Raw genomic sequence first — 57671 nt, forward strand, 5'->3', positions numbered from 1 at the left:
AGCACCGGCCAGCGCCAGCGGGTCGACCAGGTCAGCGCCACCAGCACGACCGCGAGCGTCATCGATCCCATCGCATGGCCGCTGGGGAAACTGTAGTTGTGCTCGGGGGCGATCGATTCCCACAGGCTCGGGCGATCGCGCGCGAAGAACGCCTTGCTGGCCATGTTCAACAGCGCCGAGCCGCCGAGCGTGACGGCCGCGAACACGCTGTCGCGGAATCGCCGCAGCCAGGCCAGGCAGGCCACCAGCGCGATGTCGAACGGCACCACGCCCCACTGATATCCGATCGCCGAGAAGAACAGGAACACCGTGTCGTAGCCGTCGCGCGCCATCTGGTTGGCGAACAGCAGGATCGGCTCGTCGAAGCCGAAGGCCTCGGCATCGCGGACCTCATCGGCCAGTTCCAGGAAGCCCCACATCGGCAGCAGCAGGCCGGCGAATAGCAGCAGCAACCAGCGGCCGTGGCGCGCGACGAGGCTGCGACCGGCTTCGGATTCTCCGCGCAGGACGTCGCGGACGGCGTCGGCGGGGTCAGTCGGTCCGCGCAAGGGCATAGCGCTTGTCGACGTACTCGTCGACCAGCGCGACGAAGTCATGGGCGATGTTCTCGCCGCGCAGGGTCACGGCCTTCTCGCCATCGATGAACACCGGTGCCGACGGTGTCTCGCCGGTGCCGGGCAGCGAAATGCCGATGTTGGCGTGGCGCGATTCGCCAGGCCCGTTGACGATGCAGCCCATCACCGCCAGCGTCATGTTCTCGGCGCCGGGATGGGTGATCTTCCATTCCGGCATGCGCTCGCGGACATGGTTCTGCACCACGCCGGCCAGCTCCTGGAAGAACTCTGAGGTGGTACGGCCGCAGCCCGGGCAGGCAGTGACCATCGGCGTGAACGCGCGCAGGCCCATGGTCTGCAGCAGTTCCTGCGCGACGATCACTTCCTGCGTGCGCGAGGCGCCGGGCTCGGGCGTCAGCGAGATGCGGATGGTGTCGCCGATGCCTTCCTGCAGCAGCACCGCCAGCGCGGCGCTGGAGGCGACGATGCCCTTGCTGCCGATACCGGCCTCGGTCAGGCCCAGGTGCAGCGCGAAATCGCAGCGCGCCGACAGGTCGCGATAGACCGCGATCAGCTCCTGCACGCCGCTGACCTTGGCCGACAGGATGATGCGCTCGCGCGCCAGCCCCAGCTCGACCGCGCGTTCGGCAGAATCCACCGCCGACAGGATCAGCGCTTCACGCAGCACGCGGCCGGCATCCCAGGGGTCGGCACGCAGCGCGTTCTCATCCATCAGGCGCGCGGCCAGCGACTGGTCCAGCGAGCCCCAGTTGGCGCCGATGCGCACCGGCTTGTCGTAGCGCATCGCGAATTCGATCAATTGCGCGAACTGGGTGTCGCGCTTCTTGCCGAAGCCGACGTTGCCGGGATTGATGCGGTACTTGGCCAGCGCTTCGGCGCAGGCCGGCTCGCCGCTGAGCAGCTGGTGGCCGTTGTAGTGGAAGTCGCCGATGATCGGCACCGTGATGCCCTGCATCGCCAGGCGCTCGACGATCCGCGGCACCGCGGCGGCGGACTCGGGATTGTTGACGGTGATGCGCACCATCTCCGAGCCGGCGCGCCACAGCTCGCCGATCTGCTTGGCGGTCGAAGCGATGTCGGCGGTGTCGGTATTGGTCATCGACTGCACGACGACCGGCGCGTCGCCACCGACCAGCACATCACCCACGCGCACCTGGCGCTTGGGTCGGCGCGACGCGGGGCCGAAGGCGGCGGCCGGGAGGCAACCCGGCGCGGCGACGGCCGGATCGCTGGAGGACGGATGGACTGGCAGGACGGACATGTCGGTCATTTTACCTGTGCAAGGGACCGGAACGGGTGGCCCAACGTTTATGCTGGCTGCATGAGTGCGACACAAGACCAGGCCATCACCGGGGAGATCCTGAGCCCGACCCAGCTCAACACCCTCGCCCGCAGCCTGCTCGAGGATACGTTTCCGCTGGTCTTCGTCGAAGGCGAGCTCGGCAATGTCTCGCGCCCGGCGTCCGGGCACCTGTATTTCACGCTGAAGGATGCGCGCGCCCAGGTGCGTTGCGCCATGTTCAAGCCCAAGAGCCAGTGGCTGCCGTTCCAGCCGCGCGAGGGCCTGAAAGTGCTGGCACGCGGCCGTCTGACGCTGTACGAGGCCCGCGGCGACTACCAGCTGATCCTCGACAGCCTGGAGGAAGCCGGCGAAGGCGCGCTGCGGCGGGCGTTCGAGCAGCTCAAGGCCCGGTTGCAGGCCGAGGGCCTGTTCGACCCGGCCCGCAAGCGCCCGCTTCCGGCCTACCCGCGCCGGCTGGGCGTGCTGACCTCGCCCTCGGGCGCGGCCGTGCGCGACGTACTGAGCGTGCTGGCGCGGCGCTTCCCGCTGCTGGAGGTCGAGATCCTGCCGGTCCCGGTGCAGGGCGCGACCGCCGCTGCGCAGATCCTGGCGACCCTGCGCCGCGCCTTCGCCGCCGGCCGCCACGACGTGCTGCTACTGGCACGCGGCGGTGGCTCGCTGGAGGACCTGTGGGCCTTCAACGATGAGGCCCTGGCCCGCGCGGTCGCCGCCTCGCCGGTCCCGATCATCTCGGCGATCGGGCATGAGACCGACTTCAGCCTGACCGATTTCGCCGCTGACCTGCGCGCGCCGACGCCATCGGCCGCCGCCGAGCTGCTGGTGCCCGACCGCATCGACCTGCTGCAGCGGCTGTCGGGCCTGCAGCGGAGGATCACTGCCCTGCAACGCCACCAGTCCCAGCAGCGCGACCAGCGCCTGGATCGCGCGGGACTGCGGCTGCAGGCACTGCGTCCGCAGGCACGGCTGCAGGCGTTGGACCAGCGCCAGCAGGACGCCCTGCGCCGGCTGCGCGCGGCGATGCAACGGCAGTTGCAGGACCGCGGCGCACGCCTGCGCCATGTCCAGGCCGTACTGCAGGCGACGCGCCCACAGCGGCGCCTGGAGGCGCTCCAGGAACGTCTGTCCGCGCTGCAACCGCGCCCGCTGGCGGCGATCGCACGACGCCTGCAGGGCGATGCAGCGCATCTGCGCGGGCTGGCGCGATCACTGGAGGCGGTCAGTCCGCTGGCAACGGTCGCGCGCGGCTATGCCATCGTCCAGCATGCCGATGGCCGCGTGCTGCGCCGCGTCGAGGACGCCACGATCGGCGAGCGCGTCAGCGCGCGGCTCGCCGATGGACAACTGCAGCTCAGGGTCGAGTCCCTTGAGCATCCACGGGACGACGACAGCTGATGTGATCCAATCTCTGGCGTGCCTGCACGGGCCGCGCCGCAGACATCACGCTGTCACCGATGGCGCCGCCGCAGTGATCGCGCACGGGTCGTCGTCGTCGCTGTCGTCGTCCTTGTCTTCAGCAGATGTTTTCAGCGGGGCGGAAACATCGGGATGGCGCTGTGTCCTGCCCCGGACACGAAGGTGACGCACGATGACCAAGGCTTCCGATCTGTTTGTCCAGGCACTGGCTGCCGAAGGCGTCGAGTACGTCTTCGGCATTCCCGGCGAAGAAAACCTCGACCTGCTCGAATCCCTGCGCGAATCGGGCATCCAGCTGGTGCTGACCCGGCATGAGCAGGCCGCCGGCTTCATGGCCGCCACCTATGGCCGGCTGACCGGCAAGACCGGCGTCTGCCTGGCCACGCTGGGCCCGGGCGCGACCAACCTGGTCACGCCGGCGGCCTATGCCCAGCTGGGCGCGATGCCGATGCTGATGATCACCGGCCAGAAGCCGATCCGCAGCAGCCGGCAGGGGCATTTCCAGATCGTCGACATCGTCGACATGATGCGGCCGCTGACCAAGTACACGCGCCAGCTGGTGTCCGCCGACAGCATTCCGGCGCGCGTGCGCGAGGCATTCCGGCGCTCGCAGGAGGAACGCCCCGGCGCGGTCCACCTCGAACTGCCGCAGGACATCGCCGGCGACGACACCGACGCGATCCTGCTGCCGCCCGCCTATACGCGGCGACCGCTGGCCGAGGACAAGGCCATGGCCGAAGCCGTCGCCGCGATCCGCCAGGCCCGCCACCCGCTGTTGATGATCGGCGCCGGCGCCAACCGCAAGACCACCGCGAAGATGCTGCGCGCCTTCGTCGACCGGCTCGGCATCCCGTTCTTCAGCACCCAGATGGGCAAGGGCGTGCTCGACGAGACCGGACCGCTGTGGCTGGGCACCGCCGCGCTGTCGGACAAGGACTTCGTGCACCGCGCGATCGATGCCGCCGACTGCATCATCAACATCGGCCATGACGTCATCGAGAAGCCGCCGTTCTTCATGCATCGCGGCCGGCGCACGGTGATCCACGTCAACTATTCCAGCGCGGTCGTCGACCAGGTCTACTTCCCGCAGATCGAGGTCGTCGGCGATATCGCCAATTCGGTCTGGCAGCTTGCCCAGGCGCTGGAGCGACAGTTGCATTGGGACTTCGCGTTCTTCGATCGCGTGCGCAGCGCCCTGTGCGCGCACATCACCGAACTGGCCGATGACCCACGCTTTCCGCTCGGCGTCCCGCGCCTGGTCAGCGAAGTCGCCGCGGCGCTAGCGCCCCAGGACATCGCCTGCCTCGACAACGGTCTCTACAAGCTGTGGTTCGCCCGCCATGCGCGCTGCCGCGAGCCCAACACCCTGCTGCTCGACAACGCCCTGGCGACGATGGGGGCGGGCCTGCCGTCGGCGATCGCGGCAAAGATCGTGCATCCCGAGCGCAAGGTCGTCGCGATCTGCGGCGACGGCGGTTTCATGATGAATTCACAGGAGCTCGAGACCGCCGTGCGGCTCGGCCTGGACCTGGTGGTGCTGGTGCTGCGCGACGACGCCTACGGCATGATCAAGTGGAAGCAGTCGCACGAGGGCTATCCCAACTTCGGCATGGACTACGGCAACCCCGACTTCGTGCAGTACGCCCGCAGCTACGGCGCCCGCGGCCACCGCCCCGACAGCATCGCCGACTTCGCGCAGATGCTGCGCAGCGCCCTCGCCTCGCCCGGCGTCGACCTGATCGACGTCCCGATCGACTACAGCCGCGACGACGACCTGCTCAACCGCCAGATCGCCGAACGCAGCGCGCAGGTGGAATGAGCACGTGAAGCGAGACCGGGGTCTGCGCTGCCGCTTGACGCGCGCATGTCCCGCGATCGATTAGAGTCGTCATCCGGGTTGCGAGCCATACCCGCGCAGGTGTCGCGACCGGCGTGGGAGATGGATCGGACCCTTCGAACACGCACAAGCCCTGGAGCCCACGACATGGCAGACAAGTCCTCACGCAAGCGCAAGGGCGGCTCGTCCGTCCCGCAGCTGGCCAAGCGCTATCCCTACTACCTGGCCAACAAGCCGGTCGCGGCCAATGCCGACCTCGACGTGCTGGACAAGTACAGCGGCAAGGTCGCGACGCGGACGGCGTTCGCCGATGCGGCGACCGTGCGCAAGGCGATCGTGGCCGCATACAAGGCGCGCGAGGCGATGGCCGCGTTTCCGCCGGACAAGCGCCGCGACGTGCTCGAACACTGCGTCCGCCGTTTAAGCGAACGCGCCGAGGAACTCGCGCTGTCGCTGTGCATCGAGGCCGGCAAGCCGATCAAGGACGCGCGCGGTGAAGTCACGCGCCTGATCGACACGTTCCGGATTGCCGCCGGCGAGGCCACCCGCAGCCCCGGCGAAACCATCGAACTCGGCATTTCCGAGCGCACGCGCGGCTACCGCGGCTTCGTCAAGCGCGTACCGATCGGGGCCTGCAGCTTCATCACGCCATTCAACTTCCCGTTGAACCTGGTCGCGCACAAGGTCGCGCCCGCGATCGCCGCGGGTTGCCCGTTCGTGCTGAAGCCCGCGGCCAAGACGCCGATCGGCGCGTTGATCATCGGCGAGATCCTGGCCGAGACCGACCTGCCCAAGGGCGCGTTCTCGATCCTGCCGTGCAGCAACGACGACGCGGCAGCCCTGACCGAGGACGATCGCATCGCACTGCTGAGCTTCACCGGCGGGCTGGTCGGCTGGGACCTGAAGGCGCGCGCCGGCAAGAAGAAGGTCACGCTGGAGCTGGGGGGCAACGCGGCCTGCATCGTCGACGCCGATCCTGGCGTCCCACTGGACCATGTCGTCGAACGCCTGGTCTTCGGCGCCTATTACCAGTCCGGCCAGAGCTGCATCAGCGTGCAGCGCATCTACGTGCACCACAGCCTGTACGACAAGCTGCGCCGCAAGTTGAAGACCGCGATCGAAAAGCTGCGCGCCGGGGATCCGCGCGACGAGCGCACCTTCATCGGGCCGGTCATCGACACCGCGGCGGCAGACCGGATCGAGGACTGGATCCAGCAGGCGCGCAAGGGCGGCGCCCGCGTCGTCGCTGGTGGCGCCCGCGATGGCAACCTGATCGCGGCGACCCTGCTGGAGAAAGTGCCCCACGACAGCGACGTCTATCGCAAGGAAGTCTTCGGACCGGTCGCGTTGCTGGAACCGTTCGATGCCTTCGACGACGCCATCGCCTTCGTCAACGACAGCGATTTCGGGCTGCAGGCGGGCGTGTTCACCGCCAACCTCGCGCATGCGATGCGGGCCTGGGACCGGATCGAAGCCGGCGGCGTCATCGTTGGCGACGTCCCCAGCTTCCGCGTCGACAACATGCCCTACGGCGGCATCAAGGACTCCGGCATGGGCCGCGAAGGCGTGCGCTACGCCATCGAGGACATGACCGAAGCACGGCTGCTGGTGGTGCGCGACCCTCCGGCCTGAGCGGACAGGCCGGACATCCGCAGGACCGGCACCACCCGGTGCGGTCCGCCGCGGTGATGGCTCAGGGCCTGCGCCAGTCTTCGAAGGCTTCGCGGATCTTCTCGTAGGCTTCGCGCTGGCGTGCGTCCTGGGGCGTGGGCGCCTGGATTTCCAGTTCGACGATCTGGTCGCCGGCCGCGGTCGAGCCGGTGCCCGGCAATCCGCGTCCGCGCAGCCGCAGCTTGCGGCCGGCCTCGGACTCGGCGGGAATCTTCAGTTCCACCTTGCCGCCCAGCGTGGGCACGCTGATCGTCGCGCCCAGCGCGGCCTCCCACGGCGCCACCGGCAGGGTATAGATGATGTTGCGGCCGTCGATCTCGAAGCTCGGGTGGGCGGCGTATTCGATCTCGAGCAGCAGGTCGCCGCCGCGCTGGCCCTGTTTGGCCAGGCGGATGACCTGACCGGGGCGGATGCCCTTGGGCACGCGCACGTCGAACGACTTGCCATTGACGCTGAAGCGCACGCCGTCGCCGTTGAAGACGTTCTCCAGCGAGACCGCCAGCTTGGCGCGGGTGTCGCCGACCGGCTGCGGTCCGCGCGGGCCCGGGCCGCCGCGGCCGTTGCCGCCCTGTTGCCGGCGGAACAGGCCTTCGAAGAAGTCGCTGAATCCGCCGCCGGCACCACCGCCCGCGAAGACCTCCTCGAAATCGAAATTGCCCGCACCGGGACCACCAAAGCCGCCCGGCGGTGGCTGGATGTCGTCACCGGGACGATAACCGCGCGCGCGCAACTGGTCGTAGGCCTTGCGCTTCTCGGGATCGCGCAGGGCCTCGTACGCCTCGTTGATCGACTTGAAACGTTCCTCGGCCCCCGCCTCCTTGCTGACGTCGGGGTGGTACTTGCGCGCCAGGCGCCGGTACGCGGTCTTGATCTCCGCATCGCCGGCATTGGGCTCGACGCCGAGGGTCTCGTAGTAATCCTTGAACTGCATGGGGGCTCCGCAACACGACGATCCGCGACACCAGCGTCACTGGACCGTGCGTAGTCTAGCGATGTTCCAATTCCGGGCACATCCGCCCGCTTTCAAGGGCCCGGGACACGACCGGACCGGTCGGTCGCGGCCTGGCCTCGCAGCCGCCTGCGCCGGGGACCGCCTACTTCGTGCGCCTGCCGGCATTGGCCGCTAGACTCGAGCCCCCACCCTGCGGAGACCACCATGACCATCCAGACCGGCGATCCGATTCCGGAAGTCGTGCTCAAGCACATCGACGACGGCGTCCAGATGATCGACACGCGCACACTGTTCGACGACCGCAAGGTGGTGCTGTTCGCAGTCCCCGGCGCGTTCACCCCGACCTGCTCGGAAAAGCACCTGCCCAGTTTCATCGCCCAGTTCGATGCGTTCCGCAGCCGCGGCATCGACGTCGCCTGCATGGCGGTCAACGATCCGTTCGTGATGCAGGCCTGGGGCAAGAGCCTGGACGTGCCGACTGGCATGCGCATGCTGTCGGATGGCAATGGCGACTTCGCGCGCGCACTCGGCCTGGAGATGGATGCCAGCGCCTACGGCATGGGCATGCGCAGCAAGCGCTTTGCGCTGTACGCCGAGAATGGCGTGGTGCGCCAGCTGTTCGTCGAGGCACCGGGCGAGTACAAGGTGTCGGGTGCCGAGCACGTGCTGGCGGCGATCGACGCTGCGGCTTGAGAACCTGTTCAAAGTCTTGCTGCGCTTGCCAGCTGGCGCGCGTGCGGTGCTCGGTTGCTCATGTACCCGCACGTACACTGCGCTTTCTGCCCGCTCTCCATTGGTATGCACACCACGCGCCACCTGGCTGCGCTCGCGACAGACTTTGAACAGGTTCTGAGTGCTTGCATGCAGGACGGCGTCCTGACCAGGCCGCGCCGGCACGCGCTTCGATGCGCCTGAGTCAGCTCAACGCAACACGCTGAAATCGACGCTGTCCCAGGCCCCGCTGTCGGCGATCACCGTCAGGGTGTGCTGACCGGGGCGGTCGAAGTCGTGGCGGAAGCCCTGGCGTCCACGGGTCTCGGCGATCCAGCGGCCGTCGAGCAACCACTGCAATCGCGATTCCGAGCCCAGCGCGCGCAGGACCAGCTGCACGCCGCGCTCGCTGCCGGGCGCCCGCGCCAGCGTTGTGCCGGCATTGACACCCTCGATGCGCAAGGACTCCGAGGCGTCGCGACCATCGCCCTGGCAGTCCGGCGACAGCGCCGGCAACCGCGACATCGTACGGATCGCCGACGACAACCACGGCGATGCCAGGGCCGGCCAGCGCGCGACCTCGCGCGGCACGCGCCGGTGCGGCTGGCTGCACTCAGCCGACAGCCGCAGGCCGCTGCGCGCGTCGGCATCGAAGCGTTCGAGCCCCGCGCTCCAGAGCCGCGCGTCGCGTTCGGCGAACGTGGGCGGCACCACGCCATCGAGCGTCCACGCGGTGAAGCGGCGATGGCAGGACGCCGCCTCCTGGTCCTGCAGGCGGGTGCCCAGCGGCCAGCAGATCTCGGCTTCGGCCACGGTCGCGGGTGGCGGGATCCGCGCGGTATCGCCCTGCTCGCGCGGCAGGCTGTCGATGGTCTCCAGCAGCAGCGGCAGAGCCGTGATCGCGCCGTACTGCCCGGGCAACGGCGTACCGTCGGGACGGCCGACCCAGACCCCGACGGTGTAGCGCCGCGTGCCGCCCAGCGCCCAGGCATCGCGGAAGCCATAGCTGGTGCCGGTCTTCCACGCCACCCGCAGGCGGCGACCGGTGTCGAAGGTATCGCCGCGTTCGCCCGGGCGCGGCGACGACTCCAGGATCTCCCTGACGATCCAGGCCGCACCGGGCGACATCAGCCGGCGATCGATGACCGGATCGTCCGGCGTATAGCGCACGCGCCCGGCGATGCCATCACGATGCAGGGCCGCATGCGCACCGACCAGGTCTTCCAGCCGCGCGCCGGTGCCGCCGAGGATCAAAGACAGGTTCGGCCGCGCGCCGCGCGGGAACCGCAACGGCAGTCCGGCATTGTCGAGCCGCGCCGCGAACCGTGCCGGACCGACACGGTCCACCAGGTCCACGGCCGGGACGTTCAATGACAAGCGCAGCGCCGAGGCCACGCCGACCGGTCCGTTGAACGCGGCATCGAAGTTGCCGGGCCGATAGCCTCCGAACGCCTGCGGCGCGTCGACCATCAGGCTTTCGGAATGGATCAGACCATCGTCGAGCGCGATGCCGTACAGGAACGGCTTCAGCGTCGACCCCGGCGAACGCCATGCGCGCACCATGTCGACATGGCCGAGCCTGGGCTTGTCGCCGAAGGCGACCGAGCCGACATAGGCGCGCGCTTCCAGCGTGCGGTTGTCGACCACCAGCAGCGCTGCCGACGTGCGCTCGGGCAGGCTGGAAAAGTACGAGGACACGCGTTCTTCCAGCGTGCGCTGCAGGCTGGCATCGAGGGTCGAGGTGATGCGTTCGCGCCGGCTGCCATCGTCGGCACGCGCATGCGCAGCCTGCAGCCGCTGCGCCAGCAACGCCGCCGACAGCGGCGGCCGCAACGCGCGCGAAACCACGACCTCGATGCGCGCATCGTCGACGTCGTGGCGGGACCAGACGCCGAGCGTCGCCATGCGATCGAGCACCTTGTCGCGCGCCGTGCGCGCCGCGTCGGGCGAACGGTCCGGGCGCAGCCGGCTCGGCGCCTGCGGCAGGACCGCCAGCAGGGCCGCCTCGGCCTGCGACAGCCGTGCCGCCGGCTTGCCCAGATAGGCCCAACTGGCGGCCTCGACCCCTTCGATGGTGCCGCCGAACGGCGCGCGTTCGAGGTACAGCGCCAGGATCTCGCGCTTGGACAGGTGCGCTTCGAGTTGCAGCGCGCGCAGCATCTGTACGAACTTGCCATGCACACTGCGGGTCGAGCGGCCATGACCGGTATCGAGGATGCGCACGACCTGCATCGTCAACGTGGAGCCCCCGGACACGATGCCGCCGCCGGTGCCCCACTGCCATGCCGCGCGCACCAGCGCGAATGGATTGATGCCCGGGTGACGCCAGAACCAGCGGTCCTCGTACGCCAGCAGCGCCTGCAGGTACAGCGGCGACACCGAATCGGCATCGGCCGGATAGCGCCAGACGCCATCGGCATCGGCGAACGCGCGCAGCGGCGTGCCGTCGCGCGCAGTGACCAGGGTGCTGGTGTCGCGCGATTGCGGCAGCTGCGGCGGGAACCACTGGTCCAGCGCCAGCAGCGCCACCAGCAGCGCGACCGTGCCCCAGCGCAGCCAGGGCAGCCACCAGCCCGCCAGCCCCTTCACTGAAGCGGCTCCATCATTCCCGAGCAGCGGACAGGTCGGGAAAAAAGCATGCTTTTTTCCCGCCTGCCGATTCGCGCCTAGCGATTCCCGATGCCCGATGCCCCGCCGTCAAGGCTGCACCACGGTGATGCGCTCCGGCGATGCCTTGCCGACGCCCCGGATATCGGGCCGGTACATGTCCTCGACCAGCGACGGCGGCACCGTATAGCTGCCCGGCGACACCGCACGCACGAGGTAGAACAACCGCGCCGAACGCCCGCGCTCGAGCTTCAGCGCCGCGACATAGCGGTCGTCGCGGAACTCCTCGTGCTTGACGTCGGCGGCACTGCCGCGGTCGCTGATGCCGATGCCGTCGACCACGACATCGGCCCATTGCTTGGCGTCGCCGAGGTTGAAGTTCTCGATCTCCAGGCCCGCGGGCAGCAGGTCGGTCAACAGGGCATCGGGCATGCTGACGTCGGAGACGATGTTGACGGCGACGATCAGGGCCTCGCCCTCCTTCAACGGTCCGGGCGTCCACGGCTTGCCGTCGGTGCCGTACAGGCGACGCTCGACGCGGATCGTGCTGGCGTCCGCGGCCGGCGGCGTGCGCGGCACGCCGGCGACCTCGATGCTGACGAACATCGGCGGCTCGCCCTTGGGATCGAAGCGCACGCCCTTGGCCAGCGAGGCGTAGTCGTAGCTGCGACCGACCATCCGCGCTGGCGCCACGGCCTCGTCGATGCTGCCTTCGCTCAACACGCCCGACACCAGCTTGCCCTGGCCCGACGACAGCGCCCGGCCGAGTCGTGCCAGCGCGATCTGCTCCTGCGTGCTCAGGTACAGCCAGCCCGAGTTGCGGCGGGCATCGAGATCGCGCCCCAGTTCCACCGCGCGCGCGTCGTAGGCCGGCTTGGCATAGCCACGCTCGTGCGTCATCGCGATCATCAGCGCGCGATCGCGCACCGGCGTGCCGTAGTCGCCGAGGTAACCCGGACGGTCGCCCTTGAACGCGAAGCCCTGCGCGATCGCCTGTTCGCCGCGGGCCTTGTCGCCCTGCAGGCCAAGCGCCAGTCCCAGGTGCACCAGCGGCAGGCCGGTCAGAGATTTGCTGCGCTCGTTGTCGTACAACGCGCGCAGCGTACCCAGTGGCGCGCGGTTGACGCGCGCGAGCACGTAGCCGGCATGCGCCTGGTAGGCCAGCTTGAGGTGGCTACGATGGTCGTAGCCGTAGAACTCGTTGCCTCCGGACAACAGGTCCTCGCTCAGGCGTTCAAGCGCCTTCTGCAGCACCGCCTCGGGCACCGCGAATCCGGCCTCGCGCGCATCCAGCAGGAACTCGACGATGTACGGCGTCAGGCCCGGATTGACGTAGCCGTCGTCGCCCCACATCGAGAAATGCCCGGACGCGATCTGCATCGCCGCGAGCCGTCCGAACGCGGCTTCAACGTACTGCTTGCGCTTGCCGGCATCGACATCCTTGATGCCGAGCATGCGGCTGGTCGCCTCGTCGAGCTGCAAGGCGGCGTAGCCCTTGCTGGTGGTCTGCTCGGCGCAACCGTAGGGGTAATCGAGCGCGCCGCGGATCGCACTGGCGAACGGGATCGGCGGCAGTGCGCTGACATTGAAGCGTGCGGTGACCGAGCCCGCCATCAGGCCGTCGGCATCGGTGGTGTTCAGGCTCACCGGCGACAGGCTGTCGAGCACCTGGGTACGGGCGCGCAGCACGCTCGGCCAACCCGGCCGCACCGGCAGGTCGTACTGGCGGTCGACCTTGAAGCCGTTGCCGTCCACGCGCACGCGCACCTTGGCGACGGTATAGCCCTCGCCTGCGCTGAGCGGGAAGCTCAGCGTCGACTTGCCATCGATCGCCAGCGACGCCTTGCGTGTGCCTTCGGCGATCGTGACCGGACCGATGCCGTCCACGCGCACATCGAACTCGCCGGCCTTGCCGGTGAAGTTGGTCAGGTCCAGCGTCACTGTGCTGCGATCGCCCGGCGCCATGACCCGCGGCATGCTGGCCTCGGCGACGATCGGCGCACGCACGACGGTCTCGATGGCGCGCTGGCCATACGCCTCGGCCGAGTAGACCAGCGCCGAGACGCGCAACGTGCCGTTGAAGTCGGGCAGCGCCAGCGGTACGCGCGCATTGCCCTTGGCATCGAGCTGGACCGGCCCGGCGAACAGGTCGACGGTCTGCACGCGCGCGGTCGGACGGCGGGCCTGCGGCAAGGCCGCCAGCGCCATGTCGCCACCGAAGCGGATCCGCGCACTGCCGCCTTCGAAGCTCTCGATGACGCGACCATAGACGTCGTAGCTGTCCACGCCCAACCGCCGCTGCGCGAAGAAATGCGCGGCCGCGTCGGGCACCGGGAAACGGGTAATGTTGAGGATGCCGACATCCACCGCCGAAATCGTCGCCCAGGCCTGCTTGCCGGCCAGTTGCGGCACGCTGACGGTGACGTGCATCGGCCGCTCGGGGCGGGTCTGCTTGGGCGCGACCAGGCCGACCGCGACGCGACGGTCGCGGCGGTCCATCGGCACGTGCACCACGCCCACCGCGCGTGCGGGCGTGATCTTGCTGGCCGCGCTGCCGCCACGGAACACCAGCGCCGTCACGTAGACGTCGTGGCGCTCCCAATCCTTGCTGATCGGGATCTCGTAGGTGCTGCCCGGCTTGGCATCGACCTCGTGGACGTAGAGCATGCGGTCGCTCTCGACCATCAACAGGCCCTTGCCCGGGTGCGGTGGCGTGACCGTGACCTTCAGCGTCTCGCCGGCGCGGTAGGCGGTCTTGTCCAGCGACAGCTTGACCTTGTCAGGACGCGCATCCAGGCCGCGGTTCTCGTCGTCCCAGCTCCAGCCGGCGCTGAACGGATAGCGCGAGGTCAGCCCGGTCTGCGGATCGAGCACGTCGACCCGGTACTCGCCCCACTCGACCGGGAAGTCGACGCGCACGGCGCCATTGCCCGTATCGAGCGTGCGCGTGGAGACGTTCTCGAAGCGCTTGTTGTGCTCGTAGCGCCAGCCGGTCTCGTCGTCGTGGTTCCAGTGGTAGTCGCGATGCTCGCGCACCAGCGTGACCTTCAGGCCCTTGCCCGGTCGCGGCTTGCCGTCAGCGCCCACGCGCATGATCTCGAAGCCGGCGTTGACGTTGGCGTCGGCGCCTTCCTTGTCGTCGAACAGCGGGCGCACGCCGACCAGCGCATCGGCCGGCCACAGCACGCGCTTGAGGCTGCGGTTGACGCTGCGTCCGCCGGTCTCGTACAGGCTGCCCGCGACCACCACGGCGATCGGTGTCGTCGGCTTGGCTTCTTCGGGCAGCGCGATGTCCTGCTGCAACAGACCCTTGTCGTCGAGCGTGGCGTCGATGACGTCCTTGGCCTCGCGTGGCAGGTCGACCGTGGGATCGCCGAAGAAGTAACCGGGCAGGCCCTCGACCGGATGCTGCTCCACCGACACCGCGAGCTTGGCGCTGAAGCGGTTGCCCGAGGCCGGCGCGCCATACAGGTAGGCGCCGGTCGCCTTCAGCCGGAACGGCTGGCCGGGCTTGAGCGTGGCATCGACCGCATCGAGTTCGAGCTTCATGCGCTCGGGCAGGAACTCCTCGATCCGCAGCGTCATGCCCTGCACGACGTCGCGGCTTGCCGGGTCGGTCCGGAACTCGACCTGCCAGCGGCCGGTCGGCGCATCGACCGGAATGGTCTTCTCGAAACTGAAGTAACCCTGCGCACCAGGCTCGATGCGGCTCTCGAAGAAGGTCTTGCCGTCAGGCAGCTTCAGGCGGACGAACAAGGACTGCGACTTGCCGTCCTTGGCGGCGACCGGGCGGCCATCGTTGTCGCGCAGCAGCGCGGACACGCGCACGGTCTCGCCGGGACGATAGAGGTCGCGGCCGGACCAGGCGAAGACATCGAACCAGGCCTGCTCGCGGCCGCTGACCGCGAACTCCGACAGGTCCAGCGCGGGCTGGTTGAACGGCAGCATCGACACATCGCTGCCACGCGCACCGACCAGGACATGGCCGGCGTCGAGGGTGTAGTCGATCAGCGCATTGCCGTTGCGGTCGGTACTGGCCTTGAACACCGCCTCACCCTTGCCGTCGAGGATGCGCAGGCCGACGTTGGCGATCGCGCTGCCGTCCTGCAGCGACGCGGTGTGCACGAATAGCTTGTCCTTGTAGGCACGCACATGCAGGCCGATGTCGCTGACGGTGAAGAACGTGGTCTCGAATTCATCGCGGAACGAACCGGTGCGCTTCATCACCGCGAAGTACAGGCCGGGCTGCTGCAGCTCGGTGATGTCCTGGATCGGCAGGTAGGTCAGGATGCGCTCGTTGCGCGCGCCGCCCAGCGCGAAGCGGTTGACGTAGACCGGCTCGGCCAGCTTCGGCAGCGGGGTCTTCTCGTTCCAGCGGCTGTCGAGTTCCCAGCTGCCCTTGCGGCCGGCGCGCTGGTACTCGGTGAAGAACGTCGGCAGCGAAGCATCCTTGACGCGCAGGAACTCGACGTCGACTTCGTCGACATTGATCGACACCACCGGCAAGCCGCGCGATTCCTTGGCCGGCAGCACGCTGCCCTGCGATGCGAAACCCACGACCGGGTCGAGCTCGCCGGTGAACACCTTCTGCTCGACATCCTTGCCCAGCTTGGTGCCATCGGCGGCGGTCAGCTCTCCGGAGATGCGCAGCGTGTAGTGCTGGTTGGGCAGCACATGCGGATAGCGCAGCACCTTGCCACCATCGTCGAGCGTCCAGCTGCTGGGCGCCTCGAGCGGCTCGGCGAAGGTCAGCAGCTTGTCGAAATCCTGCGTGCCGACCAGCGGCTGCGAGAACTCCACCGCCAGCGTCAGCGATTCGCCGCCCTGGTCGGGCCAGGCACGGACCACGCCGAAGCCCTCGATCTCGTCGCGCTGGGCCTGGATGGCCTCGCCACCGACGCTGGGCAGCTGGCCGGATTCGTCGCGCTTGCAGCCGGGCAGTTGCAGCAGCACCAGGGCCAGCAGGGCGAACACGCCGAAGGCGCGGAGCCTGCGTTGCGGCGCACGCAACTGCGCGCTCAACTGGGCACGCGAGCAGCCGTTCGACACCGCATCCGACCGTTGAATTCCGTCTCTGTCGCGCATCGCATCCTCCCGAAGTCAGGGGCAGTATAGACACCCCATCGAGGCTGCGTATGTCACGTCCAGGGCCACTGCGCAGGGCCTGCCAGGCAGGCTGCGCAGGCCATGGCGGTCCGACCCGCCGCCCAGGCATTGCGCTCAGCGCAGGGTCCGGGCGACGACCGCTGGGCGCCGGATCAGGCGTCGGCGGCGGGTGGCTCGAGCTGCGCCACGACGGTCGCCGTCGGCACCGAGGCGACCGCTGCGTCGTCGCTGTCGTCCTCGTCCAGCGAGGCATCGACGCGTTCGATCGCCTGCAGGCGCTCGTCCGACGCCAGCCGGATCAGGGTCACGCCCTGGGTGTTGCGGCTGACCACCGAGATCTCGGCGGCACGGGTGCGCACCAGGGTGCCGCCATCGGAGATCAGCAGCACCTCGTCGCGACGGCTCAGCAGCACCGCCGCCACCAGGCGGCCATTGCGCTCGGTGGTCTGGATGCCGATGACGCCCTGGGTGCCGCGGCTCTTGCGCGGATACTCCAGCAGGCGCGTGCGCTTGCCGTAGCCGTTCTCGGTCGCGGTCAGGATGTAGGCATCGACCTCGTCCTCACGCTCGACCTGGATGGCCGGCACGTCGACGGCCTCGACCTCCGCAGCCGCAATGTCTTCGGTCTCGCCGTCCTGCTCGATGACGTCGCCGGCACTGTCGGCCACGATCAGGCCGACCACGGTCTCGCCCGGCGCCAGCCGGATGCCGCGCACGCCGGTCGCGGTGCGACCCATCGAACGCACGGTGTTCTCGTCGAAGCGCACGGCCTTGCCGTTGGACGCGAACATCAGGATGTCGCGCGTACCGTCGGTCAGCTCGGCATTGACCAGCGCATCGCCCTCGTCGAGGTTGATGGCGATCTTGCCGCGCTGCAGGCGGAACGCGAACTCGGTCAGCGGGGTCTTCTTGACGGTGCCGTTGCGGGTCGCGAAGAACACGAACTTGCCGGCTTCGTAATCGCGCACCGGCACCACCGCCTGCACCTTCTCGCCCGGCTCCAGCGCGATCCAGTTGATGATCGGGCGGCCGCGCGCATTCGGGCCGGCATCGGGCAACTGGTGCACCGGCAGCCAGAACACACGGCCCGCGCTGGTGAACGTCAGCAGCGTGTCATGGGTGTTGACCAGCCACAGCTTGTCGATGAAATCCTCGTCCTTGGTCGCGGCGGCGTTGCGCCCGCGTCCGCCGCGCTTCTGCGCGCGGTAGGCGGTGACCGGCTGGCGCTTGGCATAACCGGCATGCGACAGCGTCACCACCACGTCTTCCGGCGCGATCAGGTCGAGGATGTCGAGATCCTCCTCGCTGGCGCGGATCTCGCTGCGCCGCTCGTCGCCGAACTCTTCCTTGACGTTGCGCAGCTCGGTGCGGATCACCTCGAGCAGCACGTCGGGATTCTCCAGGATGTCGATCAGGCCGCGGATCGTGTCCAGTAGCAGCTTGTATTCCTCGGTCAGCTTCTCCTGCTCCAGCCCGGTCAGGCGGTGCAGGCGCATCTCCAGGATCTGCTGGGCCTGGACCTCGGTCAGCTGGTAGCCGTCCGTGGTCAGGCCCACGCCGGCCGGCAGGTCTTCGGGACGCGAGGCCTCGGCACCGGCGGCCCCCAGCAGCGCGCCGACCAGGCCCGGCTGCCAGACGCGGCCGAGCATGCGCTCGCGCGCGACCTGCGGGTTCTCCGAGGTCTTGATCAGCTCGATCATCTCGTCGATGTTGGCCAGCGCGACGGTCAGGCCTTCGAGGATGTGCGCGCGCGCGCGCGCCTTGCGCAGCTCGAAGATCGTCCGGCGCGTCACCACTTCGCGGCGGTGGCGGACGAAGGCCTCGAGGATCTGCTTGAGGTTCAGCAACTGCGGGCGACCGGCGACGATCGCGACCATGTTGATGCCGAACACCGACTCCATCTGGGTCTGCTGGTAGAGGTTGTTGAGCACGACCTCGGCAGACTCGCCACGACGGATCTCGATGTAGATGCGCATACCGTCCTTGTCGGACTCGTCGCGCAGCTCGCTGATGCCTTCGAGCTTCTTTTCCTTGACCAGCTCGGCGATTTTCTCGATCAGCCGCGCCTTGTTGACCTGGTAGGGGATCTCGGTGACCGCGATCGCCTCGCGGCCGTTGTCGGTGACCTCGATCTCGGCGCGCGCGCGCATGCGCACACGGCCACGGCCGGTGCGGTAGGCCAGGTGGATGCCGCCGACGCCGTTGATGATGCCCGCGGTCGGGAAATCCGGGCCCGGGATGTATTCCATCAGGCCGTCGATGTCGATCTCGGGGTTGTCGATCAGCGCGATCAGCGCATCCACGACCTCGGTCAGGTTATGCGGCGGGATGTTGGTCGCCATGCCGACCGCGATGCCGGCCGAACCATTGACCAGCAGGTTCGGGAACCGCGTCGGCATGACCGTCGGTTCCTGTTCCTTCTCGTCGTAGTTGGGCTGGAAATCGACGGTTTCCTTGTCGATGTCGGCCATCAGCTCATGGGTCAGGCGCGACATGCGCGCCTCGGTGTAACGCATGGCCGCCGCGGAGTCCCCGTCGACCGAACCGAAGTTACCCTGTCCGTCGACCAGCAGGTAGCGCAGCGAGAACGGCTGCGCCATGCGCACCAGCGTGTCGTAGACCGACTGGTCGCCGTGCGGGTGGTACTTGCCGATCACGTCACCGACGATACGCGCCGACTTGTAGTAGGGCTTGTTGCTGTGCGCACCCAGCTCGTTCATCGCGAACAGCACACGCCTGTGCACCGGTTTCAGGCCGTCGCGGACGTCGGGAAGCGCACGCCCGACGATCACGCTCATGGCGTAATCGAGGTAGCTGCGGCGCATCTCGTCTTCGAGGTTGACTGGAATGATTTCTTTCGCGGAATCGACCATCTAGGGTGCTTGCATCCTGGTTGCCCGACGGGGATCTGGACCCCCCACGGGAAGCATCGAAAAAAGACAGAAAATCATAGCACAAACCGACCCTCGACCCAAGTCGTTTTCGACGATAAAACAATCACTTAAGCCATCGCTGATGCCGCTCCCGGCGCCTTGTCCGGGACATTGGCGACGGGCGCCGGTGCAGCACATCGCCCCACCATACGGCATGCGCCACATCGGCATGGAGCGGCTTGCGGCGCGGGCTGGCGACGGGCGGGTTCGTGATGGACGCGGAGACCGGATAGCGTCCCGGCACGACGGGGCGCAGCTGCGGAGCGATGAGGGGCCAGGCGAGCGCTCACGCGCAGGCTTGCGGATGCCTGCGCGCCGCCATGGCACACGGACAGCGACGCGCAGGAACGCCGCGAATGGATGCAGGCCCGCTCTGGAGCGACATGCAGGCACCTCGGAAACCGCATGGCCTGCGGCCGCCCACCAAGCCATGCCGGCGCATGCGCGCCGACAACGTCCTGCTGGTCAACACCGGCTCAACACGGGCTCATGGAGACATTCCCGCGACCGCGCTCGGCCTGTCTGCGCGGGACCGGCCCCCTGCCCCGCTCAGCCGCCGAACATCGCCCGCATCGCATCGACGTCCGGATGCTCGATGACGCCCTTCTCGGTGACGATGGCGTCGATCAGCCCGGCCGGCGCGATGTCGAATACCGGGTTCCAGGCACGGATGCCCTCGGCCACCGTCCGCACGCCACCGATGCCGAGCATCTCGGCGGCATCGCGCTCCTCGATCTCGATCTGGTCGCCATCGGCGGTCTGCATGTCCACCGTCGACGACGGTGCGACCACCATGAACTTGACGCCGTGGTGGCGGGCCGCGATCGCCAGCTGGTAGGTGCCGATCTTGTTGGCGGTATCGCCATTGGCGCAGATGCGGTCGGCGCCGACGACGACCCACTGCACCGCACCGGTCTTCATCAGGTGCGACGCCGCGGAGTCGGCGATCAGCGTCGCATCGACGCCATCCTGCTGCAGCTCCCAGACCGTCAGGCGCGCGCCCTGCAGCCACGGTCGCGTCTCGCCAGCGAACACCCGCTCGATCCGCCCCTGCGCGACGCCGGCACGGATCACGCCCAGCGCGGTACCGAAGCCCGCCGTCGCCAGCGAACCGGTATTGCAATGGGTCAGTACGCCACTGCCTGGCGCGATCAGCGCCGCGCCGAGCGCGCCCATGTAGCGGTTGGCGGCAAGGTCCTCGGTTTCGATCGCGCGCGCTTCGACCTCCAGCACCGCCTGCCAGTCGGCACCGGCCGGGGCCAGCACGCGGCGCATCCGCGCCAGCGCCCAACCCAGATTCACCGCCGTCGGACGCGCGGCATTGAGGTGCTCCATCGCGGGGGTCAGCGCGGCCAGCGCCTGCGCGCCATCAGTGGCCGCGACCTCGCGTGCGGCCAGCACCACGCCCCAGGCGGCGGAGATCCCGATCGCCGGCGCGCCACGGACCGCCAGTGCATGGATCGCCTCGGCCACGGCCTCGCTGCTGGCGCAGCGCACGTACTCGACCTTGAACGGCAGCAGTCGCTGGTCCAGCAGTTCCAGCGCGTCGCCGGTCCAGCGGATCGGACGGACATGGTCGTAGCGATCGAAGTCGAAATCGGAAGATGCGTTCATCGGCACATTGTCGGCAAAAACCGGGGTCAGCGTCGACCTTCTACGCAAAGTCGACGCTGAAGCGGGCTTCGACCGCCGGCTTTGCCCCCGACCTCGACCCAGGCTTTGCCCCAGTTTTTCTGACCCCGGCTTTGACTTGGGTCCCTGCCGGCCCGGCGCCGGCCTTCAGGCATGGGCAAAATCGAACGCGAGGACATCGGCGATCCGGCCCGTCCCCATCATCGCCATCAGCAGGCGATCCACGCCCAGCGCCACACCCGCACTGGCCGGCATGCCCGACGCCAGCGCGTCCAGCAGGGCATCGTCGATCTGCGGCAGCACCGTGCCACGGCCGCTGCGGATCGCATGATCGCGCTGGAAGCGCGCGTGCTGCTCGTGGGCATCGACCAGTTCGTGATAGCCGTTGGCCAGCTCCAACGGCCCCAGGAACACCTCGAAGCGCTCGGCGACCGCCACGTCTGCGCGCTGCACGATGCGCGCCAGCATGCATTGCGAGGCCGGGTAGTCGTGCAGCACCAGCAACTGGTTGGGCGGGAAGCCCGGCTGGATGTGATGGGTCATCAGCAGGTCCAGCCAGTCGTCGCGAGTCAGGCCTTCGGGGTCGATGACCACATCGCCGAGGGCCGCGCGCAGGGTATCGTCCGGGGCCAGCATCGGATCCAGGCCCAGCACGTGCAGGAACAGGCCGCGATAGCTGATGCGCGTCACCGAGGCTTCGCGATCGACCAGTGCCAGCGCCTGCTGCACCAGCTCGACGGTTTCGTCAGCCAGGCGGTGGTGATCCCAGCCGACGCGATACCACTCCAGCATCGTGAATTCGGGATTGTGGCGACCGCCGGCTTCGCCGTTGCGGAACACGCGACCGAGTTCATAGCAATCGCCAATGCCTGCCGCGAGCAGGCGCTTCAGCGGAAACTCGGGTGATGTCCGCAGCCAGCGCGTGCGGGCGCCGGCATCGATGTGGCCGGAAAACACGGTCGAGAAACTGTCGATGTTGGGATCGGTATTGCCTGCGGCGGACAGCATCGGGGTCTCGACTTCGAGCACGCCGTGCCCGGCGAAGAAGCCACGGATCCGCGCATACAGGGCCGCGCGCAACCGCAGCGCATGCAGTCGCGCGCGCGCGTCGTCGTCACCGTCGCCGCTACCGCTCTTAGACGCGCTCATGCCGGCACGTCCAGGCGCAGCGTCAGCAGGTCGCGGTGGTCGTCGACGAACCCTGCGCGTTCGTACAGCGACTTCGCACGCGGGTTGTGGCGGTGGACTTCCAGGCGCAGCGCCGGCAGTCCGGCCTGACGGGCCCATTGCCGGGCGAGCGCCAGTGCCTGCCCGCCCAGCCCGCGGCCGCGCATCGACGGACCCAGGTACAACTCGTCGATCAGTGCATGCCGGCCGCCCTGTTCCAGGCTGAAGCACACGCTGAGCGCCAGGTAGCCGGCGACCTGCGCGGGCTCCTCGCTGGGCTGCCCGCCGGCCGTGGACAACAGCAGGACCGCGCCATGGTCCGGGGCGGACCACAGCGCCTGCAGGGCGCTCGCGATGCGTCGCGGATCATGGACGATCCGGTCCTCGATGTAGAACGCCTGCATCATCGCCAGCAACCGCGCCTCGTCGGCGGCCGTGGACAGGCGCCAATGCAGGTCGCCCACCACGCCCTGGTCAGGCCAGCGCTGCGCTGCGTCCAGGCTCATGCGCCCTGCCCGTTCGCGGCCAGGAACGCCAGCAGGCGCGCCTCGTCCCAGACCTCGATACCGAGCTCCCCGGCCTTGGCCAGCTTGGACCCGGCATCGCTGCCGGCCACGACGAAGGCGGTCTTCTTCGACACGCTGCCGGCGACCTTGGCGCCCAACGCTTCCAGTTGCACCTTGGCGTCGTCGCGCGACAGCTGCGCCAAGGTGCCGGTCAGCACGACCGTCTGGCCATCCAGCGGTCCGGCGACGATCGCGTCGGCGGTCCCGGCGCGTTCGAGCAGCACGCCGATGTAGTGCTCGCCCTGCAACAGCAACGGACCGTGGCCCGGCGCTTCAAGCCATTGCGCCAGCGCGCGCGCGGCATCGTCGGGCAAACCGGCGGCGATGAACTGGTGATGCTCGGCGTCAAGCAATGCCTGCGCCGCCGGCAGCAGCGCGACGAGCCGTTCCGCACGCAGGCGGGTGATGCCGGGAATCTCGGACTCGACCAGCAGACTGGCCAGGTCCAGGCCTTCGCGCAAGCGTGCGGATGGCGGATGGGTGTCGCCGATGCGGACCTGGCCGATCTGCAACAGGGCATCGATCGCCTGCTGGTTGCCGGGCTGTTCGAAGAAGTGACCCAGCGAGCGCGCGACTTCGCCGCCGATGTCGGGCACGCGCTTGAACAAGGGCCAGGGCATGTGCCGGATCAGTTCCAGATCACCGAACCATACGGCCAATGCCTTGGCCGTGCTCTCGCCAACGTGCTCGATGCCCAGCGCGAACAGCAGGCGCTCCAGCGTGGTATCGCGACTGGCGTCGATCGCCGCGATCAGGTTGTCCGCCCACTTGGTCGCGATCTTCCTGGTGTTCCATGCGAACGTGGCCGGCATCGCCAGGGCCTCGGCGCGCCAGCGCTCGTCGCTGCCATCGAGCTGGAGGATCCGGCGCAGGGCGTCGCCACTGCCTTCCGGCGACAGGTGCACGCCGATCTGGCCGGCCAAGATCTCGGGCGACGCCGCGTCCAGCACCAGCTTGAGCTGCAACAGGGTGTCGCGCTGCAGGGAGTAGAGGTCGGCGACGCCGCGCACGATGCCGGCATCGACCAGGATCTCGATGTAGCGGCTGCCGAGGCCGTCGATGTCCATCGCGCGTCGCGACGCGAAATGTCCGATCGCCTCCTTGCGCTGCGCCGGGCAGCTCAGCTCTCCCGAGCAGCGCCATGCGGCCTCGCCTTCCTCGCGCACGATGTCGCTACCGCAGACCGGGCAATGCGGGGGCATCTGCCAGGGCGCGGTCGCAGGCGGGCGACGGTCGAGGATCACGCTGACGACTTCCGGGATCACGTCGCCGGCACGGCGCACGATCACGGTATCGCCAACGCGCACGTCCAGCCGCGCGATCTGGTCGGCGTTGTGCAGCGTCGCATTGGAGACGATGACGCCGGCCACCGCGACCGGCTGCAGGCGTGCGACCGGTGTCGCCGCACCGGTCCGGCCGATCTGGATTTCGATCGCCTCGACCGTGGTGGTCTGCTCCTGCGCCGGGAACTTGTGCGCGATCGCCCAGCGCGGCGCGCGCGAGACGAAGCCCATCGCCTGCTGGCCGGCGCGATCGTCGAGCTTGTAGACGACGCCGTCGATATCGAAGGCCAGACGGTCGCGGCGTTCGCCGATGTCGCGGTAATACGACAGCAGGCCTTCCGCGCCTTCGACGACCCGGCTCAGGTCGCTGACCGGGAAGCCCCAGGCCTGCAGTTGCGCCAGCGTCGCCGAATGCGTCGCCGGCAAGTCGCCGCCCTGCACGTCGCCGGTGCCGTAGGCGTAGAAGCTCAGCTTGCGTTTTGCGCTCATCTTCGGATCGAGCTGGCGCAGCGAGCCGGCCGCGGCGTTGCGCGGATTGGCCAGCACCTTGCCGTCATGCAGCCGGGCATCGGCGTTGTAGGCCTCGAAATCGGCGCGCGCCATGTAGACCTCGCCGCGCACCTCCAGGACCTCAGGCCAGCCGCGACCTTCCAGCCCCTGCGGGATGACCCTGATCTGGCGCAGGTTGGCGCTGACATCCTCACCGGTCGCGCCGTCGCCGCGGGTGGCGCCCTGCACGAAGCGTCCGCGCTCGTAACGCAGGCTGATCGCCAGGCCATCGAGCTTGGGCTCGGCGGAGAACAGCAGTTGCCCGCGCTTGAGGCGGTCGTCGATGCGGCGCACGAAGTCCTGCACCTCCTCGTCGCTGAAGGCATTGCCCAGCGACAGCATCGGCACCGCGTGGCGGACTTCGGCAAAGCGCGACGAGGCCTTGCCGCCGACCTGCCGGGTCGGCGAGTCGGCCGTGGCCAGTTCCGGATGCGCCTGTTCGAGCGCTTCGAGCTCGCGCACCAGACGGTCGTACTCGACGTCCGGGAGGATCTGTTCGTCGCGCTCGTGGTAGGCCTCGCTGGCCTGGCGGATCTGCTGGCGCAGCGCCTCGGCGCGCCGGGCGGGGTCGTTGCTGGCGGTCATGCGCTCACGACGGAAGGGCGTTGGAAGCCGGGGATTCTACCGCCTGCCCGATCCGCGTCCCGCGAAGATCGCGCGGGGGGTACGAACCTAGCCGGCGTGACTGCGAGCGTGTGTCGCCATCCGTTGTCCATCGGCCTTGCGATGACCACTACCGTGATCGAGGCGTCGTGCATTGACTGGACACCAGCTGATCGGGCGAGTGCCGATCCGGCATTGACCAGCGCGGTCCTTACCAGCGCGGACTGCGCGTCACCGGCGCCTGCGCCTGCTGCTCGCGGTCATAGGCGCGCAGTTCGTCGCGCAGCCCGGCGATGCGCTGGCGGCCCAGCGCATTGCGCTGTTCGTCCAGCAGCACGCCATCGAGCAGTTCCGCCATGCGCTCGGCGGTCGGCAGCATCGCGTCCCAGGCATCGAGCGCACTGACCGGCGCCGGCAGCGTCAGGAAGAACGCGATCGCCGGTGTTTCCATGGCCTGGATCTCGGACATTTCGAAACTGCCCGGCTTCTTGATGTTGGCCAGGCTGAAGATCGGGCCGCGCTCGGGATGGCTCTCGACCAGGCGGTGGAACACGTTCATGTGGCCATAGGTCAGGCCGGCTTTCTCGGCGGCGACCACGATGTCGGGGCCCCGCAGCACTTGGCCGGCGCGCGCCGCGATATACAGCGTGACGATCTTGTCGAAGTCCTCGTGGCTGCGCTTGCCGAGCTGGCTGTTCGGGGAGACGCTGCCGACGGTGCTGTCGAGCAGCTCCATCTCGGCCTGCACCTGCAGGTCGCTGGCGGCATCGCCCTGGCCCGTACTCGACAACTCCTGTTCGATCTGCGCGCCCAGCGTGGGTTCCTGGCGATCGCCGGCCGTGCCGGTCGCGGCACGCGCGGGATCGTCGCGCTCGACCCTGCGGCCCTGGCCGGTGCGCGGACGGGTGCCGAAGTACCAGATCGCGGCAATCAGCAGGACGCCGGCAATGAGGATGCCAATCCGCAGTTCGGTCATGTCGCTGGGTACTCCATCATCAGGTGCTGTGCGATCGGGTGCTTGTCATCGGGCTGACTCCGGGGCACGCTCAGGCCGCGCCGGCCAGACGCGCCGCCTCGGCGAGGTCGACGGACACCAGACGACTGACGCCCGGCTCGCGCATGGTAACGCCACTGAGCTGCGATGCGGCCTCCATCGTCGCCTTGTTGTGGCTGACGAACAGGAACTGCACGCTCTCGCTCATCTCCTTGACCATCGCCGTGAAGCGGCCGACGTTGGCCTCGTCCAGCGGTGCGTCGACCTCGTCGAGCAGACAGAACGGCGCCGGGTTGAGCTGGAAGATCGAGAACACCAGCGCGACCGCGGTCATCGCCTTCTCGCCGCCCGACAGCAGCGAGATGTTGGACACGCGCTTGCCCGGCGGGCGCGCCATGATCGCCACGCCGGTATCGAGCAGGTCCTCGCCGGTCAGTTCCAGATAGGCGTGGCCGCCACCGAACAGGCGCGGGTACAACGCCTGCACGCCGGCATTGACCTTGTCGAAGGTGTCCTTGAAGCGGCCGCGGGTCTCGCGGTCGATCTTGCGGATGGCGTCCTCCAGGGTCTCCAGCGCGGTGGTCAGGTCGGCGTCCTGGGCGTCGAGATAGTCCTTGCGCTGCGCGGCCTCGGCATGCTCGGCGATCGCGGCCAGGTTCACCGGCTCCAGGCGGCGCAGGCGGGCGTCGAAATCGACGACGATCTTTTCCCAGGCCGGTGCGCTGGCCTCGTCGGCCAGCCCGGCGATGACCTCCTCGAGCACGAAGCCGGCCTCGACGACCGCGTCCGACAACTGCTCGGCCTTGATCGCCAGTGCCTGCTGGTCGAGCCGGCGCTGCGAGATCGCTTCGCGCTGCGCGAGCGCCTGGGTGTCGCGCGCCTGCCGGGTCTGCTCGAACACGCGCATCTCGTTGTCGACGCCTTCCAGCGCCGACCGCGCCGCGCCCAGCTTGCGCTCGGCGTCCACGCGCGATTCCAGCGCGATCTGGCGCTGGTGTTCCAGTGTCTCGTTGGGATCGCTGCCTTCCGACAGCTGCGCCGACAGCTCGCCGAGGCGGGCGTCAAGCTGGCCGCGCTGGCCTCCCATGCGCTCCAGCGACTGCGTCAGCGATGCGATCTGCGCACGCTGCGATTCCAGCATCAGCGCCAGCGCATGCGCACGTTCGCGCGAGTCGCGGGCGACGTTGCGGGTGGCATCGCGGGCTTCGACCAGGTTGCGGCGTTCTGCTTCCAGCGCGGCGCGCGTGGTTTCCAGCTCGCCCATGCGGCCGACCGCGTCGTCCAGCCGGCCACGGGCTTCGCGCGCCTGCTGGCCGCTGTTGTCGATCGCCTCGATCAACTGCCCCAGTTCGGCCTCGACCTTCTCGATCCGCGCGCGGGCCGATTCCAGCCGACCCTGCTGGCTCTGCAGCTGGCCGGCGAGTTCGGACACGCCGCGATGCGCCAGGTACAGGCTGCGCTGCGCTTCCTCGCGCTGTTGCTCGGCCGCCAGCAGGCGCTCGCGGCCGCTGGCGATGTCGGCTTCCAGCGCCTGTTCGCGTTCCTGCAGGGTCTCGATCTCCGCACGCAGGGCCTGGATGTCGCGTTCGCGCAGCAGGGCGCCCTGTTTCGCCGCGCCGGAGCGCATCACGCGCACCCAGCCCGCGCCCAGCCGCTCACCCGCACGCGTGATGACCGAGTCACCGTCGGCAAGACCGGCCTGCAGGGCCTGCGCCTCTCCCAGCGACTCGGCGACATGCAGGCGCGCAAGCAGGCGACGGATCGCCAGCGGCCCCTGCACCTTGGCCGCCAGCGAGGTCGGCGCGAACGTGGCGTCGCCGCGTGCGGAGGCCACCAGCGCCAGCCGGCCTTCGCCGAGGTCGGCCAGGGCATCCACGAGCTGCTCGGGATGGTCGATCAGCACGCCTTCAATCAATTGGCCGAGCGCGCTTTCGACGGCGTTTTCCCAGCCCGGCTCGACCTGCAACTGCTCGCCGACGCGCGACGCCGAATCCAGCCCGCGCTGCCGCAGCCACGCCACCGCCGCGCCCTGCTCCTGGCCGAGCGCTGCATGCTGCAGCGTCTCCAGCGACGACAGCCGGCCGCGTGCTTCCTGGGTGCGCTTGCGTACTTCCGACAGGTCGTTCTGGGCGCCACGCTGTTGGTCCTGGACATCGAGCGCGGCCTGCTTGCGCAGCTCCAGGTCCTCGCCCAGGGTTTCCAGCGCGATCTTCTGTTCCTCGTGCCGCAGCTGGATCGCTTCGAAGGCCTCGCCCAGCGCGTCGACATCGAGCGCGGCGCGTTCGGCGCTCAGCTGCTCGCGGCGACGCTCGGCATCCAGCGACTGCCGGTCCAGGTAGTCGACGCGGGTGCGCTCGACATCGCCGGCCCGGACCGCCTCGTTCTGTTCGCGGCTGTGCGCTTCCCAGCGCTGCTGCCAGTCGGCGACCGCGGCCTCGGCCTCGCGCAGCGCTTCCTGGCGGATCTCGTCGTCCTCGCGCAGTTGCGCCAGCTCGGGCTCGTGCGAGGCCACGCCTTCATGCAGGATTTCCAGGCGGGTCTGATCGCCGCTGATGTGCTCGCCGATTTCGTTCAGCGCGGCCTCGGCTTCCTCGCGCGCCTTGACCAGCCGCTGCGACAGCTCGCGCTGGTGCGCGATCTGCTGTTCGATCCGTGCCAGCGTGCCACTGACTTCGTAGCTCTCGGCCTGGGCCTTGTTCAACGCCGCGGAGGCGTCTTCGCGACGGCCACGGCCGGTCTCGAGTTCGCGCTCGGCTTCGCGCTGCTCGGCGATCAGCTGCTGCAGCCGGGTTTCTTCCTGCGACAGCCCTTCGCGCAGCGCCTGCAGCTGGGCGTCGAGGGTGCGCCATTCCAGCGCCTTCCATTCGGCATCCTTGACCCGGCGCTCGGCCTGGATCGCGGTGTACTGCTCGGCCTGCCGGGCCTGGCGCGCCAGGTGCTGCAGCTGCTTGCCCACTTCCTCGCGCAGGTCGTTGAGGCGGTCGAGGTTTTCGCGAGTGTGGCGGATGCGGGTCTCGGTCTCCTTGCGGCGCTCCTTGTACTTGGAGATACCGGCGGCTTCTTCGAGATAGACGCGCAGGTCCTCGGGCTTGGCGTCGATGACCTGGCTGATCATGCCCTGCTCGATGATCGAGTAACTGCGCGGGCCAAGGCCGGTGCCCAGGAACAGGTCGGTGATGTCGCGGCGGCGGCACTTGGCGCCGTTGAGGTAGTAGCCGCTCTGGCCATCGCGGCTGACCGTGCGCTTGACCGAGATCTCGTTGAACGCGGCGTACTCGCCGGCGATCGTGTGGTCGGCGTTGTCGAAGATCAGCTCCACCATCGCCTGCGACACCGGCTTGCGCGCGGTGGATCCGGCGAAGATCACGTCGGTCAGCGAGTCGCCACGCAGGCGGCTGGCCGAAGATTCGCCCATGACCCAGCGCACCGCGTCGATGATGTTGGACTTGCCGCAACCGTTGGGACCGACCACACCGGTCATGTTGGTGGGCAGGTGCAGCGTGGTCGGATCGACGAAGGATTTGAAACCGGCGAGCTTGATCGTGGACAGGCGCATGCGGTGTTCGGTTGGCCTCGACCGCGCGGGAACCAGGGGATCCGCCACGGTTGGATAGGGGTAACAGAAGCAGGCAACCGCTCCAAGTCATTGATTTGACGGAAGCCTGCGCGGAACTGACAGCCTTTTCGGGGCCAGTATAGCGAGCCATGCCTGCCAAGCGATGCCAAGCCCCGGGCCGTCGTGCCTCCCTATTTAGGCAGCGACACTTCTGGCCTATGCGGTGGCGTCGGCAGGTCCGCTATGCTCCGCGCGGCTTGCCGTCCCGTCTGCGCAAGTCTCCGCCACATCCAAGCCCCCCCCATCTGCCCAAGGCTCCACATGAACAACAACGTCACACGCTGGCCCCGGTTCAAGCGTGGGTTGAAATGGCTGGGGATCAGCCTTCTGGCCGCGATCGTCCTGCTGGCCGGCAGTGGTGCGATCTACGAGTTCGCAGGCAAGCGCAGCGCCGCCCGCGACTACCCGCCGCCCGGTCAGCTGGTCGATATCGGCGGTCGCAACATGCATCTCGACTGCCGCGGCTCCGGCTCACCCACGGTGGTCTTCGAGGCCGGCCTCGGCACCGGCGGTTCGCTGGACTGGGCCCTGGTCCATGACGCCGTCGCCGGCATCACCCGCGCCTGCGCCTATGACCGCGCCGGCATCATGTGGAGCGACCCGAAGTCGACCCCGCAGGACGCCGTGGCGATTGCCGACGACCTGCACGCCACCCTGGCCTCGGCCGGAATCAGCGGCCCGCTGGTCCTGGTCGGGCACTCGATCGGCGGCCCCTACGTGACCACCTATGTCGGCAAGCATGGCGAGCAGGTCGCCGGGCTGGTGCTGGTCGATCCTTCGCACCCCGAGCAGGCCGAACGCCTGCAGAAAGTCACCAACCAGCCGGTGAACGCAAAGGACGGCCTGGGCAAGATCAAACTTGCATCGGCGCTGTCGGGCCTGGGGATCGTGCGCCTCGCGATGCGCGGCAAAGGCGACGCCCGGGTCCCGGCCGAGATCTCGGCAGCCAAGGAAGCTTACGGTCCGAAGTCGCTCAAGGGCGCGCTGTCGGAGATCGAAGGTCGCGAGCGGAGCATGCAGCAGGCCATGTCGGCGCACGACTTCGGTGACCGGCCCCTGCTGGTCCTGACCGCGATGGCGCCGTTCACGCCCAGCCAAATCGAAGCCATGGGCCACACGCCCGAGGTGGCCGCGCGCATCAAGGACAACTGGAAGCAGCTCAACGCCGAACAGACGGCCTGGTCGACGCGTGGTCAGCAACGCCTGCTCGGCGACGCCACCCACTACATCCAGTTCGACCGGCCGGATGCGGTCATCAGCGCGATCCAGGAGACCGTCAACGAGGTGCGCGGCGCCCAGGCGGGCGGGACGCCGGCGGCTCCAGCAGTTCAAGCGGATGAAGCAACCCAGGCTGTGCCGGTCGCCGGTCCTCCCGCCGGGATGGCAGTCATGCCTGCCCGCTGACCGGGACCCGGAGAAGGCGCGCCTTCTGAGGGCGCGCCTGCCGATCTCACCTGCGGCCGCGACCTCCGGCCGGCCGGTCCATGCGCCACCCTGTTTGCCGGCACTTCGGCTCCACAGCGCCACGGCACCGAGCCATCGCGCCACGTCGGGGCAGTCAATGCTCCGACCGCGCGCCCGGCACCGGCAGGCAGGCCCGGCTCGAGGCCAGTCCGTGGCTGCTCTCCAGCGCCGCCAGGAAACGGCTGCACCAGGCATGGATGTCGTTGCGCTCGATGCGCTCCATCATCGCCGCCCAGCGTTCCTTGCGCTCCTTCAGCGGCATCGCCCCGGCGCGCGCGATCGCATCGGCGACGCCGTCGAGGTCATAAGGATTGACCAGCAGCGCACTGTCGAGCTCGTGCGCCGCGCCGGCCAGCATCGACAGCACCAGCACACCGGGGTCCTCGGGGTCCTGCGCGGCGACGTACTCCTTGGCGACCAGGTTCATGCCATCGCGCAGCGGGGTTACCAGCGCCACCTTCGCCAGCCGGTAGAAGCCGGTCAGCGTGGCATGCGCGAAATTGCGGTTGACGTAACGCAGCGGTGTCCAGTCGGGCTCGGCGTGGGTGCCGTTGACGTGCCCGGCGATCTGCTCGAGTTCGTCGCGCAGTTGCCGGTACTCGTCGACATCGCCGCGCGACACCGGGGCGATCTGCAGGTAGGTCATGCGCCCGCGTTCGGCCGGATGCCGCTCCAGGAAACGCTGGAACGCATGGAAGCGCTCGGGCAGGCCCTTGGAATAGTCCAGCCGGTCAACGCCGATCGCCAGCGCCCGCTGCTCCAGGCTGGTCGCGAGCGCGCGCACCGCGGGCTTGGCCATCGCCGACGCCGCCTGCTTCTGGATGCGGTCGGGATCGATGCCGATCGGAAACGCGCCCACGCGCAGGCGACGGCCGCCGGGGGCCTGCACGGTGTCGTCGTCGACCATCCCGCCACCGCCGAACAGGCGCACATAGCTGCGGAAGCGGTCGACGTCGCGCGCGGTCTGCAGCCCGACCAGGTCATAGGCGTACAGCGCGGTGAACAGGCGCGCATGGTCGGGCAGCGCCGCCACCAGGTCGGCCGACGGCATCGGCACATGCAGGAAGAAGCCGATCCGGCAGTCGATGCCGCGCTCGCGCAGCAGAAAGCCCAGCGGAATCAGGTGGTAGTCATGGATCCAGACCGTGTCGTCGCTGCGCAGCAGCGGCGCCAGCCGATCCGCGAACAGGGCATTGACGCGACGGTAGCCTTCGCGGGTTTCGCGGCTGTAATCGACCAGGTCGAGGCGGAAATGCAGCAGCGGCCACAAGGTGCGGTTGGAGAAGCCGTTGTAGTAGTCGGCGTGGTCGGCGCGGCTGAGGTCCATCGTGATGTAGCGGATGTCGCCTGCGACCTGTTCGTGCAGCGCACCGCTGTCCTCCTGCACGGTGCGGCCGCTCCAGCCGAACCACAGGCCACCGCGTTCCTTGAGCGCGCCGTCGAGCCCAAGCGCCAGGCCGCCGGCGCGACTCTCGCCCGGCAGTGCAACCCGGTTGGAGACCACGACCAGCCGGCTCACAGCGCGTCCTGCCAGGGCCGCGACAGCCGCATCGCCGCGGTCACCAGCCCGACATGGGAATAGGTCTGCGGGAAGTTGCCCCAAGCCTCGCCGTGGTCGAAGCTCAGGTCCTCCGACAGCAGGCCCAGGTGGTTGCGCCGTTGCAGCACGCGCTCGAACAGCTCGCGTGCCTCGTCGACCCGGCCGATTGCGGCCAGTGCGTCGATGTACCAGAACGTGCAGATCGTGAAACTGGTCTCGGGCTCGCCGAAGTCGTCGGGCGCGATGTAGCGGAACAGCGCGTCGCTGCGGCGCAGGTCGCGCCCGATCGCATCGACAGTGGCGATGTAGCGCGGGTCGTCGGCCTTGACCAGGCCGATCTCGGCCAGCAGCAGCAACGACGCGTCCAGACGATGGCCGCCGAAGGTATCGGTGATGTGGCCGAGCTCCGGATTCCAGGTTTCGGCGAGCACGCGGGCGCGGATGATGTCGGCGCGTTCGCGCCACAGCACCTCGCGCGTCTCGAGGCCGAGCTCGGCCGCGATCCTCGCCAGCCGGTCGCAGGCCGCCCAGCACATGGCTGCGGTGTAGGTATGCACCTCGGCACGGCCACGGAATTCCCACAGCCCGGCATCGGGCACGTCGTACAGCGCGAACGCGCGTTCGCCCAGCGGCTCCAGGCGCTCGAAGGTGGAGACATCGCCGGGATCGACCAGGCGCAGGTCGAAGAACAGCTGGGTCGAGGCCAGCACCACGCTACCGTAGACATCGTGCTGCTTCTGCAGCCAGGCCAGGTTGCCGCGACGCACCGGGCCCATGCCGCGATAGCCGCGCAGGCTGGCGACTTCCTCCTCGTGCAACTGCTCGGCGAAATCGATGCCGTACAGCGGTTGCAGGCTGCCGTCATGGGTGGCGATGTTGAAGATGTAGCCGATGAACTGTTCCATCGAGCGCGTCGCGCCCAGGCGGTTCAACGCGCGCACCACGAACGCCGCATCGCGCAGCCAACAGTAGCGATAGTCCCAGTTGCGCGCACTGCCGGGCGCCTCGGGGATCGAGGTCGTCATCGCGGCGATGATGCCGCCGCTGTCTTCGTGCTGGCACAGCTTCAGCGTGATCGCACTGCGGATCACCGCCTCCTGCCATTCCAGCGGCACCGATAGGTAGCGCACCCACTCGCGCCAGTAGTCGCGCGTCTTCTCCAGCGCCTCGTGGACGTAGCCGGAGATCGAGCGATCGAGGGTCTCGTCGACACCGAGTACCAGGTGCACGTCGTGGTTGAGTACGAACTCGGAGGCATCGCGTATGAAGCGGATCGGCACGTCCGTGGTCAGTCGCAGCGTGAACCCCGGTAGCAGCCAGCGCACGTGGTTGCTGCCCCAGGTGGTCTGCGGCACCGTGGCGCCCCAGTCCGACAGCGGCCGGACCTGCACGCGCACGCGCGGATGTCCCGACAGCGGTCGCACCTGGCGGATGATGCTGACCGGCCGGTAGAAGCGGTCGTGCTGGCGCCAGCGCGGCGCGAAGTCGAGGATCTCCAGCGAGCCGCCGCGGATATCGGTCAGCACCGTGCGCAGGATCGCGGTGTTGGGTAGGTAGTGCTGCTCGCTCGAGGCCAGGTCGACGAGTTCGATCGCGAAGTCGCCGCCGTCATGGTCGCGCGGCGACAGCAGCGCACAGAACGCCGGATCGCCATCGAACGACGGCAGGCAGCTCCAGACCACGCGGGCTTTCCGGTCGATCAGCGCGCCGAAGCTGCCATTGCCGATCACACCGAGGTCGAGCGTCTGTTGTATCGACGCGACAGAGGGCAGCGCCGCCGATGGCGCATCCATCGGTTCGGTGTTGGCGGCATCTCGGGTGTGGACTTCATTCATCTCAGACTCTCCAGCCAGGCATGTACGGATGCGATATCGGGCAGGCCATGGTTGGCCGCACTGTCGGCGCGATCGCCCACCAGCACGCTGATGCCGTCATGGCGATTGACGGTCATGAACCCGCTTTCATCGGTCAGGTCGTCGCCGACGAAGACCGGCCTGCGCCCCCGGAAGGGCGACTCCTGCAGGAATGCCGCGATGGCGCTGCCCTTGTCGGCGGCATCGGGCCGCAGTTCGAGCACGTGATCACCCGCCTGCAGGCGATAACCGGGCAACCGCGCAAGCAGGCGATCGCCGATGCCATGCGCAACGATGGCGGCCTGCCGCGGATCCCACGCCTGTCGCCAGTGCAGCGCGAACGCCGCGCCCTTGTCTTCAATCAGCGCGCCTGTGCACATAGACAGTGCCGCAACGGCATCGGCTTTGGCGACCGCGAGCGTCCCGTCGGCCACCGGGGAGACCGAGGACTGCTGCAGCTCCGCGTGTCGACGCTCGAGGCCATGCAGGCCGGCAGCGGGTAACCGCAACGGTGCGAACAGGGTATCGAGTACAGCAATCTGGCGACCGCTGACCAGGGCCAATGCACCGCCGAAACGACGCGACAGCGCGAGCAGGCTGTCCGTCAGTCCCGCAGGCACACGCACGTCCTGCGGCCGATCGGCGAACCCCAGCAGGGTGCCGTCGACATCAAGAAACAACGCAATGCCATGCAAAGGCGCCGGCGGTGGCCGTCGTCTGGAAGCGTGGGGGTGCATGAATCGATCATGCCGCATGCAAGGTGAAGCTACGGTTATTGCGCCGCAACATCCCTCATTGCGCAGTCAACACCCGTGCATTCCGACGCGCGACGCCGATCACGGCATGCCGGACTGCGCGGATGCGTCGCGGCGCTGCAAGAAGGTTCCGGCGTCATCGTCGATGCATGCTGGGGACGCTGGTGCCGGCGTGGCCGTCATGTAAAGGCCTGCATGGTCATGCATGCGCACGAAGATGCGCGCATGTGAACCTGATGCCAGCACAGGGCCAGCGCGATCACGCCGTCGCGGTGGTCTCGATGCGTTCCTCGGTCGCAGCATCGAACAGATGCAAGCGCTGCGCGTCGCAACCCAGCCGGACCTGCTGTCCCACCTGCGGAATCTGACCGGGCAATACGCGGATCGTCAGCCGCTCGTCGCCGCAACGCAGGATCACGAAGGCTTCGCTGCCGACCGGCTCGACCACCTCGACCAGCGCCTGCAGGCCTGGCCCGGCATCGTCGTCCGCCAGCACCAGCAGATCCTCGGGGCGCACGCCGATGACGACGTCCCTGTCCGGATGGGCCTGCAGCCAGCGGGTGGCCGGCGCGTCCGCCAGCGCGATCGCCTGGCCGTTCGCGAGCGTCAGCGCCAAGTGGCCATCGCTGCCGACCAGCCCTCCCGATGTCGCGCGCAGCAGGTTCATCTGCGGGGTACCGAGGAAGGTCGCCACGAACACATTCGCAGGCCGCGCATACAGCACCATCGGCATATCGATCTGCTGGATCAGCCCGTCCTTGAGCACCACGATGCGCTGACCCAGGGTCATCGCCTCGATCTGGTCGTGCGTCACATAGATCATGGTGGCGGCGAGCTGGCGATGCAGCCGCGCGATCTCGACACGCATGCTGCCGCGCAGCTTGGCGTCGAGGTTGGACAGCGGCTCGTCGAGCAGGAACACCTGCGGCTGGCGCACCAGCGCGCGTCCCAGCGCGACACGCTGGCGCTGGCCACCCGACAGTTGTCCGGGCTTGCGATCCAGCAACTGGTCCAGTTCCAGCATCTTCGCGGACTCGCGCACGCGCGCGTCGACCGCCGCCTTGTCGAAGCCTCGCAGCTTCAGGCCGAAACCGAGGTTCTCGGCCACGCTCATATGCGGATACAGCGCGTAGTTCTGGAACACCATCGCGATGTCGCGATCCTTCGGGGCGACATCGTTGACGACGCGCTCGCCAATCCGCAGCGTGCCCGAGGTGATCGACTCCAGGCCCGCGATCATCCGCAGCAACGTCGACTTGCCGCAGCCGGATGGCCCCACGAGCACCAGAAGCTCGCCGTCCGCGACCTCGAACGAGGCCTCCGCGACCGCGACATGGCCATTGGGGTAGCGCTTGCCGAGTGTTTCCAACTGCACCTTGGCCATCTGGACTCCGTTCAGGCGGATTCTGGGAACTGGGGTGGCATCGGGGCTGGCGCCGCGATCCGGGACGCCCGCCCCCATCCAGCCCATGCAAGGGATGGATTGTCGTGGCATTCTCGCATGTAATCGTTTTCATGGCAGTATTTTCCAATCCCGCAAGCGACGCCCACCCGGCACCCCACGCCGCGGGCGCGCCGACCGGGGCCCGTAGCCCTCCCCTGCCCGACCAGGCCTGAACATGCCCGTCTTCGATTCCCGTTGCCGCTCGCACGCACGCCCCTGCTGGGCGTGCGTGCAAGCGCAGGCGGGCCTGCGCAACGACAACGCCCCTTTACATGCAACGACTCCTCGCCTGCATACGCGCCAGGACATGTCGTGTCCGCAGCACACGCCTCCTTGCAATGAGACCCTGCAAGGAGGACGCGTCCTCCGGCACGCCCCCCGTTCCACGTTGCCATGCGCGGCGCATCGCAACCTGGTCGGACACCAACGCCACGCCGCATCGACGACGACCCGCCAAAACGGAATGCGTCGCATGTCGGGTGACCATCGCACCCCATGGGTAGGCGTGGATGCCACCTCTGCCAACAGGACAGTCGCTGTCTCATGGACAGCCGTGGACAGGCCGGAATGGACATCCGGTCATGCCAGAAGAAATAAATTCTCGCGTGCCTCCGACAGCGCCTGCGGGGTCGCGCAAAACCGACAGATCAACTGCTACTCTTGCGGTTCGCGCCGCGCAGGCATGCGCCCCGGCCGACCACTCTCCGACATCCCCAGACGAGGATCCGCACGCGTCCATGCATGACACCATCCTGTTGTTCGGCGCTACCGGCGACCTCGCGCGACGCTACCTGTTTCCCTCGCTGCTGCACCTGCTGCGCGACCGGCTGCTGCCGGAAACATTCCGGGTCATTGCCATCGGCCGCAGCGAACACAGCGACGACGGCTTCCGCAGCTGGCTGCGCGAACACATCCAGGAAGACGCCGACCGCAACGCCTCCACGCTCAACGACCTGCTGGCACGCACGCGCTACCACGCACTGGACCTCAACGACGCCGAGGCGATGGCCGCGACCCTGTCGCAGTACGCCGACCGTCCCGCCGTCAGCTACCTGTCGACGCCGCCCAACCTGTTCGAGCCGGCCTGTCGCGGACTGAAAGCCGCCGGCCTGCTGGAAGCGCCGTCGCGGCTGGTCCTGGAAAAGCCGATCGGCCACGACCTGGCCTCGGCGCATGCGATCGACGCAACGCTGAAGTCAGCCCTCGACGAATCGCGGATCTTCCGCATCGACCATTACCTGGGCAAGGCGCCGGTGCAGAACCTGCTGGCGCTGCGCTTCGGCAATACCCTGCTGGAAGCGGTCTGGCAGCATCGCTGGATCGAATCGGTCGACATCGTCGTCGCAGAGACCGCGGGCGTCGACGGCCGCGAAGGCTATTACGCGGACTACGGCGCGCTGCGCGACATGGTCCAGAACCACATGCTGCAGTTGCTGGCCCTGATCGCGATGGAGCCGCCCGCAGCGCTCGACGCCGACAGCATCCGCGACGAGAAGCGCAAGGTGCTGCGCGCACTGCGCCCGATGACCGCCGCCGATGCCGCCATCGACAGCGTGCGCGGACGCTATGGCGACGGCGTCGTCGACGGCAAGGCCGCCAAGGCCTTCCAGCACGACAGCGACGTCGAGACCTTCGTCGCGTTGCGCGCATGGATCGACAACTGGCGCTGGGCCGGCGTGCCGTTCCGGCTGGTCACCGGCAAGCGCATGCCGTCGCGCGCGACCGAGGTCATCGTCTCGTTCAAGCCGGTCACGCACTGGGTCTTCGATCGGCCCGACCGTCGCCATGCGCAGCCCAACCGCCTGCGCATGCGCTTGCAGCCGGAAGAAACCATCGAGCTCGGCCTGATGGGCAGCCTGGCCGCCCCGGAGTGGGGCGCCACCGAACTCGAGCCGATGTCGCTGGACCTGTCGATGCTGCCGCCCAAGCGCCGCATCGCCTACGAGCGCCTGATGATCGACGCGCTGAAGGGCGACCAGACCCTGTTCGTGCGCGACGATGAAGTCGACGCCGCCTGGCGCTGGATCGACAGCATCAACCAGGCCTGGGACCAGGCCAAGGTGCCCGTGCATGGCTATCCGGCCGGCTCCTGGGGGCCCACGGAAGCGGCACCGTTCCTGCCGACCCTGCCCGGCAACGGTGGCCGCAAGGCATGAGCGTGCAGCGTCCCGTCCTGCTGGCCGACATCGGCGGTACCAATGCGCGTTTCGCACTGGCCGACACCGCGTCGCCGTCGCCGTTGCTGGACGAGACCATCCGTGCGTTCGTGGTCGCCGATTTCGCGTCGCTGGCCGATGCCGCCCGTCACTACCTCGACACCTGCGGACACGCCGGCCACGACGTCGATGCCGCGGTGTTCGCAGTCGCCGGCCGCGTCGACGGTGACGAGGCGCGCATCACCAACCATCCCTGGGTGATCTCGCGCCAGCGCACCGGCCAGCAACTCGGCTTCTCGCGCATCGACCTGGTCAACGACTTCGCCGCGCAGGCAATGGCCGTGCCGTTGCTGCAGGCCGCCGACGTCAAGCAGATCGGCGGAACGCAATGGCAGCCCGCCAGCGCTACGGCCGATGCCACCTATGCGGTCATCGGCCCGGGCACCGGCCTGGGCGTGGCCGGCCTGCTGTTGCGTGGCGGCGTCGCCTATCCGCTGGAAACCGAAGGCGGCCATGTCAGTTTCCCGCCCGGCACGCCGGAGGAACTGCAGATCCTGGACCGGTTGTCGGCGCAGTTCGGGCGGGTGTCCAACGAGCGCCTGATCTGCGGCCCCGGCCTGGTCAACCTCCATCGCGCGCTCAGCGAGATCGATGGCGTCGATCCCGGCCCGATGCTGCCGGCTGACATCACCACGCGTGCCCGCGCCGGCGATCCGCGCTGCATGCGCGCAGTGGATCTGTTCTGCGCGATCTTCGGCGCGATTGCCGGCGACCTGGTGCTGACGCTGGGGGCTTGGGACGGGGTGTTCCTGACCGGCGGACTGGTGCCACGGATGCTCGACGAACTGCTGCATTCAGGTTTCCGCCAGCGCTTCGAACACAAGGGCCGGTTCTCACCGAACATGGCGCGCGTACCGTCCATCGCCGTGCTGCATCCGCATGCCGGTCTGCTGGGCGCGGCGGCGATGGCCTGCCGTCACGCAAACAATGCGACCATGGCCCGATGAGCGCGTCGCAGACCTCCCCTGCCCCCAACGCGGCAAGCACGCTGATCGCCGGATCGCGCGTGCGCTTCCACGCCTACGATTCGCAGATGCAGTGGATCTGGGCGTCGGCGATCGCGATTTCGTCGGCGCTGGGCCGCGACCTGCAGCAGCGCCCGCGCGGCCGCCTGCTGCTGTCGGGCGGCACCACGCCGGCACCGATCTACGCCGCGCTGTCCAAGGCCCCGCTGGACTGGGACCGCGTGGATGTCGCGCTGGTCGACGAGCGCTGGCTGCAGCCCGACGACCCCGACAGCAACGCACGCCTGGTCCGCCAGTCGCTGCTGCAGAACAAGGCCGCGAACACCCGTTTCGAGACCCTGACCCGTCCCGGCCGCAGCATCGAGGAGGCGGTCAACATCGCCAACCTGCACGCGCGCCATCCGGCCGGCGTCGTCGTGCTGGGCATGGGCGAGGACGGTCACACCGCCTCGCTGTTCCCCGGCATGCAGGATCTCGACGAGGCCTTCGCGTCGCCGGAATCCTATGTGCCTGTGGATGCCGCCGGCTGCCCCGGCGCCGGCACCTGGCGTCGCCGGATCAGCCTGACGCCGGCAGGCCTGGCGCCCGCCAGCGCGCGCATCCTGCTGATCCGTGGCGAGCGCAAGCGTGCACTGTTCGACCGCGTGCTGGCTGCCGACGATCCTTTCGAATATCCCATCCGCGTGGCCTACACCACGCCGGGCCCGCCTCTCGATGTGCACTGGTGCCCATGAGGCCTTTCCTGACACGGACTCATCGCCAACGCCAATGAGCCTCCATCCTGTACTCCACGACATCACCGAACGCGTCCGCCAGCGCAGCCGCGCCTCCCGCCAGGCCTATCTCGACGGCATTGCGCAGATGCATGCCAACGGACCGCTGCGCAGCCGCCTGAGCTGCGGCAACCTCGCGCATGCGTTCGCCGCCTGCGGCCCGACCGACAAGTCGCGCCTGCGTGCCGATGCCACGCCCAACCTCGGCATCATCACCGCCTACAACGACATGCTGTCGGCACACCAGCCGTTCGAGCACTATCCGGACCTGATCCGCGACACCGCGCGCGCGCTCGGCGCCACCGCGCAGGTGGCCGGCGGCGTGCCGGCGATGTGCGACGGCGTGACCCAGGGCCGCGCAGGCATGGAGCTGTCGCTGTTCTCGCGCGACATCATTGCCCAGGCGACTGCGATCTCGCTGTCGCACGACATGTTCGACAGCGCCGTGTATCTCGGTGTCTGCGACAAGATCGTGCCCGGCCTGCTGATCGGCGCCCTCGCCTTCGGCCACCTGCCGGCGGTGTTCATCCCGGCCGGCCCGATGACGCCGGGCATCCCCAACAAGCAGAAGGCCGAAGTCCGCGAACGCTACGCTGCTGGCGAAGCGACGCGCGAGGAGCTGCTCGAAGCCGAGGCCGGTTCATACCACGGACCCGGCACCTGCACGTTCTACGGCACCGCCAATTCCAACCAGGTGCTGCTGGAGGCGATGGGCGTGCAGTTGCCCAGCACCTCGTTCATCAATCCCGACCAGCCGATCCGCGACGTGCTGACCCGCGCCGCCACCGAACGCGCCTTGCGCATCACCGCCCTCGGCGGCGATTACCGACCGCTGGGCCAGTTGATCGACGAGCGCGCGATCATCAATGCGATCGTCGCGTTGATGGCGACCGGCGGCTCGACCAACCACACCATCCACTGGATCGCGGTCGCGCGTGCGGCCGGCATCGTGCTGACCTGGGACGACATGGATGCGCTGTCGCAGATCGTGCCGCTGCTGTCGCGCGTCTACCCCAATGGCGAGGCCGACGTGAACCGCTTCGCCGCGGCCGGCGGCATCGCCTTCGTGTTCCGCGAGCTGATGGACGCCGGCCTGATGCACGCCGACCTGACCACGATCATGCCCGGCGGCATGGGCGCCTGGCGCGACGAACCACGCCTGCTCGACGGCGCGCTGCAGTATGTGCCCGGCATCGCCGAGAGCGCCGACACCAGCGTGGTGCGTCCGGTCTCGGACCCGTTCGAAGCCCAGGGCGGCCTGCGCCTGCTGCGCGGCAATATCGGCCGTTCGCTGATCAAGCTGTCGGCGGTCAAGCCCGAATTCCGCACCATCGAAGCGCCGGCCGTCGTCGTCGACGATCCCCGCAGCCTCAACAAGCTGCATGCCGCCGGCGTGCTGCCCGAGCACTTCGTCGCCGTCGTGCGCTATCAGGGCCCGAAGGCCAACGGCATGCCCGAACTGCATTCGCTGGCACCACTGCTGGGCATGCTGCAGAACCAGGGCAGGCGCGTCGCCCTGGTCACCGATGGCCGGCTGTCGGGCGCGTCGGGCAAGATTCCCGCCGCGATCCATGTCACGCCCGAGGCCGCGTACGGCGGCCCGATCGCCAAGGTGCGCGAAGGCGACATCGTGCGCCTCGATGGCGAGGCCGGCACGCTGGAAGTGCTGGTCGATGCCGACGAGTGGAACGCGCGCACGGTCGCCCCCAGCACGGCCGTTCCCGCATGGGACATCGGGCGCAACCTGTTCGCGATCAACCGCCAGGTGGTGACGCCTGCCGACCAGGGCGCACTGTCGATCTCCTGCGGGCCGCCGGCACGCGACGGCGGCCAATGGGACTACGACGCCGAGTACGACCTGGGCTGCAACGCCGAAGCCGCCAGCGCGCCGCACGAAGCCAAGGATGCCTAGAAGCAAGGATGCCTAGCGCGCCGCGCGCATGACCGCCCGCGTGAGTGCCTGCACCACGCGAACGGCCTGCGGGTTGCCTGCCTGCTCCCTCCAGATGCCAGCCCGCCTGTCTGTGGGGTCGACCGCCCCACCCTCACGAACGAAGGAAACCGCTGCCGATGTCCATTGAAGTCCACCAGAACACCGCGGAACGCTTCCTGCGCAACGCCGGCATCCTGCCGGTCATCACGGTCGACAGCGTCGACCAGGGGCGCCGGATCGCCGAGGCGCTGCTCAGGGGCGGCCTGACCTCACTGGAGCTGACGCTGCGCACGCCAGCCGCGCTGGCGACGCTGGCCGCGCTGAAGCGCGAACTGCCCGAGATCGTCATCGGCGCCGGCACGGTGTTGAGTGAACTGCATATCCAGCAGTCGATCGACGCCGGCGCGGATTTCCTGGTGACGCCGGGTACGCCACCGGCGCTCGCCGACGCGCTGGCCAAGGCACCGATCCCGGTTGTCCCCGGCGGCGCGACGCCCACCGAATTCCTGTCGCTGATGGCGCGCGGTTTCCGCGTCTGCAAACTGTTCCCGGCCAGTGCGGTCGGTGGCCTGGCGATGCTCAAGGGCCTCGCGGGCCCGCTCACCGACCTGAAGCTGTGCCCCACCGGCGGCATCGGCGAAGACACCGCCGGCGACTATCTCAAGCAGCCCAACGTGCTGTGCATCGGCGGCTCGTGGATGGTGCCCAAGGCCTGGCTCGACAACGGCGAATGGGACAAGGTCGAAGACAGCTCGGCCAAGGCCGCGCAGATCGTCCGCAACCGCTAACGTCGGCCGGGGCTTGGCCCGGCGTGGTGGATGGATCGTGCCGGGGTGGATGGGGAGGAATCGCGGGTCGAGACCCGCCCTATAGCTTGATGACGACCTTGGCGCCGGGCTTGCCGATGCGCAGCTCGCGGCCCTGCCATTGCACCGGCTCGCCGTCGAGGGTGGTGGCGCCCGGGATCGATGGGTAAGGCCACGGCAGCACCAGGCCCCCGACCGGCATGCCGGCGTCCGCATCGACGTCCAGCACCAGTGTGTCGCCGTGGCGTGCCAGCCGGTAACCCAGTTCGCCATCGGGCGTGCGCAGGCCATGGACCTCGATGCCATGGTCCAGCCAGTCGGCCGGAATGCCCGCGGCCAGCACCAGGCTCTCGTCGCTCTCGCGCACGTAGGCGAACATGTCCAGCGCCGAACGCACGAAGTCCGAACCGACCCAGGCATGCGGCAGGTCGCCGAGGAAGAACGGCTTGCGCGGCGTCTTCGAGACGACCTCGGCCCACTGGTTCCAAGGCTGCGGCACGCGGTCCTTGAAGAAGTAATCGACGACCTCCCAGGCGCGCTCGCGCCAGCCCAAGCGGACGAAGGCCGCGACATTGCGCCACTCGTACGGCGTGTAATCCTTCCACTCGCGCTGGCCGTCGCGGCGTTGCACGAATTCGCGGTAGTAACGCTCGAAGGTGTTGTGCAGCAGGTCCTGCGGCAACTGGTGCATCTCGCCGCCCGGCGCCAATGCGATCGTGGTCGAGGTCGCATCGAAATCGCCGAGCTCCGCCGCGCCGGGCAGGAAGTCGATGCCGTGCAGTTTCGCAGCCGCCAACAGCGAGGCCTGCAGGTCGGCGCGGAAGCGGTCGCGTGCGGCGACCATCCGCGCATGTTCGGTGGTCTTGCCCAGTGCCTGCGCCACCTGCACCGCGTCCTTGTAACCGCGCATCGCCCAGAAGTTGTCCCAGTACGAATGCATGGGCTTGGCCGAATAACCTTCGTGGCTGATCGACGCCGGCATCATGCCGTAGAACGCGGGATTCCTAGCCTGGTTGGCACGCGTGCGCTCGCTCTGGCTCAGCACTTCCATGTACTCGAACGCCGCCAGCACGTGCGGCCACATGCGCTCCAGGAACGCATCGTCGCCGGTATAGCGCCAGTACTCGGCGATGTTGAAGATCAGCTCGCCGTGGCTGTCGTTCTCCGGCACCGGGTCGCTGCCGCGATCGTCGACGCAGCACGGCACCATGCCGTTCTTGAACTGGTACGGCGCATACCATTCGACGTAGTCGCGCACCACGTCCTCGCGCCCCATCCGCAGCAGGCCTTCGGAGATCATCGCGCCGTCACGGATCCAGCTGCGCGAATAGGAACGCGTGCCCGGTTGCAGCCTGGGACCGATCCGCGAGATCAGCATGTGCGCGGTCGACGTGCGCAGCGTGTCGACCAGCGCTTGGCCTTGCGGCGGCACGCTGAAGCGGACCTTGTCCAGGCTGTGCTGCCAGGTTTCGGCCGTCGCCTGCTGCAGCAGGCCGGCATCCCACCAGCGCTGCGCCAGCACCGAGCGGCCGGTCATCGGGACCATTACCGAGATCTCGCGCGACTCCCAGCCGCGCAGCCGCATCTGGTACAGCAGTGCGCCCGACGCCAGGCCGGTCGGGTCCTCGACGCTGGTCGTCGTCGGCCACTTCGCATCCCGGCCTGATCGAGTCTGGCCTGAACCAGTCTGTCCTGATCCGCCCGCAGGCGAACCCGCCAGGTGCGAGACCGCCATGCCGGCATCGAACGTGGTCGCGAACGCGGACGTGGGCACCTGCTTGGAGAACACGCGCGGCACGCCTGCGACCGACAGCGTGCCGCTCTTGATCGACAGCGCTTCGATCCGGCTGACGCCACCGATGGTGTTGAGGAACTGGCTCGGCGGGTTGACCTGGAAGGGTTGGGCCACCAGCGCCAGCGTGTAGTCGCGCGTCGCCGGGCCCGGATTGGTCAGTCGATAGCGGACCACCAGCTGCGATTCGCGTCGGTTGCCGCTGGCGAAGGCATTGATGCGCAGGTCGAGATCGTCGCGCGTCCACTGCACCTGCGGCATCGGGAGATAGCCCTGGTCCAGCGACTGCACCGGGGTCACGTCCGCCCAGCTGACCAGGCGTCCGTCGACCAGCACGAACGGTTCGAGGCTGAAGCCGCCACGCGCGACCTCGACCGCGCCGTCCTCGCCGATCAGGCCCTGCTGGTCGCCGCCATCGATGCCCAGGATCGTCCAGTACGGTTGCTCGCCGGAAAACCCGCGCGGAAACTGTCCCTTGGGCGCCTTCGCGGCCATCGCCTTGATGACGTCGTTGGGATGCGCGGAAAACGCCAGCGGCAGCACTTCGGCCTCGGCCAGCGCGAAGCGCCGGCCCGGCCCCTGCTGCAGTTCGATGCGGATGTAACGCGCTTCCGACTCGGGCAACGCCAGCCAGTCGTCGCCGCCATTGCCGTCGCGGACATCGCGGACCGCGCGCCATCGCTCGCCGTCGTCGGACAATTCCACCGAATAGCGCGACGCCTGCTTGCCGTCGTTCCAGCGCAGGCGCAAACCACCGAACTCGCGCACTCGGCCGAGGTCCAGCGCCAGCGCGTGCTCGGCCATCGGCGCTTCCCATGCGGTGTCCGGATCGCCATCGACGATCGCCATCGCCTCGTCGGCATTGGCCGTGGCCAGCACCTGCACCGGGCGCAACGGCGAGCCGTCGTCGACCGGCAGCGGTTCCAGGCTCAACTCGTCGAAGCAGACCGAGCCGCGCCCGCCGACGTTGTTGTAGATCGTGAACTCGACCTTCTCGCTGGCCCGCAGGACGCGGTCCGGGTCCGGCCCCCAGGCCTTGTCAATGTGGCGCTGCTTGTAGCGCACCTCGCGCCAGCGGCGCGGGAAGTCGTAGCGCGGCCGGTTGACCCACCAAACGTTGTCGCCGCTGGCATCGACCAGCTTGAACTGCAGGTCGTTGTTGGGCGTGTCGCCGCGCAGGCGGAAACGGAACTGGTAGTTCTCGGGATAGGTCAGTTTCAGGTCGCGCTGGATGCCGGCATAGCCGGACACGCCATTGAAATCGTAGTCCAGGCACAGGGCCGGGCCCTGCTCGCCTTCGACGCTGCGGAGCGTGCCGCTGACCTGGTTCGACGTCACCACGCGCCAATGCGTGGACGTGGAGAAATCGTCGAGCACGCGGACCTGGCTGACGTCGGGTGGGACCGGTTGCGCAGCCACGGGCAGGCTGCCCAGCCACAGCAGGGTCGAAACGGGAACGATCAGCCAATGACGCATGTCACCTCCATGATGCCGGCGCCTGCAGGCGCAGTGGATTATCCCCCAGGTCGGCCATGGCCAAGGCCATGGCGATGACCACGATGACGCGCATGGCCAACGGGGCGGCACGATCCCTGTGCCTGAGAAGAGAGTCGGCCCGGGCATCCTGCCCGTGCGTTCGCGGCAGCGCGAGCCGGTGGCTCGCGGTCCCACGCTGCAACGGTCACGCTGCCATCCATGGCGAGACATACCGGCTCCGGATACGCCGGCCCGGGCATCCTGCCCGTGCGTTCGCGGCAGCGCGAGCCGGTGGCTCGCGGTCCCACGCTGCAACGGTCACGCTGCCATCCATGGCGGGACATACCGGCTCCGGATATGCCGGCCCGGGCATCCTGCCCATGCGTTCGCGGCAGCGCGAGCCGGTGGCTCGCAAGCGCTGCCGCTCACCCCTTGACGCTGCCCAGTAGCAGGCCCTGGATGTAATAGCGCTGCAGCAGCAGGAACAACAGTAGCACCGGCAGGATCGTGACCACCGCGCCGGCCATCATCATCTCGACATCCATGATGTGCTCGCGCGACAGCGTCGCCAGCGCCACCGGCAAGGTGTAGTGTTCCTGGTCGGTCAAGACGATCAACGGCCACATGAAATCGTTCCATGCGCCCATGAACGTGAAGATCGCCAGCGTCACCAGCACCGGCTTCAGCATCGGCAGGACGATCTGCCAGAAGATCCGCATCTCGCCGGCACCATCGATGCGCGCGGCTTCCAGCATTTCGTCCGGGATGCTGCGCGCGTACTGGCGCACCAGGAAGATCCCGAACACCGTCGCCAGGGCAGGCACCACGACGCCGGCATAGGTATTGACCAGGCCAAGCTGCTTCATCAGCAGGAACAGCGGCAGCATCGCCACCTGCGCCGGGATCACCAGCGCCGCCAGCAGCACCTGGAAGATCCGCTCCCTGCCCTTGAACTGCAGCTTGGCGAAGGCATACCCGGCCAACGTATTGACCAGCAGCGACAACAGCGTGATCGCGACCGAGACCAGCAGGCTGTTGGCGAAGTTGCGCGCGATGCCGGTGCGCGCAAACAGCTCGTGGTAGTTGGCCAGCGTCATCGCCGATGGCAGCAGCGGCGGCGGGAAGCGGCTGGCCTCGCCGAGCGGCATGAACGACACCGAGACCATCCACGCCAGCGGCGCCAGGCTGACCAGCGCCAGCAGCAGCAGCGCGCCATTGATCCACAGCGTCGTGAAGCGGCCTTCGCCGACATCGCGCTGCACCGCGTCCGCCTTGCCGGCGCCCAAACGGGCGCTCATACCAGCGCCCGCCTGCGGCCGAGCCGCAGCAGTACTGTCGTCACCGCGAGGATGATCAGGAACAGCAGGAAGGCCACCGCGGATGCGCGACCCAGATTCCACCATTTGAAGCCTTCCTCGAACATGTAGTACAGCACGCTGACCGTGCTCTGCAGCGGATCGCCACGCGTCATCACGTAGGGCTCTGCGAACAGCTGGAAGTACCCGGAGATGGTGATGACGCCGACGACCAGCAGCACCGGGCCCAGCATCGGCAGCGTGATGTGCAGGAACTGCCGCCAGCGCGATGCGCCATCGATGCGCGCGGCCTCGTACAGGTCCGGCGGGATCGCCTGCAGGCCGGCCAGGAAGATCACCATGTTGTAGCCGAAGTTCTTCCAGACCGCGAACAGCATGATCGTCGGCATCGCCCAGCGTGGATCGCCGAGCCAGTCCACCGGTGCGATGCCCAGGTGCCCGAGGCCCCAGTTCACCAGGCCGTAGCTGGTATGGAACAGGTAGCGCCAGATCACTGCGACCGCGACCAGGGTCGTCACCACCGGCGCGAACAACGCCGTGCGGAACAGCGCCTTGAAGCGCGCCACCTTGGCGTTGAGCAGCAACGCCGCGCACAGCGAGACCGCGATCGACAGCGGGACGCCGACGACCACGAAGTAGGTCGTATTGCCCAGCGCCTTCCAGAACATCGGCGTCTGCAGCAGGTCGATGTAGTTGCCCAGGGCGACGAACCGCAGGTGGTCGCCATCGGCCAAGGCGTACAGATCGAAATCGGTCAGGCTCAGCACCAGTGCCGACAGCACCGGCAAGCCGAAGAACACGCCCAGCACCACCAGGGCCGGCGCCGCGAACAGCCAGCCCGCAAGGCTTGCGCGCACGCCGGTCATGGCGCGGGCTCCCGGTTCGCAGCGGCCTGCGACGACGCGGCCTGCGCGGGCGTCAGCGACGCGCCCTGCGCGCGGATCCAGCGCCGCTTCTCGAGGATCTTGTCGACCTGCGCATCAAGCTCGGTCACGGCCTGGTCCTGGGACATACCGCCACGTACCACGCGCTCGGTGGCCAGCCGCATTTCCTGGACGATGCGCTCCCACTCCAGCACCTTCGGCGTTGGCCTGACACGCTCGAGCTGGCTGCGGAATGCCTGCGCATAGACATCCGACGCCAGCGCCGGATGCTCCCAGGTGCTGCGCCGCGGCGGCAGGTTGCCGATCTCGGCATGGAAACGCTGCTGGATGTCGGGGCGCGACAGGAACTCGACCAGCGTCCACGCCGCCTGCTTGCGCGGCGACGACTTGAACAGCACCAGGCTGGTGCCACCGGCAATGCCCGCCCCCAGGCCATCGGGACCGGGCAGCGGCATCGTCGACCATGCCTCCTCGAGACCGGCCGGCACGCGCTTGCGGAACTCGCGGATGTTCCACGGGCCCGACAGGTAGAACGCGTAGTAGCCGTTGAAGAATTCATCCCAGACGTTGGAGATCTGGGTTTCCGACATCTTCGGCGCCCAGCCCTGCTCGAAGGTGTTGGCGTAGAACGCGAGTGCCTTGCGGAAGCCGGCGCTGCGGAAATTTCCGTAGCCGTCGTCATCACGCAGCAGCGGGTCGGACTGCTGCAACGCGAACGACAACTGCTGTTCGAACTCGTTGACCGGCAACAGCACGGCGTACTTCGACGGGCCGACATTGCGCTTGATCGCAGCCATCGCCCGCTCCCATTCGGCCCAGGTCTGCGGCGGCGTGTCGAAGCCGGCGGCCGCCAGCATGTCCTTGCGATAGAACAGCAGCCGCGTGTCCACGTACCAGGGAACGCCCAGCAAGCGGCCATCGACAACATTGGTATCCCAGATGCCGGGAAAATAATCCGAGGGCTCGACGACATCGGAACCGTCGACATACGACTGCAGCGGCTCCAGCGTGTCCAGCGCCGCGAACTCCGGGATCCAGGTATTGCCCAGCTGGCACAGGTCCGGCAGACCGTCGGCGGCGAATGCGGTCAGCAGCTTCTCGTGCGCCGCCGTCCACGGAATCTGCTGGACGTCGACCTTGATGCCCGGATGCTCGCGCTCGAACTCCTGGATCAGTCCGCCCACGACTTCCGCTTCCCGGCCCATGGCCCAGAAGCGGATCGTGGTCTGCGTGTCCTGGCGCGCGCAGCCCGCCAGCAGCACCAGCAGCAGGCCGACTGCGCCCCAGGCCAATGGCGACCTGCGCAGCAACGGGAACGACGGCATCCGTAACGACAGCATCCGTAACGACAGCATGCGTGCCTACTTCTTCGGCTCGACGACGGGCGGCGGCTGGGTATCGCCCGGCTGCGATGCACGCGCATCGCTGCTCGGCGCGCCCGGCGGGTTGGCTTTGATCGGCGTGGCACGCGATTGCGCCATGCCGATGTCGCGTGCCGCGGCGGCATCCGGATCGGGCGCGCCCGAGGTCTTGGGCTCGCCTTCCGGGGCCAGCCAGCCGCCGGTGAATCCGGCGCGTTCCAGGCCCTTGCGGATGTACGGGTTCTTCTTCATCACGTTCCAGACGAAGTCGTTCCGATAGTTGGCGATCATCGTCAGGATCGGGCCCTGGTCGATGCCGATGTAGTCGCTGGCGACCCAACCTTTGCCGGCGACGATGCGTCCGGTCTTCAGCGGGATGTCGTAGCTGAAGCTGGGATTGAACGAATCCAGGAAGCCATAGCTGGAATACAGGTACTCGCCGAAGCGCTCATGCATCGCCTGCGTGGCCGGGATCACGATCTCCGGTGCGAACGCGATCGACGCCACTGCGGCCGTCGGTGCGATCGTACCGTCGTCATAGGCGACCGAGAGGCCTGCGCCGCGTGCGCTGTAGTGGCGGAACTGGCGCTGCTCGCCGTTGTAGTCCTGCGTGGTGTGCTGCGGACCATCGCTGGCGGTCAGGCCCCAGATGGTGTCGCCGTACTCCTTCCACTTCATCGGGTTTTCGATCGCGTACTGCCGCTGGGCGTAGGTCGCGCGCCGGCTGTTCTCGAAGTAATCGATGCCGCGTGCGGCCATATAGGGATCGCGGATGCCGCGGAAGTCCACCCAGACGTGGGTGTACTGGTGGCCGAAATGCGGACCGAAGCTCAGGTACTCCTGGCCCTGGAACACGCCCCAGCTCTCGTCGTAGGTGCGCGTCCAGGTCTCCCAGGTGCCGTCGCCGACCGGATGCGTCGGCGAGCCCAGCGCCAGGATGTAGACCAGCATGGCTTCGTCATAGCCGGTCCAGTCGTGCGAGATGAAGCCGCTCTCGGGGAACCAGCCCATCGAGATCAGCGGCGGACGCTGCTGCAGCCAGGTCCAGTCGACGCGCTTGTAGAGCTCGTCGGCGAGCTTGCGGATTTCCTGCTCGCGCGGATCGTCGCCGTCGTAGTAACTCTGCGCGAACAGCACGCCCATCATCAGCAGGCCGGTATCGACGCTCGACAGCTCGACCCAGGACTCGAAGCGATGGCCGCTCTGCATGTCCAGGAAGTGATAGTAGAAGCCCTTGTAGCCGGCGCGCCCGGTCGCCTGCGGTCCCATCCGCGCCTGGCGCAGGAACTTCAGCGTCAGCAGCGTGCGGTCGACCGCCTGGTTGCGGCTGACCCAGCCGTTCTCGATGCCGATCGGGTACGCCGTCAGCGCGAAGCCGGTCGAGGCGATGCTCGAGAACGGCCGCGAGGGGAACCGGTCCGGCGTCATGCCGTTGACCTCGTTGGTCGTATCCCAGAAGAACTGGAACGTGCGCCGTTCGATATCGCGGAACAGCGGCGGCAGTTCCGGCTTGGACGGCGTCGCCACGGCCTCGGGCTGCGCCGGCGGCTCGACCTGGGCGATCGGTCCGGGTGTCGGCGCGTCGACCTGCGGCTCCGGCGCCGGGGGCGCGGGTTTGCAGGCGCCGAGCAGGATCGTCATGGCGAAGACCAGGCAGGTGGCGAAGGACGCATTGTGTCGGGTTTTGCTGTGCTGACTATTCATGAAATCGTTTTCAACCTTTCCCCAGAAAAAGCCGGTCAACCCGAAGGTTGACCGGCTGAGAGCAGTATTACCAGTCCAGACCGAAAGAGATCTTGAACATGCGAGGCGGCCACACCGTGCCGACGCCATTGCGGATGCCGTAATTGGCGTTGGGATTGCCCGGCGTACCGCGCCAAGTCTCGTAGTCGGTGTAGTTTTCCCAGTTGAACACGTTGAAGATGTCACCGCGAACCCGCAAACGCAGGTCGGTGCCCGTGTCCCAGACCTTCTGCACGGCCACGTCGAACTGCTTGAACCCGATCGTGTTGTCCGGGATGAACGGATCGAAGTAGCAGTTGTTGGTCGACGTCGTGTTGTAGCAGTTGGTCGCTTCCTTCGGCGTCGGGCTCGACAGCACCAGCTTGCCGGAGAAGGTGAAGCCCCAGCGCTCGACCAGGCCGGTGGTCACCAGACGATGCTTGGGGATACCCAGCGAGGTCAGGAACGGCTGATCATTCAGGTTGGGATAGTCGAACGAGTAGTGCTCGTCCGAATTCGCCGCACTGAGGCGATTCTCGCTGGCATCGCTATAGGTATAGGCGATGGTCACGCTCCACGGCGAACTCTGCGTGTACGGCTTCTCGGCAGACAGCAGCAACGAGGTGTTCTTGGTCTCGATGCCGTTGTCGGCAATGATCAGACGTCCGTAACCGGGAATCGGGAAATCCCAGGGCTGGCCGCCCCAGGTCGCGCCCGGATTCGCCGGATTGCGGTAGCTACCGTCGGGCCAGCGATTGCCCAGCGTGAACAGCAGGCCATCGTAGCTGCGGACATGCGAGATGCTCGCCGAGGTGTTCCAGTCGTTGCCCAGCACTTCGAAGGTATTGCGGATGCCGATGCTGAACTGGTCCGAGTAAGGCGTCTTCAGGTTGTTGTTCATCAGGTTGACCTCGGCGCCCAGGTCCGGGTTCGCATCGGCCAACGCATACAGGTTTTCGATGTTGAAGAAGCTCGGATCCCAGTTCCGGCACAACGGATCGGTGCCAACTGCGCAGGGGTGGCTGGGCGTATTGAAGCGATACGTGTACGACGGGAAGGCGTTGCGGGTCTGCTCCAGCGCCAGGTAGTCGAACAGCGTACGGTCGTAGGAACGGCCGGCGCCGCCGAAGATCACGTGCCGCTGGTCGCCACTCAGATCATACGAGAAGCCCAGGCGCGGCGCCCAGTTGTCCTTGTCGGGCTTCCGGTTGCTGCCATTGCTGATGTAGTCCTCGATGTTGTAGTCGACGTTGGGACCCTGCAGGTTCGACCAGCCGCGCAACGCGGTGGCGATACCGGCCGGCGTCACGAAATCCTCGTAGGCAGGCGTGGTCTCATAGTCGTAGCGCAGGCCGAGGTTCAAGGTCAGACGGTCGGTGACTTCCCAGTCGTCCTGCAGGTAGATGCCGAACTGCTTGTTGTTGGAGCTGACATTGAGGTCTTCGACGCCCGGCACCAGCGAGCCGAATTCGACGCGCCACGGAATGAACGACGCCACCGTCGTGCGGCCGGCAGCCAGGTTTTCGTAGTAGTCGACGCGGTACTGCGCGTTGTACGGCTGCTGCTGGAAGGCATCGACCTGGACATCCTTGTACTTGAAGCCCAACTTCAGGGTGTGGCGTTCGAAGCCGGTGAACGTGAAGTCGTTCTGCAGCGAATAGCCCTTCTGACCCTTGTTCTGGAAATCGCGTCCGCCGCCCAGGTTCAGGATGGTTTCGCCGTCGCCCACGTTGACCAGATGGTTGCGGATCTCGATGCCGGGGCCGATGGTCAACGGACGCGGGCTCCAGTAATCGTCTTCCGAAGTCAGGTGGAAGTCATTGAGCCAGTTCTCACCGGTCCACTGCCAGCGCAGGTCAAGACGGGTACTGTCGTTGGTCTTGCTGCTGCCGTACGACGCCGTGTTGGGGCCGTCGCCGATCCCTTGCAGTTCCTCTTCCTCACGACGCTTGGCCGACAGTTCGAGCAGATGGTCCTCGTTGACGAACCAGGTCAGCTTGCCGAAATACATGTCCTGATTGAACGGCAGCGACGTCGAACCAAGGTAGCTCGCCAGTTCGGGCGTCAGGTCGGCCGGATTGAACGCGCGGTCGCCCCAGCGGATGTCGCGTGGACGCTCGATCTCCTTGGCCTCGTAGGTCACGAAGAAGAACAGGCGGTCGCGGATGATCGGCCCGCCGAACGCGATGCCGTACTGCTCTTCGCTGGACGGCGTCTTGTCGCGCCCTTCCTCGTTCTCACGGAAGGTCTTGGAACGCCAGTTTTCGCTGGTGTGGTCCCAGAAGAAGCTGCCTTCGAACTCGTTGGTACCCGACTTGGTCACCGCGGTGATCGCGGCGCTGCTGATCTGGTCGTACTCGGCCTTGTAGTTCGACGTGATCACCTTGTATTCGCCGATCGCCAATTGTGGGAACGGATTGCCGCTGCTCGAATCCTGGCCGCTGACGCCACCCTTGAGCACGTAATTCTTCTGGCCCACGCCATCGATGAAGACGTTGATGCCGTTGGAGTTCTGCGCACCGCCACGCAGCTTCGCGTTTCCGTTGTCGCTGGTTTCGAAGATCATGCCCGGCACTGCGTCCGCGAATGCCAGGAAGTTGCGTGACGCCTGCGGCAGCGCTTCGATCTGCTTCTGCGAGACGTACGTGGCAAGTTCCGACGTCTTGGTCTCGACCATCCGCGCCGCGGTCACGGTCACGGTATCGAGGTTGGTCGCATCGGCCGGGGCCGATTCGGCCACGCCGCCGACGCCGAGGTTGACCGTCGCGGTCTGGCCGACGGCGACCGTGATCGTCTGCGAGCTGGTCTGGCCGGCCGCGGTAACATCGAGTCGATACGTGCCCGGCGGCAAGCCGGCGACGTTGTAGCCGCCGTTGGCGCCGGCGCGCACGGTGCGCGTCAGGCCGGTGGCGAGGTTGGTCGCGGTGACCTGCGCGTCCGTTGCCGGCGCGGAGTCCGCGTTGACCTGCCCACGGATGGTGGCCGAGGTCGATTGCGCGAATGCTGGGGTGGCGACCAGCAGGCAGCTGGCCAGAGCGCAGCACAGCAGACTGCGATTGAGGTGCCTGGTGTTGCGGGCTCCACGATTCATGACGTTACTCTCCCGAAGAAACTCAATGTGAAAAACCTGCGGATCTGACAACTTGACTACGTGATGGTGGTGTGAAAACGGTTACATCTGTCAGCAAATTTTTTTCAGCTGCGGATCGAATGCTTCAACCACTCACCCTCCCGCCACCTCCTGCAACCGCTCCTGTGCAAGCGCCCGGGCGCCCCCCTGCGCCCCGTCCGCAACACCCTCGACGTGCGTGGACGCCCGGACCACCAGTTGCGGCGTCAGCTGCGCCACCGGAGGCGCAGCGCCGCCGCCCTCCATCTCCAGCAGACTGCTGATCGCGCGTGCGCCCAGCGATGCGATCTCGACCCGCATCGTTGTCAATGACGGATGGACGTAGCGCGCCAGCGGAATATCGTCGAAACCGGCCAGCGCGATCTCCTGCGGCACCTGGATGCCGGCCTGGTTCAAGGTGAACAGGCAACCCAGCGCCATCATGTCGTTGGCCGCGAACACCGCGTCGGGGCGCTCGCCACCGGCCAGCAGCCGTTGCGCGGCGTCATGGCCGGAGGCTTCGTCGAAATCGCCGGGCAGCACCCAGGGCGCGACGCCCGGCAGCCCTTCGGCGATCGCGTCCTCGTAGCCGCGACGGCGCTCGCGCGCGTCGAAGTTGTCCTCGGGACCGGCGATAAAGGCGATGCGGCAGCGGCCGGATGCGATCAGGTGACGGGTCATCGCCACGGCGCCGCCATGGTTGTCGACGCAGAGCGCGGGATAGCGGCTGTCGGCCAGGCGCGTATTCATCAGCACCACCGGCATCGTCGGCGCCAAGTTGTCCTGCAGCAGGTCCTCGCCGGAGACGAACGGAGACATCAGCAGCAAGCCATCGACGCGGCCGCGCATCGCCCGCAGGGCAGCGCCCTGGGCCTGCGGATTGCCGTGGTAGCTCGACACCAGCAGGTGCCGGCCATGCTCGCGCGCCACCTGGTCGATGCCGCGCATCAGCTCGGAAAAGAACTCGCCATACAGGTCGGGCAGCACCACGCCGATGGTGTGGGTGCGGCGACTGCTGAGGCTGCGGGCGGCGTGGTGGGGGCTGTAGCGCAGCTCATTGGCCACGGCGACGATCCGGCTACGGACGGCCTCGGTGACGTTCTGGTGGCCATTGAGCGCCCGCGACACGGTCGCGACCGACACCTTGGCCTGCTTTGCCACATCCTTGATCGTCACACTCACATCGCCCTCCCAGGTGCCGCGAGTGCAACGGAATGTAAACGTTTCCAGCACGTGATGCAAAGACTTGCTGCACAGCCCGCCAACGGGACACGAGGCCGCGCCATCCGGCGCCTCATGCGGACATCACGGGGGGCGCCGGGTGCTGCATCGCAGCATCCCTCAGGCGCCGCCCAATGCCGGACCTGCGGGGTCAGGGCAGGACCGGCTTGAACGGGCGCACGTCCACCCGGACATAGACGCCGGCATCGACATAAGGATCGGCGTCGGCCCAGGCACGGGCCTCGGACAGGGACGCGAACTGCGCGATGACGATGCTGCCGCTGAAGCCTGCCGGGCCCGGATCCTCGGCATCGATCGCCGGGCACGGGCCAGCCAGCAACAGGCGGCCTTCGTCCTTCAGCGCCAGCAGCCGGCCGACATGCGCGGGGCGCGCGGCCATCCGTTGCGCTAGCACCCCGTCACCATCGTGTCCCTCGATCGCATACCACATGGCCAGCCCCGCTCCGTTCCGGTGAGCGGACCATTGTAAGCGGCCGGTTGCAGTGGTCACTGCCAGCGTTCATCGGCGCGCTGGACAGCCGATGCGTCACCCCGTACCCTAAACGCCAGTATCGAGGCACATCAGCAGCGACCGTCCTGTTCCATGGACGCCAGATCGCCCGCCGCACCTCGACTCGGCTGACCCCATGACCATTCGACCGGCACCCAGATGCCCCGGCATGACATGCGTGTGGCGTCGGACCGCAACCTCGCATTGGACACAGGCTGGACACTGATATCCCCTTGGCGGCAACGATCGACCGATCGTGCAGCCCGATTGCCGCAAGACGGCCCGGTTCATCCCACCGGCGCCCTTCCATCGCAGCGCTTGAACTGTGGCCCGGAGAGGGGCCGCGAACCCGATGACACAACCCGGTCACGACCCCGCGCCAAGCGCGGAACCGACAGCCGTTGCCCCGACCGCTCCGCAGCAGCAGGAAATGCCGCTGGCGGTCGTGCATGGCCAGCCGGTGCTGCAGATCCCGCAGGACCTGTACATCCCGCCGGACGCGCTGGAAGTCATCCTTGAAGCGTTCGAAGGTCCGTTGGACCTGCTGCTGTACCTGATCCGCCGGCAGAACCTCGAGATCCTGGACATCCCCGTCGCCGAGATCACCAAGCAGTACGTGGCCTACATCAGCGTGATGCAGGACCTGCGCTTCGAGCTGGCGGCCGAGTACCTGGTGATGGCCGCGATCCTGGCCGAGATCAAGTCGCGGATGCTGCTGCCGCGGCCGCCGGCCGACGAGAACGAGGAAGCCGACCCGCGCGCCGACCTGGTGCGCCGGCTGCAGGAGTACGAACGCTTCAAGCAGGCCGCCGAGGACCTGGACGCCCTGCCCCGGCAGGACCGCGACACCACCCCGGCGCAGGCATCGGTTCCTGACCGCGCCACGGTCAAGCTGCCGCCGCCGGTCGACCTGCGCGAGATGCTGATGGCGCTGCACGACGTGCTCAAGCGCGCCGAGCTGTTCACCGGCCACTCGATCCGGCGCGAGGCGCTCAGCGTGCGCCAGCGGATG

At 68.0% G+C, this 57671-nt stretch carries 35 protein-coding genes (2 of these 35 running past the window's edge); 11 read left to right on the plus strand and 24 right to left on the minus strand.

All coding sequences use genetic code 11. The features are described 5' to 3' along the window. Positions 1-548, minus strand: partial view of a phosphatase PAP2 family protein gene (locus ACYX7E_RS10230; protein WP_462080478.1) — the 5' portion only. It extends 175 nt beyond the left edge of the window; the window shows 548 of its 723 coding nt (coding positions 1-548); the start codon lies at positions 546-548; its stop codon lies off the left edge, out of view. Then, positions 532-1836 (minus strand): flavodoxin-dependent (E)-4-hydroxy-3-methylbut-2-enyl-diphosphate synthase, encoded by a 1305-nt coding sequence (ispG, locus tag ACYX7E_RS10235; protein WP_462080479.1) that lies wholly within the window; start codon positions 1834-1836, stop codon positions 532-534. Before ispG ends, ACYX7E_RS10230 begins: the two co-directional genes overlap by 17 nt. A 60-nt stretch (positions 1837-1896) precedes the next feature. Between ispG and xseA the strand changes: the two genes are divergently transcribed. From xseA to ACYX7E_RS10250, 3 genes are all read left to right on the plus strand, one after another. Beyond that, a complete protein-coding gene (gene xseA, locus ACYX7E_RS10240; RefSeq protein WP_462080480.1) occupies positions 1897-3270 on the plus strand; it encodes an exodeoxyribonuclease VII large subunit in 1374 nt (457 codons plus the stop codon). A 193-nt stretch (positions 3271-3463) separates the two neighbouring features. After that, the gene (locus tag ACYX7E_RS10245) at positions 3464-5110 is read left to right on the plus strand and encodes an acetolactate synthase large subunit (protein WP_462080481.1); all 1647 of its coding nucleotides are present in this window, start codon (positions 3464-3466) and stop codon (positions 5108-5110) included. A gap of 165 nt (positions 5111-5275) precedes the next feature. Then, positions 5276-6760 carry an aldehyde dehydrogenase family protein gene (locus ACYX7E_RS10250; protein WP_462080482.1) on the plus strand — a complete coding sequence of 495 codons (1485 nt, stop codon included), beginning with the start codon at positions 5276-5278 and terminating at the stop codon, positions 6758-6760. Positions 6761-6821: 61 nt separating this feature from the next. Here the strand turns inward: ACYX7E_RS10250 and ACYX7E_RS10255 are convergent, their stop codons facing one another. Then, positions 6822-7730: a DnaJ C-terminal domain-containing protein gene (locus ACYX7E_RS10255; RefSeq protein WP_462080483.1), complete on the minus strand. Its 909-nt coding sequence runs from the start codon at positions 7728-7730 to the stop codon at positions 6822-6824. Between the two features lie 225 nt (positions 7731-7955). Between ACYX7E_RS10255 and ACYX7E_RS10260 the strand changes: the two genes are divergently transcribed. After that, positions 7956-8444 (plus strand): redoxin family protein, encoded by a 489-nt coding sequence (locus tag ACYX7E_RS10260; protein WP_462080484.1) that lies wholly within the window; start codon positions 7956-7958, stop codon positions 8442-8444. A gap of 228 nt (positions 8445-8672) precedes the next feature. On the opposite strand, the gene pbpC is transcribed toward ACYX7E_RS10260, so the two are convergent. The 9 genes from pbpC to smc form a co-directional block, all read right to left on the minus strand. Next, positions 8673-11078: a penicillin-binding protein 1C gene (gene pbpC / locus ACYX7E_RS10265; protein WP_462080637.1), complete on the minus strand. Its 2406-nt coding sequence runs from the start codon at positions 11076-11078 to the stop codon at positions 8673-8675. Between the two features lie 81 nt (positions 11079-11159). Then, entirely contained in the window at positions 11160-16079 is a 4920-nt protein-coding gene (locus ACYX7E_RS10270; protein WP_462080638.1) for an alpha-2-macroglobulin family protein, read from the minus strand. 248 nt (positions 16080-16327) lie between these two features. After that, positions 16328-19048 (minus strand): DNA gyrase subunit A, encoded by a 2721-nt coding sequence (gyrA, locus tag ACYX7E_RS10275; RefSeq protein WP_462080485.1) that lies wholly within the window; start codon positions 19046-19048, stop codon positions 16328-16330. A 609-nt stretch (positions 19049-19657) separates the two neighbouring features. Continuing rightward, positions 19658-20722 (minus strand): S-methyl-5-thioribose-1-phosphate isomerase, encoded by a 1065-nt coding sequence (gene mtnA / locus ACYX7E_RS10280; RefSeq protein WP_462080486.1) that lies wholly within the window; start codon positions 20720-20722, stop codon positions 19658-19660. Positions 20723-20887: 165 nt separating this feature from the next. Continuing rightward, the gene (epmA, locus tag ACYX7E_RS10285; RefSeq protein ID WP_462080487.1) at positions 20888-21889 is read right to left on the minus strand and encodes an EF-P lysine aminoacylase EpmA; all 1002 of its coding nucleotides are present in this window, start codon (positions 21887-21889) and stop codon (positions 20888-20890) included. Beyond that, positions 21886-22413 (minus strand): N-acetyltransferase family protein, encoded by a 528-nt coding sequence (locus tag ACYX7E_RS10290; protein ID WP_462080488.1) that lies wholly within the window; start codon positions 22411-22413, stop codon positions 21886-21888. The genes epmA and ACYX7E_RS10290 overlap by 4 nt, the downstream gene beginning before the upstream one ends. Continuing rightward, entirely contained in the window at positions 22410-24890 is a 2481-nt protein-coding gene (gene ligA, locus ACYX7E_RS10295) for an NAD-dependent DNA ligase LigA (RefSeq protein ID WP_462080489.1), read from the minus strand. Before ligA ends, ACYX7E_RS10290 begins: the two co-directional genes overlap by 4 nt. Before the next feature lie 229 nt (positions 24891-25119). Continuing rightward, on the minus strand, positions 25120-25884 hold the full coding sequence (gene zipA / locus ACYX7E_RS10300) for a cell division protein ZipA (protein ID WP_462080490.1): 765 nt from the start codon (positions 25882-25884) through the stop codon (positions 25120-25122). 70 nt (positions 25885-25954) lie between these two features. Beyond that, positions 25955-29458 carry a chromosome segregation protein SMC gene (gene smc / locus ACYX7E_RS10305; protein WP_462080491.1) on the minus strand — a complete coding sequence of 1168 codons (3504 nt, stop codon included), beginning with the start codon at positions 29456-29458 and terminating at the stop codon, positions 25955-25957. 321 nt (positions 29459-29779) lie between these two features. Here smc and ACYX7E_RS10310 point away from each other — a divergent pair, with 321 nt between their 5' ends. Continuing rightward, positions 29780-30922, plus strand: coding sequence for an alpha/beta fold hydrolase (locus ACYX7E_RS10310; protein ID WP_462080492.1), 1143 nt, complete (start codon positions 29780-29782; stop codon positions 30920-30922). 154 nt (positions 30923-31076) lie between these two features. On the opposite strand, the gene otsA is transcribed toward ACYX7E_RS10310, so the two are convergent. From otsA to ACYX7E_RS10330, 4 genes are all read right to left on the minus strand, one after another. Further along, a complete protein-coding gene (gene otsA, locus ACYX7E_RS10315) occupies positions 31077-32501 on the minus strand; it encodes an alpha,alpha-trehalose-phosphate synthase (UDP-forming) (protein ID WP_462080493.1) in 1425 nt (474 codons plus the stop codon). Next, a complete protein-coding gene (locus ACYX7E_RS10320) occupies positions 32498-34315 on the minus strand; it encodes a glycoside hydrolase family 15 protein (RefSeq protein WP_462080639.1) in 1818 nt (605 codons plus the stop codon). The genes otsA and ACYX7E_RS10320 overlap by 4 nt, the downstream gene beginning before the upstream one ends. Positions 34316-34353: 38 nt before the next feature. Next, entirely contained in the window at positions 34354-35055 is a 702-nt protein-coding gene (gene otsB / locus ACYX7E_RS10325) for a trehalose-phosphatase (protein ID WP_462080494.1), read from the minus strand. A 334-nt stretch (positions 35056-35389) separates the two neighbouring features. Then, entirely contained in the window at positions 35390-36514 is a 1125-nt protein-coding gene (locus ACYX7E_RS10330) for an ABC transporter ATP-binding protein (RefSeq protein WP_462080495.1), read from the minus strand. 797 nt (positions 36515-37311) lie between these two features. On the opposite strand from ACYX7E_RS10330, the gene zwf reads away from it, so the two are divergent. The 5 genes from zwf to eda all read left to right on the plus strand — a co-directional run bounded on the left by zwf (position 37312) and on the right by eda (position 43249). Next, on the plus strand, positions 37312-38730 hold the full coding sequence (gene zwf, locus ACYX7E_RS10335; protein ID WP_462080496.1) for a glucose-6-phosphate dehydrogenase: 1419 nt from the start codon (positions 37312-37314) through the stop codon (positions 38728-38730). Continuing rightward, complete coding sequence (gene glk, locus ACYX7E_RS10340) at positions 38727-39737, plus strand: glucokinase (protein WP_462080497.1); 1011 nt, start codon at positions 38727-38729, stop codon at positions 39735-39737. Before zwf ends, glk begins: the two co-directional genes overlap by 4 nt. Beyond that, complete coding sequence (gene pgl, locus ACYX7E_RS10345) at positions 39734-40489, plus strand: 6-phosphogluconolactonase (RefSeq protein WP_462080498.1); 756 nt, start codon at positions 39734-39736, stop codon at positions 40487-40489. Before glk ends, pgl begins: the two co-directional genes overlap by 4 nt. A 34-nt stretch (positions 40490-40523) precedes the next feature. Continuing rightward, positions 40524-42440 carry a phosphogluconate dehydratase gene (gene edd, locus ACYX7E_RS10350; RefSeq protein ID WP_462080499.1) on the plus strand — a complete coding sequence of 639 codons (1917 nt, stop codon included), beginning with the start codon at positions 40524-40526 and terminating at the stop codon, positions 42438-42440. A gap of 158 nt (positions 42441-42598) precedes the next feature. Then, positions 42599-43249, plus strand: coding sequence for a bifunctional 4-hydroxy-2-oxoglutarate aldolase/2-dehydro-3-deoxy-phosphogluconate aldolase (gene eda / locus ACYX7E_RS10355; protein ID WP_462080500.1), 651 nt, complete (start codon positions 42599-42601; stop codon positions 43247-43249). Between the two features lie 79 nt (positions 43250-43328). On the opposite strand, the gene ACYX7E_RS10360 is transcribed toward eda, so the two are convergent. The 8 genes from ACYX7E_RS10360 to ACYX7E_RS10395 form a co-directional block, all read right to left on the minus strand. Then, positions 43329-46535 carry a discoidin domain-containing protein gene (locus tag ACYX7E_RS10360; RefSeq protein ID WP_462080501.1) on the minus strand — a complete coding sequence of 1069 codons (3207 nt, stop codon included), beginning with the start codon at positions 46533-46535 and terminating at the stop codon, positions 43329-43331. Between the two features lie 425 nt (positions 46536-46960). Further along, positions 46961-47797 (minus strand): carbohydrate ABC transporter permease, encoded by an 837-nt coding sequence (locus ACYX7E_RS10365; protein ID WP_462080640.1) that lies wholly within the window; start codon positions 47795-47797, stop codon positions 46961-46963. 32 nt (positions 47798-47829) lie between these two features. Next, on the minus strand, positions 47830-48717 hold the full coding sequence (locus ACYX7E_RS10370; RefSeq protein ID WP_462080502.1) for a carbohydrate ABC transporter permease: 888 nt from the start codon (positions 48715-48717) through the stop codon (positions 47830-47832). Then, complete coding sequence (locus ACYX7E_RS10375; RefSeq protein WP_462080641.1) at positions 48714-50060, minus strand: sugar ABC transporter substrate-binding protein; 1347 nt, start codon at positions 50058-50060, stop codon at positions 48714-48716. The genes ACYX7E_RS10370 and ACYX7E_RS10375 overlap by 4 nt, the downstream gene beginning before the upstream one ends. A gap of 36 nt (positions 50061-50096) precedes the next feature. Then, on the minus strand, positions 50097-51737 hold the full coding sequence (locus ACYX7E_RS10380; protein WP_462080503.1) for a glucoamylase family protein: 1641 nt from the start codon (positions 51735-51737) through the stop codon (positions 50097-50099). A gap of 130 nt (positions 51738-51867) precedes the next feature. Next, a complete protein-coding gene (locus tag ACYX7E_RS10385; protein ID WP_462080504.1) occupies positions 51868-54909 on the minus strand; it encodes a TonB-dependent receptor in 3042 nt (1013 codons plus the stop codon). 132 nt (positions 54910-55041) lie between these two features. Further along, entirely contained in the window at positions 55042-56109 is a 1068-nt protein-coding gene (locus ACYX7E_RS10390; RefSeq protein WP_462080505.1) for a LacI family DNA-binding transcriptional regulator, read from the minus strand. A 190-nt stretch (positions 56110-56299) separates the two neighbouring features. After that, on the minus strand, positions 56300-56599 hold the full coding sequence (locus ACYX7E_RS10395; protein ID WP_462080506.1) for a YciI family protein: 300 nt from the start codon (positions 56597-56599) through the stop codon (positions 56300-56302). Between the two features lie 412 nt (positions 56600-57011). On the opposite strand from ACYX7E_RS10395, the gene ACYX7E_RS10400 reads away from it, so the two are divergent. Next, positions 57012-57671: the 5' portion of a segregation and condensation protein A gene (locus ACYX7E_RS10400; protein ID WP_462080507.1), read on the plus strand. The gene runs 270 nt beyond the window's last position; the window shows 660 of its 930 coding nt (coding positions 1-660); the start codon lies at positions 57012-57014; its stop codon lies off the right edge, out of view.

The organism is Luteimonas sp. RIT-PG2_3 (assembly GCF_054902115.1).

Coding starts and splice junctions, on each gene's coding strand:
- glk (WP_462080497.1), top strand. CDS start 38,727: ATGAGCGTGCAGCGTCCCGTCCTGCTGGCCGACATCGGCGGTACCAAT.
- ACYX7E_RS10255 (WP_462080483.1), bottom strand. CDS start 7,730: ATGCAGTTCAAGGATTACTACGAGACCCTCGGCGTCGAGCCCAATGCC.
- ACYX7E_RS10310 (WP_462080492.1), top strand. CDS start 29,780: ATGAACAACAACGTCACACGCTGGCCCCGGTTCAAGCGTGGGTTGAAA.
- ispG (WP_462080479.1), bottom strand. CDS start 1,836: ATGTCCGTCCTGCCAGTCCATCCGTCCTCCAGCGATCCGGCCGTCGCC.
- ligA (WP_462080489.1), bottom strand. CDS start 24,890: ATGACCGCCAGCAACGACCCCGCCCGGCGCGCCGAGGCGCTGCGCCAG.
- ACYX7E_RS10245 (WP_462080481.1), top strand. CDS start 3,464: ATGACCAAGGCTTCCGATCTGTTTGTCCAGGCACTGGCTGCCGAAGGC.
- ACYX7E_RS10395 (WP_462080506.1), bottom strand. CDS start 56,599: ATGTGGTATGCGATCGAGGGACACGATGGTGACGGGGTGCTAGCGCAA.
- ACYX7E_RS10330 (WP_462080495.1), bottom strand. CDS start 36,514: ATGGCCAAGGTGCAGTTGGAAACACTCGGCAAGCGCTACCCCAATGGC.
- ACYX7E_RS10370 (WP_462080502.1), bottom strand. CDS start 48,717: ATGACCGGCGTGCGCGCAAGCCTTGCGGGCTGGCTGTTCGCGGCGCCG.
- xseA (WP_462080480.1), top strand. CDS start 1,897: ATGAGTGCGACACAAGACCAGGCCATCACCGGGGAGATCCTGAGCCCG.
- ACYX7E_RS10250 (WP_462080482.1), top strand. CDS start 5,276: ATGGCAGACAAGTCCTCACGCAAGCGCAAGGGCGGCTCGTCCGTCCCG.
- smc (WP_462080491.1), bottom strand. CDS start 29,458: ATGCGCCTGTCCACGATCAAGCTCGCCGGTTTCAAATCCTTCGTCGAT.
- ACYX7E_RS10385 (WP_462080504.1), bottom strand. CDS start 54,909: ATGAATCGTGGAGCCCGCAACACCAGGCACCTCAATCGCAGTCTGCTG.
- gyrA (WP_462080485.1), bottom strand. CDS start 19,048: ATGGTCGATTCCGCGAAAGAAATCATTCCAGTCAACCTCGAAGACGAG.
- mtnA (WP_462080486.1), bottom strand. CDS start 20,722: ATGAACGCATCTTCCGATTTCGACTTCGATCGCTACGACCATGTCCGT.
- edd (WP_462080499.1), top strand. CDS start 40,524: ATGAGCCTCCATCCTGTACTCCACGACATCACCGAACGCGTCCGCCAG.
- ACYX7E_RS10260 (WP_462080484.1), top strand. CDS start 7,956: ATGACCATCCAGACCGGCGATCCGATTCCGGAAGTCGTGCTCAAGCAC.
- ACYX7E_RS10360 (WP_462080501.1), bottom strand. CDS start 46,535: ATGCGTCATTGGCTGATCGTTCCCGTTTCGACCCTGCTGTGGCTGGGC.
- ACYX7E_RS10380 (WP_462080503.1), bottom strand. CDS start 51,737: ATGACGATCCTGCTCGGCGCCTGCAAACCCGCGCCCCCGGCGCCGGAG.
- epmA (WP_462080487.1), bottom strand. CDS start 21,889: ATGAGCGCGTCTAAGAGCGGTAGCGGCGACGGTGACGACGACGCGCGC.
- pgl (WP_462080498.1), top strand. CDS start 39,734: ATGAGCGCGTCGCAGACCTCCCCTGCCCCCAACGCGGCAAGCACGCTG.
- ACYX7E_RS10290 (WP_462080488.1), bottom strand. CDS start 22,413: ATGAGCCTGGACGCAGCGCAGCGCTGGCCTGACCAGGGCGTGGTGGGC.
- zipA (WP_462080490.1), bottom strand. CDS start 25,884: ATGACCGAACTGCGGATTGGCATCCTCATTGCCGGCGTCCTGCTGATT.
- ACYX7E_RS10320 (WP_462080639.1), bottom strand. CDS start 34,315: ATGGATGCGCCATCGGCGGCGCTGCCCTCTGTCGCGTCGATACAACAG.
- ACYX7E_RS10375 (WP_462080641.1), bottom strand. CDS start 50,060: ATGCCGTCGTTCCCGTTGCTGCGCAGGTCGCCATTGGCCTGGGGCGCA.
- eda (WP_462080500.1), top strand. CDS start 42,599: ATGTCCATTGAAGTCCACCAGAACACCGCGGAACGCTTCCTGCGCAAC.
- zwf (WP_462080496.1), top strand. CDS start 37,312: ATGCATGACACCATCCTGTTGTTCGGCGCTACCGGCGACCTCGCGCGA.